General features: G+C 69.6%; 52 protein-coding genes and 1 pseudogene (2 of these 53 only partly in view). 27 read left to right on the top strand and 26 right to left on the bottom strand.

All coding sequences use genetic code 11. The features are described from left to right. The 3 genes in view from ACFV9C_RS39105 to ACFV9C_RS39115 are tightly spaced (at most 2 nt apart) and all read left to right on the top strand, a layout consistent with a single transcriptional unit that may run on beyond the window. Nucleotides 1–29: the final stretch of an MFS transporter gene (locus ACFV9C_RS39105; protein WP_380202024.1), read on the top strand. Its footprint begins 1399 nt before the window's first position; the window shows 29 of its 1428 coding nt (coding positions 1400–1428); its start codon lies off the left edge, out of view; its stop codon occupies nucleotides 27–29. A gap of 2 nt (nucleotides 30–31) precedes the next feature. Beyond that, nucleotides 32–1195 carry an amidohydrolase family protein gene (locus ACFV9C_RS39110; protein WP_380202026.1) on the top strand — a complete coding sequence of 388 codons (1164 nt, stop codon included), beginning with the start codon at nucleotides 32–34 and terminating at the stop codon, nucleotides 1193–1195. Continuing rightward, complete coding sequence (locus tag ACFV9C_RS39115; RefSeq protein ID WP_380202028.1) at nucleotides 1195–2553, top strand: amidohydrolase family protein; 1359 nt, start codon at nucleotides 1195–1197, stop codon at nucleotides 2551–2553. The genes ACFV9C_RS39110 and ACFV9C_RS39115 overlap by 1 nt, the downstream gene beginning before the upstream one ends. Nucleotides 2554–2614: 61 nt before the next feature. On the opposite strand, the gene ACFV9C_RS39120 is transcribed toward ACFV9C_RS39115, so the two are convergent. Next, nucleotides 2615–3886, bottom strand: a complete 1272-nt coding sequence (locus tag ACFV9C_RS39120; RefSeq protein WP_380202030.1) for an ABC transporter ATP-binding protein — start codon at nucleotides 3884–3886, stop codon at nucleotides 2615–2617. 93 nt (nucleotides 3887–3979) lie between these two features. Beyond that, the gene (locus ACFV9C_RS39125; protein WP_380202032.1) at nucleotides 3980–5116 is read right to left on the bottom strand and encodes an N-acetylglucosamine-6-phosphate deacetylase; all 1137 of its coding nucleotides are present in this window, start codon (nucleotides 5114–5116) and stop codon (nucleotides 3980–3982) included. A gap of 118 nt (nucleotides 5117–5234) precedes the next feature. On the opposite strand from ACFV9C_RS39125, the gene ACFV9C_RS39130 reads away from it, so the two are divergent. Then, a complete protein-coding gene (locus ACFV9C_RS39130; protein ID WP_380202034.1) occupies nucleotides 5235–6014 on the top strand; it encodes a glucosamine-6-phosphate deaminase in 780 nt (259 codons plus the stop codon). 104 nt (nucleotides 6015–6118) lie between these two features. On the opposite strand, the gene ACFV9C_RS39135 is transcribed toward ACFV9C_RS39130, so the two are convergent. The 3 genes from ACFV9C_RS39135 to ACFV9C_RS39145 are packed head-to-tail and all read right to left on the bottom strand — an operon-like array spanning nucleotide 6119 to nucleotide 8449. Continuing rightward, nucleotides 6119–7405, bottom strand: coding sequence for a Gfo/Idh/MocA family protein (locus tag ACFV9C_RS39135; protein WP_380202036.1), 1287 nt, complete (start codon nucleotides 7403–7405; stop codon nucleotides 6119–6121). Nucleotides 7406–7415: 10 nt separating this feature from the next. Beyond that, the gene (locus tag ACFV9C_RS39140; RefSeq protein ID WP_380202038.1) at nucleotides 7416–8069 is read right to left on the bottom strand and encodes an SGNH/GDSL hydrolase family protein; all 654 of its coding nucleotides are present in this window, start codon (nucleotides 8067–8069) and stop codon (nucleotides 7416–7418) included. Between the two features lie 26 nt (nucleotides 8070–8095). After that, complete coding sequence (locus tag ACFV9C_RS39145) at nucleotides 8096–8449, bottom strand: hypothetical protein (protein ID WP_380202040.1); 354 nt, start codon at nucleotides 8447–8449, stop codon at nucleotides 8096–8098. Between the two features lie 75 nt (nucleotides 8450–8524). Here ACFV9C_RS39145 and ACFV9C_RS39150 point away from each other — a divergent pair, with 75 nt between their 5' ends. Continuing rightward, nucleotides 8525–9364: a hypothetical protein gene (locus ACFV9C_RS39150; protein ID WP_380202042.1), complete on the top strand. Its 840-nt coding sequence runs from the start codon at nucleotides 8525–8527 to the stop codon at nucleotides 9362–9364. Nucleotides 9365–9390: 26 nt separating this feature from the next. Further along, a complete protein-coding gene (locus tag ACFV9C_RS39155; RefSeq protein WP_380202044.1) occupies nucleotides 9391–10632 on the top strand; it encodes a putative glycoside hydrolase in 1242 nt (413 codons plus the stop codon). A gap of 42 nt (nucleotides 10633–10674) precedes the next feature. Here ACFV9C_RS39155 and ACFV9C_RS39160 read toward each other — a convergent pair whose 3' ends face one another. Further along, nucleotides 10675–11667 carry a LacI family DNA-binding transcriptional regulator gene (locus ACFV9C_RS39160; protein ID WP_380202046.1) on the bottom strand — a complete coding sequence of 331 codons (993 nt, stop codon included), beginning with the start codon at nucleotides 11665–11667 and terminating at the stop codon, nucleotides 10675–10677. Between the two features lie 183 nt (nucleotides 11668–11850). Between ACFV9C_RS39160 and ACFV9C_RS39165 the strand changes: the two genes are divergently transcribed. The 5 genes from ACFV9C_RS39165 to ACFV9C_RS39185 are packed head-to-tail and all read left to right on the top strand — an operon-like array spanning nucleotide 11851 to nucleotide 17275. Beyond that, nucleotides 11851–13464, top strand: a complete 1614-nt coding sequence (locus ACFV9C_RS39165) for an ABC transporter substrate-binding protein (protein ID WP_380202048.1) — start codon at nucleotides 11851–11853, stop codon at nucleotides 13462–13464. After that, nucleotides 13461–14465 (top strand): ABC transporter permease, encoded by a 1005-nt coding sequence (locus tag ACFV9C_RS39170; RefSeq protein WP_380202050.1) that lies wholly within the window; start codon nucleotides 13461–13463, stop codon nucleotides 14463–14465. The genes ACFV9C_RS39165 and ACFV9C_RS39170 overlap by 4 nt, the downstream gene beginning before the upstream one ends. Further along, on the top strand, nucleotides 14465–15349 hold the full coding sequence (locus ACFV9C_RS39175) for an ABC transporter permease (protein ID WP_380202052.1): 885 nt from the start codon (nucleotides 14465–14467) through the stop codon (nucleotides 15347–15349). Before ACFV9C_RS39170 ends, ACFV9C_RS39175 begins: the two co-directional genes overlap by 1 nt. Beyond that, entirely contained in the window at nucleotides 15346–16332 is a 987-nt protein-coding gene (locus ACFV9C_RS39180; RefSeq protein WP_380202054.1) for an ABC transporter ATP-binding protein, read from the top strand. The genes ACFV9C_RS39175 and ACFV9C_RS39180 overlap by 4 nt, the downstream gene beginning before the upstream one ends. Next, nucleotides 16316–17275, top strand: a complete 960-nt coding sequence (locus ACFV9C_RS39185) for an ABC transporter ATP-binding protein (RefSeq protein WP_380202056.1) — start codon at nucleotides 16316–16318, stop codon at nucleotides 17273–17275. The genes ACFV9C_RS39180 and ACFV9C_RS39185 overlap by 17 nt, the downstream gene beginning before the upstream one ends. On the opposite strand, the gene ACFV9C_RS39190 is transcribed toward ACFV9C_RS39185, so the two are convergent. After that, on the bottom strand, nucleotides 17261–18679 hold the full coding sequence (locus ACFV9C_RS39190) for a PLP-dependent aminotransferase family protein (RefSeq protein WP_380202058.1): 1419 nt from the start codon (nucleotides 18677–18679) through the stop codon (nucleotides 17261–17263). The genes ACFV9C_RS39185 and ACFV9C_RS39190 overlap by 15 nt on opposite strands. A 108-nt stretch (nucleotides 18680–18787) precedes the next feature. Between ACFV9C_RS39190 and ACFV9C_RS39195 the strand changes: the two genes are divergently transcribed. Together ACFV9C_RS39195 and ACFV9C_RS39200 are read left to right on the top strand one after the other, a co-directional pair. Next, nucleotides 18788–19867: a Gfo/Idh/MocA family protein gene (locus tag ACFV9C_RS39195; RefSeq protein ID WP_380202060.1), complete on the top strand. Its 1080-nt coding sequence runs from the start codon at nucleotides 18788–18790 to the stop codon at nucleotides 19865–19867. A gap of 2 nt (nucleotides 19868–19869) precedes the next feature. Next, on the top strand, nucleotides 19870–20232 hold the full coding sequence (locus tag ACFV9C_RS39200) for a cupin domain-containing protein (RefSeq protein ID WP_380202062.1): 363 nt from the start codon (nucleotides 19870–19872) through the stop codon (nucleotides 20230–20232). 5 nt (nucleotides 20233–20237) lie between these two features. Here ACFV9C_RS39200 and ACFV9C_RS39205 read toward each other — a convergent pair whose 3' ends face one another. The 4 genes from ACFV9C_RS39205 to ACFV9C_RS39220 are packed head-to-tail and all read right to left on the bottom strand — an operon-like array spanning nucleotide 20238 to nucleotide 25530. After that, entirely contained in the window at nucleotides 20238–21323 is a 1086-nt protein-coding gene (locus tag ACFV9C_RS39205; RefSeq protein ID WP_380202064.1) for a Gfo/Idh/MocA family protein, read from the bottom strand. A 32-nt stretch (nucleotides 21324–21355) separates the two neighbouring features. Then, nucleotides 21356–24112 carry an AAA family ATPase gene (locus ACFV9C_RS39210; protein WP_380202066.1) on the bottom strand — a complete coding sequence of 919 codons (2757 nt, stop codon included), beginning with the start codon at nucleotides 24110–24112 and terminating at the stop codon, nucleotides 21356–21358. A 32-nt stretch (nucleotides 24113–24144) separates the two neighbouring features. Next, on the bottom strand, nucleotides 24145–24828 hold the full coding sequence (locus tag ACFV9C_RS39215) for a universal stress protein (protein WP_380202068.1): 684 nt from the start codon (nucleotides 24826–24828) through the stop codon (nucleotides 24145–24147). Between the two features lie 57 nt (nucleotides 24829–24885). Continuing rightward, nucleotides 24886–25530, bottom strand: coding sequence for an HAD family hydrolase (locus tag ACFV9C_RS39220; RefSeq protein ID WP_380202070.1), 645 nt, complete (start codon nucleotides 25528–25530; stop codon nucleotides 24886–24888). Between the two features lie 37 nt (nucleotides 25531–25567). Here ACFV9C_RS39220 and ACFV9C_RS39225 point away from each other — a divergent pair, with 37 nt between their 5' ends. Both ACFV9C_RS39225 and ACFV9C_RS39230 read left to right on the top strand, forming a co-directional pair. Beyond that, nucleotides 25568–26581 carry a DUF4037 domain-containing protein gene (locus tag ACFV9C_RS39225; protein WP_380202072.1) on the top strand — a complete coding sequence of 338 codons (1014 nt, stop codon included), beginning with the start codon at nucleotides 25568–25570 and terminating at the stop codon, nucleotides 26579–26581. Beyond that, nucleotides 26578–27606, top strand: a complete 1029-nt coding sequence (locus ACFV9C_RS39230; RefSeq protein ID WP_380202074.1) for an enolase C-terminal domain-like protein — start codon at nucleotides 26578–26580, stop codon at nucleotides 27604–27606. Before ACFV9C_RS39225 ends, ACFV9C_RS39230 begins: the two co-directional genes overlap by 4 nt. On the opposite strand, the gene ACFV9C_RS39235 is transcribed toward ACFV9C_RS39230, so the two are convergent. Together ACFV9C_RS39235 and ACFV9C_RS39240 are read right to left on the bottom strand one after the other, a co-directional pair. Continuing rightward, on the bottom strand, nucleotides 27558–28529 hold the full coding sequence (locus ACFV9C_RS39235; RefSeq protein WP_380202076.1) for an aminoglycoside phosphotransferase family protein: 972 nt from the start codon (nucleotides 28527–28529) through the stop codon (nucleotides 27558–27560). The two genes, ACFV9C_RS39230 and ACFV9C_RS39235, sit on opposite strands and share 49 nt — an antisense overlap. Beyond that, a complete protein-coding gene (locus tag ACFV9C_RS39240; RefSeq protein ID WP_380202078.1) occupies nucleotides 28526–30040 on the bottom strand; it encodes a sulfatase in 1515 nt (504 codons plus the stop codon). The genes ACFV9C_RS39235 and ACFV9C_RS39240 overlap by 4 nt, the downstream gene beginning before the upstream one ends. A 79-nt stretch (nucleotides 30041–30119) precedes the next feature. Here ACFV9C_RS39240 and ACFV9C_RS39245 point away from each other — a divergent pair, with 79 nt between their 5' ends. From ACFV9C_RS39245 to ACFV9C_RS39255, 3 genes are read left to right on the top strand one after another with little or no spacing between them, the layout of a single operon-like run. Beyond that, entirely contained in the window at nucleotides 30120–31109 is a 990-nt protein-coding gene (locus ACFV9C_RS39245; protein ID WP_380202080.1) for an acetylxylan esterase, read from the top strand. A gap of 49 nt (nucleotides 31110–31158) precedes the next feature. Next, nucleotides 31159–31902, top strand: coding sequence for a beta-phosphoglucomutase family hydrolase (locus ACFV9C_RS39250; protein WP_380202082.1), 744 nt, complete (start codon nucleotides 31159–31161; stop codon nucleotides 31900–31902). Then, nucleotides 31899–34268, top strand: a complete 2370-nt coding sequence (locus ACFV9C_RS39255) for a glycoside hydrolase family 65 protein (RefSeq protein WP_380202084.1) — start codon at nucleotides 31899–31901, stop codon at nucleotides 34266–34268. Before ACFV9C_RS39250 ends, ACFV9C_RS39255 begins: the two co-directional genes overlap by 4 nt. A 6-nt stretch (nucleotides 34269–34274) precedes the next feature. Here the strand turns inward: ACFV9C_RS39255 and ACFV9C_RS39260 are convergent, their stop codons facing one another. Then, nucleotides 34275–34529, bottom strand: coding sequence for a GlsB/YeaQ/YmgE family stress response membrane protein (locus ACFV9C_RS39260; protein WP_380202086.1), 255 nt, complete (start codon nucleotides 34527–34529; stop codon nucleotides 34275–34277). Between the two features lie 148 nt (nucleotides 34530–34677). Between ACFV9C_RS39260 and ACFV9C_RS39265 the strand changes: the two genes are divergently transcribed. Beyond that, nucleotides 34678–35778 (top strand): DNA glycosylase AlkZ-like family protein, encoded by a 1101-nt coding sequence (locus ACFV9C_RS39265; protein ID WP_380202088.1) that lies wholly within the window; start codon nucleotides 34678–34680, stop codon nucleotides 35776–35778. Nucleotides 35779–35795: 17 nt separating this feature from the next. Here the strand turns inward: ACFV9C_RS39265 and ACFV9C_RS39270 are convergent, their stop codons facing one another. From ACFV9C_RS39270 to ACFV9C_RS39290, 5 genes are all read right to left on the bottom strand, one after another. Further along, entirely contained in the window at nucleotides 35796–36179 is a 384-nt protein-coding gene (locus ACFV9C_RS39270; protein WP_380202090.1) for a hypothetical protein, read from the bottom strand. Continuing rightward, entirely contained in the window at nucleotides 36176–36442 is a 267-nt protein-coding gene (locus ACFV9C_RS39275; RefSeq protein ID WP_380202092.1) for a hypothetical protein, read from the bottom strand. The genes ACFV9C_RS39270 and ACFV9C_RS39275 overlap by 4 nt, the downstream gene beginning before the upstream one ends. Nucleotides 36443–36445: 3 nt before the next feature. Then, a complete protein-coding gene (locus ACFV9C_RS39280; RefSeq protein ID WP_380202094.1) occupies nucleotides 36446–36703 on the bottom strand; it encodes a DUF1918 domain-containing protein in 258 nt (85 codons plus the stop codon). Between the two features lie 56 nt (nucleotides 36704–36759). Further along, on the bottom strand, nucleotides 36760–37767 hold the full coding sequence (locus ACFV9C_RS39285) for a sensor histidine kinase (protein WP_380202168.1): 1008 nt from the start codon (nucleotides 37765–37767) through the stop codon (nucleotides 36760–36762). A 440-nt stretch (nucleotides 37768–38207) separates the two neighbouring features. Continuing rightward, entirely contained in the window at nucleotides 38208–38885 is a 678-nt protein-coding gene (locus ACFV9C_RS39290; protein ID WP_344187609.1) for a response regulator transcription factor, read from the bottom strand. 118 nt (nucleotides 38886–39003) lie between these two features. Here ACFV9C_RS39290 and yicI point away from each other — a divergent pair, with 118 nt between their 5' ends. After that, nucleotides 39004–41037, top strand: coding sequence for an alpha-xylosidase (gene yicI / locus ACFV9C_RS39295; protein WP_380202096.1), 2034 nt, complete (start codon nucleotides 39004–39006; stop codon nucleotides 41035–41037). Here yicI and ACFV9C_RS39300 read toward each other — a convergent pair. From ACFV9C_RS39300 to ACFV9C_RS39310, 3 genes are read right to left on the bottom strand one after another with little or no spacing between them, the layout of a single operon-like run. Then, on the bottom strand, nucleotides 41016–41798 hold the full coding sequence (locus tag ACFV9C_RS39300; RefSeq protein ID WP_380202170.1) for an ABC transporter permease: 783 nt from the start codon (nucleotides 41796–41798) through the stop codon (nucleotides 41016–41018). The genes yicI and ACFV9C_RS39300 overlap by 22 nt on opposite strands. After that, a complete protein-coding gene (locus tag ACFV9C_RS39305) occupies nucleotides 41798–42568 on the bottom strand; it encodes an ABC transporter permease (protein WP_380202098.1) in 771 nt (256 codons plus the stop codon). Before ACFV9C_RS39305 ends, ACFV9C_RS39300 begins: the two co-directional genes overlap by 1 nt. Further along, on the bottom strand, nucleotides 42565–43560 hold the full coding sequence (locus ACFV9C_RS39310; RefSeq protein WP_380202100.1) for an ATP-binding cassette domain-containing protein: 996 nt from the start codon (nucleotides 43558–43560) through the stop codon (nucleotides 42565–42567). Before ACFV9C_RS39310 ends, ACFV9C_RS39305 begins: the two co-directional genes overlap by 4 nt. A gap of 94 nt (nucleotides 43561–43654) precedes the next feature. Here ACFV9C_RS39310 and ACFV9C_RS39315 point away from each other — a divergent pair, with 94 nt between their 5' ends. After that, the gene (locus ACFV9C_RS39315; RefSeq protein WP_380202102.1) at nucleotides 43655–44401 is read left to right on the top strand and encodes a MerR family DNA-binding transcriptional regulator; all 747 of its coding nucleotides are present in this window, start codon (nucleotides 43655–43657) and stop codon (nucleotides 44399–44401) included. Here the strand turns inward: ACFV9C_RS39315 and ACFV9C_RS39320 are convergent. Both ACFV9C_RS39320 and ACFV9C_RS39325 read right to left on the bottom strand, forming a co-directional pair. Further along, nucleotides 44361–47147 (bottom strand): glycoside hydrolase family 3 C-terminal domain-containing protein, encoded by a 2787-nt coding sequence (locus ACFV9C_RS39320; protein ID WP_380202104.1) that lies wholly within the window; start codon nucleotides 47145–47147, stop codon nucleotides 44361–44363. The two genes, ACFV9C_RS39315 and ACFV9C_RS39320, sit on opposite strands and share 41 nt — an antisense overlap. A gap of 181 nt (nucleotides 47148–47328) precedes the next feature. Beyond that, entirely contained in the window at nucleotides 47329–48519 is a 1191-nt protein-coding gene (locus ACFV9C_RS39325; RefSeq protein WP_380202106.1) for an ROK family protein, read from the bottom strand. Nucleotides 48520–48630: 111 nt separating this feature from the next. Between ACFV9C_RS39325 and ACFV9C_RS39330 the strand changes: the two genes are divergently transcribed. The 5 genes and pseudogenes from ACFV9C_RS39330 (at nucleotide 48631) to ACFV9C_RS39350 (ending at nucleotide 54103) form a co-directional block, all read left to right on the top strand. Then, nucleotides 48631–50295: an ABC transporter substrate-binding protein gene (locus ACFV9C_RS39330; protein ID WP_380202108.1), complete on the top strand. Its 1665-nt coding sequence runs from the start codon at nucleotides 48631–48633 to the stop codon at nucleotides 50293–50295. A 46-nt stretch (nucleotides 50296–50341) separates the two neighbouring features. Next, nucleotides 50342–51250, top strand: coding sequence for an ABC transporter permease (locus tag ACFV9C_RS39335; protein ID WP_380202110.1), 909 nt, complete (start codon nucleotides 50342–50344; stop codon nucleotides 51248–51250). Beyond that, the gene (locus tag ACFV9C_RS39340; protein ID WP_380202112.1) at nucleotides 51247–52149 is read left to right on the top strand and encodes a carbohydrate ABC transporter permease; all 903 of its coding nucleotides are present in this window, start codon (nucleotides 51247–51249) and stop codon (nucleotides 52147–52149) included. The genes ACFV9C_RS39335 and ACFV9C_RS39340 overlap by 4 nt, the downstream gene beginning before the upstream one ends. Nucleotides 52150–52153: 4 nt before the next feature. Further along, nucleotides 52154–53851 (top strand): annotated as a pseudogene (locus ACFV9C_RS39345) (beta-galactosidase); the annotation flags it as partial. 27 nt (nucleotides 53852–53878) lie between these two features. Further along, nucleotides 53879–54103 carry a Beta-galactosidase C-terminal domain gene (locus ACFV9C_RS39350; RefSeq protein WP_380202172.1) on the top strand — a complete coding sequence of 75 codons (225 nt, stop codon included), beginning with the start codon at nucleotides 53879–53881 and terminating at the stop codon, nucleotides 54101–54103. Here ACFV9C_RS39350 and ACFV9C_RS39355 read toward each other — a convergent pair. Together ACFV9C_RS39355 and ACFV9C_RS39360 are read right to left on the bottom strand one after the other, a co-directional pair. Continuing rightward, the gene (locus ACFV9C_RS39355) at nucleotides 54044–55060 is read right to left on the bottom strand and encodes a LacI family DNA-binding transcriptional regulator (protein WP_380202114.1); all 1017 of its coding nucleotides are present in this window, start codon (nucleotides 55058–55060) and stop codon (nucleotides 54044–54046) included. The genes ACFV9C_RS39350 and ACFV9C_RS39355 overlap by 60 nt on opposite strands. Beyond that, a complete protein-coding gene (locus tag ACFV9C_RS39360) occupies nucleotides 54969–55907 on the bottom strand; it encodes an EamA family transporter (protein WP_380202116.1) in 939 nt (312 codons plus the stop codon). The genes ACFV9C_RS39355 and ACFV9C_RS39360 overlap by 92 nt, the downstream gene beginning before the upstream one ends. 40 nt (nucleotides 55908–55947) lie before the next feature. Between ACFV9C_RS39360 and ACFV9C_RS39365 the strand changes: the two genes are divergently transcribed. Beyond that, on the top strand, nucleotides 55948–56258 hold the 5' portion of the coding sequence (locus ACFV9C_RS39365) for a MarR family winged helix-turn-helix transcriptional regulator (protein ID WP_380202118.1). It continues 181 nt past the right edge of the window; only the first 311 of its 492 coding nucleotides appear in the window; its start codon is at nucleotides 55948–55950; the stop codon falls past the right edge of the window.

Below are 56258 nucleotides of genomic sequence, written 5' to 3' on the forward strand. Positions count from 1 at the left end.
CGGTCGGTGTCGCGGAAGTGGCGAACTGATCATGAACACGGTGTTCGTCAACGCGACCGTCCTCGACGTCCGGCAAGGACAGCTGATCGAGGACCAGGAAGTTGCCGTCCGCAACGGCCGGATCGTTTCCGGCGTACGGCGCGGTGGGCAGGTGATCGACCTGCACGGGCGGATCCTGATGCCCGGGCTGATCGACTCGCACGTCCACGTCACGCAGGGCAGCGAGAGCTTCGCGGAGCTGAAGTCATGGCCGGCGTCGTACGCGGCGCTGCGGTCCGCACAGACCCTGAACGACATGCTGCATCGCGGTTTCACCACCGTTCGTGACCTCGGCGGCGCCGAGGCCGGGCTGGCGCGGGCGCTCCGCGAAGGGCTGATCGAGGGGCCGCGGCTGCTGTACGGCGGGCCGATCCTGGCGCCGACCGGAGGGCATGTGCTGACCCGGATCTGCGACGGACCGGTCGAACTGCGGCGGGCGATCCGGGAGCAGTTGGCGCAGGGGGCGCATCACATCAAGCTCACGTTGAGCGGCGGGGTGGTGTCTTCGATGGCGCTCGACTCGCTGGCGTACTCCGAGGAGGAGATCCGCGCCGCGGTCGAGGAGGCGGGGTTCGGGCAGGGGTACGTCGCGGGGCACGCGTACTCGGCCGCGTCGGTGAACCGGGCGATCCGGTACGGCGTCCGGACGATCGAGCACGGGAACCTGATCGACGCGGAGAGTGTCGAGTTGTTCCTCGAGCACGGTGCGTTCCTGGTGCCTACGTTGGCGACGTTCGATGCGCTTCGGCGGAGTGGGGCGGAGCACCTGACTCCTGAAGGCAGGGGGAAGCTCGACACCATTCTTGAGCGCGGGCTGGAGGCGCTGGAGCTGGCCGACCGGGCGGGGGTGGCGATCGGGTACGGGACCGACCTGCACGGGGCGTTGCACGCTCGTCAGCTGGACGAGTTCACGTTGCGCGCCGAGGTGCAGAAGCCGGCCGACATCCTGCGGTCCGCGACGGTCGTCGGGGCCGAGATCGCAGGGCTGGTGGGCGAGGTGGGGGAGATCCGCGACGGTGCGTGGGCCGACCTGCTCGTTGTCGACGGCAACCCGCTCGAGGACATCGCCGTACTGACCGAACCCGAACGCCGGTTGCGCCTGATCATGCAGGCCGGCCGGATCGTCAAGAACACGCTGGACAAGGAGATTGCCTGATGTGCCGTGACCACGACGAGCTCGACCCCCTCCCCACCTCCCTCAGTCGCCGCGGCGTGATCGGCGGCGCGATGGCCGTGATCGGCGCCGGCCTGGCGGCCGTTGGCCTCCCCGCCGAGGCGTCGGCTGCAGGCGGGGCAGACGCCGGCGGGTCGTCGGGCGTGGGCTCGCCTGCGACTGGGCGCGCCGGGCTTGGGCGCGCCGGACTCGGGCGCCTGCCGGTGCCGGGTGCGGTGGTCGTCGAGGGCGGCACCCTGCTCGACCCGCTCACGGGGCAGGTGGTCGAGGATGCGGTCGTCGTACTCGACCGTGGGAAGGTAGTGGCCGCAGGCAACCGTTCGCAGACTCGGGCGGCGGTTGCCGTGGCCAACGGACAGGTGATCGACGCGGGTGGGCGCTGGATCCTGCCGGGGCTGGTCGACGTCCACGTGCACGAGAACGCGGTCGCCGACGCGCACGCGGCGCTCGTCCTCGGCGCGACGACAGTACGCAGCGGTACGTCGGACTTCTACCAGGACATCGGTCTCCGGGCGCTCGGTCCGTGGGCGCCCGGTGTGGTACCGCGGATGCGTGCGACCGGGACCTTCATCACCCCGGACCTCGGCACCACGATCATCGGCGACCCGGCGCTCGCCCCGCTGGCCGGCGGCGTACGGACCCCGCAGGAGCTGCGGTACATGACGTCGGTCAACCTCGACCGCGGCGTCGACTGGGTGAAGACCCGGGTGAACCCGCGCGCCGGGATCCCCGACCAGGATCCGCTCGTCCAGGTGTACGACTACGAGCAGATCCGCGCGATCGTCACCGAGGCCGGCCGGCGCGGCGTCGGCGTGATGTGCCACAGCTACAGCGAGAAGGCGATCGACGACGCGGTCCGGGCGGGGATCAGGACGCTCGAGCACGGCGTGTTCGTCGGCGAGCGGACGCTGGTCCGGATGGCGCGGCAGAACACGTACTTCACGCCGACGATGTCCGCGATCAACGGCCTGAAGGACTCCCCGAACCCGATCCTCAAGCAGCGCGGCGAACAGTTCTTCCCGGTCCTGCAATCCGCCGTACGCCGGGCCGCCGAGCTCGGCGTCAACGTGGTCGCGGGCACCGACTCGTTCGGTCTCGCGGTGGACCCGATCGGCGGCGAGGTCCGGCTCCTGCACGAGGCCGGGATGAGCGCCCTCGACGCGATCCGCGCCGCCACCACCGGCGCCGCCCGCCTGCTCGGCCTGCAGAACACGGTCGGCCGCCTCGCCCGCGGCTACGCCGCCGACCTGATCCTCGTCGACGGCAGCCCTCTCGACACACCCGCCGTACTCGAGAAGCCCCATCTGGTCATCGCGAACGGCACCGTGGTCGGCGGGTGACTTGGACACCCGGTGGGGTCGGGCGACAAGCAATAGCTTGTTCAGCGACCCCGCCGCGTGTTCAGCGGGTGATGCGGTCGACGCGGCGGCCGGTGTGGTCGAAGAGGTGGATGTGGGTGGTGTCGAGGGCCAGGTGGACGCGGGTGCCGCGCTCGAGCTCGGTGTCGACCGGCAGCTCGACGACCAGGTCGGCGCGCCGGTGGGTCGGGCCGTGGATCTCGGGTTCGGGGGCGGGCGGTGAGCCGAGGCCGATCCGGGTACGGAGGCGGGAGAAGCGCGACGGCTCCGGGGCCGTGGCCGGGATCGCGTGCGCGGGTGCCGGGCGGCCGATCCGGTCCGGGTCGGCGACCTCGATGCCGCACTGGACGAACGCGATCGACTGCTGGCCGTGGAACTCGAACGCGCGGATCGTCCCGGTCAGCTGGTTCGGCGCGTCCTCGGTAGTGATCAGGGTGAAGGCGTTCGAGCGGGCGCCGACGATCACCGGGGCGCCGTGGTGGTGCCGCAGGATCAGCGACCGCCGGTCGGTGGGGTCGAGGCCGATCGACTGGGCGCCGAACTCGAGCCGGACCCGGTGGTGCGCGGTCACGTTCACGGTCGCGGCCAGCAGGTTGATCCGCGGCGTCCCGAGGAAGCCGGCCACGAACGCGGTCGCCGGGTCGTTGTAGACCTGCGTCGGCGTACCGACGTCCTCGATCCGGCCGTCGCGCATCACCGCGATCCGGTCCGCGAGCGTCAGCGCCTCGACCTGGTCGTGCGTGACGTACAGCGTGGTGACGTTCAGGTCGCGGGTCATCGCGCCGATCTCCTGCCGGAGCTCGGTCCGCATGGTCGCGTCCAGGTTCGACAGCGGCTCGTCGAGCAGGAACACCTCCGGCCGCCGTACCAGCGCCCGTCCGATCGCGACCCGCTGCCGTTGCCCGCCGGACAGCGTGCGCGGCATCCGGTCCAGCACCGAATCGATGCTGAGGATCTGCGCCAGCCCGGCCGCGGTGGCCCCGGCCTCGGCGTCACCGTGCCCGGCGATCTGCAGCGGGAACATGATGTTCTCCTGGACCGTCCGGTTCGGGTACAGCGCGCCGGTCTGGAACACCATCGCGACGCCCCGGTCCCGCGGCGCCATGTTCGTACCGTTGGTCCGCCCGAACCAGACCTCACCCTCGGTCACCCGCTCGAGCCCGGCGATCATCCGCAGCAGCGTGGTCTTCCCGCACCCGGACGGCCCGAGCAGCACCATGAACTCGCCGTCACCGATCTCCAGCGACAACTCGTCCACGGCCACGTGTTCACCCTCGAACACCTTGGATACCGCGTCGAGCCGGATCGCCGTCATGTACGCCTTATACGGGACACACAGGGCCACCGGCAAGAACTACTGCATGTAGATGCAAGTAGTTGCTGAATGCTTGACTGTTGCCTGTGGCAACTAGTGGCTGACGGTCGAGCCGTTGACAACGATCGCGTTGAGGGTGCCGAGGGGGCTGGTGGGAGTCGGGGTGAACTGGAGAATGTCGGCTCGGGTGCCGGGTTCGAGGCGGCCGCGGTCGCGGAGGCCCAGGAGGTTGGCGGGGGTGGTGGTCGCCATCGTCACGGCGATGTCCAGCGGGAGGTGCTTCGCGGCCCAGCGGAGGCAGTCCAGCAGCGAGGCGCCGCTGCCGGCGAGGTACGGCGTACCGGTCAGGCGGAGGCCGCCGTCGGACGTGACGGTGACCGCGCCGCCGACCGCCGTCTGGTAATCGCCCGGCGCGCAACCGGCGAGCGCCGCGGCGTCGCTGGTGAGGACGCAGCGCTCGGCGCCTTTCGCGCGGACCAGCGCGACGAACGTGTCGGCCGGGAGATGGTGGCCGTCGGCAATCAATCCGGCGGTCAGGGCGTCCTCGGTGAGCTGCGCCCAGATCGGGTTCCGGTGCCGGTCGACCTGCGCCGGAAGCCCGTTGCCGAGATGCGTCGACAACCGTCCGCCGGCCGCCGCGAACGCGTGCACGTCCGCGGCGCTCGCTAGTGAATGGCCGACCGACGGCAGTACGCCGTTCGCCGCGAGGTGCCGGGTGAACTCGATCGCGCCGGTGCGTTCGGGGGCGATCGTCATGATCGCGATCGCCCCGTCGGCGGCCGCCTGCCAGCGGTCGAACTCACCCGTGTCCGGGTCCCGGATCACGGCCGGGTCGTGCGCCCCGCGGGCACCCTCGACGGACGAGATGTACGGACCCTCGAGCTGCAGACCGGGTACGGCGTACCGCACGACCGGATCGTTCGCGCGGGCCGCGGCCGCCGTCTTCACGAGCGTCGTCGTGGTGGCGTCGTCGGCGGAGATGATCGTCGGGACGACCGTGGTCACGCCCTGCGCCCAGAGTGCGCGGACGAGTGCGGGCAGCGCGTTGGCGGACGGGTCGTTGACGTCCAGGCCGCCGTACCCGTTGAGCTGGATGTCGACCAGGCCGGGGATCAGCAGCAGGTCCGGCGCCGACGGGTGGTCGGCGACCTCCTCGATGCCGGCGGGGGAGTACCGCACCCGCACGCCGCGGCCGTCCGCCGTACGGCCTTCCAGGACCTCACTCGTCACAGTGCGCCTCCACGGGCTCGGGGTACCGGACCAGATAACTACATCTTGGGACTGACGGCAAAACCTGCTAGTTTGCTGCAAACGTTTGTAGCCTATCACCGTCCCGAGGGAGCAGATCGTGTCCGTCACCCAGATCGAGGACCTCCGCCTCGAAGTCTTCGCCGCCACCGCAGACATGGCCGCCGCGGCCGCCGCCGGCACCGCCGAGGTGCTCACCCGTGCGGTCGCCGAGCGCGGCGCCGCCCGGGTCGTGATCGCCACCGGAAACTCGCAGCTCGCGTTCGTCACGGCCCTGAGCGGGTACGACGTCCCGTGGTCGAAGGTCACCGTCTTCCACATGGACGAGTACGTCGGCATCGACGCGCACCACCCGGCGTCGTTCCGGCGCTGGATCCGGGAGCGGATCGCGGAACCGTTCGGCCCGGCGCGGGTGGAGTACATCGACGGCGAGGCGGCCGACGTCGACGCCGAGTGCGCGCGGTACGAGGCGTTGCTGCGGGCGGCGCCGATCGACCTGACCTGTATGGGGATCGGGGAGAACGGGCACCTCGCGTTCAACGAGCCCGGGCAGGCGGATTTCGACGACCCGCGGTGGGTCAAGCAGATCACGCTGACCCCGGAATCCCTGCGGCAGCAGGTCGGCGAGGGACACTTCCCGGACGTCGCCGCGGTGCCTCCGACGGCGATCTCGCTGACGGTGCCCGCCCTGCTCAGCGCCCGCGAAGTACAGGTGGTCGCTCCCGAGCAGCGGAAGGCGGCCGCCGTCCGCAACACGCTGACCCTGCCGATCGACGCCACCTGCCCGTCGACGATCCTCCGCCGTACCCCGCACGCGAAGCTCTACCTGGACGGCGCGTCCGCCGCCGCCTCCCTCGACCTCCTCCCCGCCACCGCCTGATCACCCGCGGTCCGCGAACCCTCCAGTCCAGGGGAGATCCCCTGCACTGGAGGGTTGCCCACTGAAAATCTCGGGGGGCAAGCCTCCAGTTGAGGGGGCAACTCCTACGCGAGCAGGGCGGGAAGGTTGACGGGGCGGTGGGTGGTGAAGGACTGGATGAGGGCGTCGCCCATGGCCACGGCGTACGCCGCTTCCGTGCTGGTGGCGAGCAGGCCCAGTTCGACGGACTCCGGGCTCGGGCCGGCGAACAGGTCGTGCCGCATCCGCGGGTCGGCGCCGCCGTGGCCGCCCTGTTCGGCGGCGACCTCGATCTCCCGGGCCGGGCCGAAGAGTTCGGCGACCCTGATCCGGTCCGAGTCGGGGAGGGCGGCGCCCTCGACCGTGCGACCGTGCAGCAGGTCGATGGATCCGTGCGTACCGGCGACGCTCAGCCGGAAGCCCTCCCAGGTGCTGGAGAAGTCGATCGAGTACGTCAGCATCGCCCCGCCGGGGTAGCGCGCGACGGCGCTGTAGGTGTCCTCGACGTCGATCTCGTCGTCGTAGATGTAGAGCTGCCGGTCGGCGGGGTACTGGCCTGGGTAGTGCAGCCCGAACAGTCCGGCCCGTACGTCGGCCCCGTCGGGGAAGACGCCGGATCCGTGCTGGGCAAGGAAGTACGGGTCCTCGGCCCGGGGCGCCCGGTGCGGGCTCGACGCGCCGTAGTAGTTCAGCGCGCCGTACCCGAAGATCTCCTCGGGTGCCTCACCGATCCACCAGTTCAGCAGGTCGAAGTGGTGTGACGACTTGTGCACCTGCAGGCCGCCGGAGAGCTCACGGCGGCGGTTCCAGCGCAGGAAGTAGCTCGCGCCGTGCCGCAGGTCGACGTGGTAGTCCATCACCACGCGCGTGACCCGGCCGATCGTGCCGCTCTGGATCAGCCGCTTCACCTCGCGGTGCGCGGCGGCGTACCGGAAGTTGTGCGTCACCTGCACGCTCCCGCCCGACGCGCGCTCGGCCTCCAGCACCTCGCGCGCGGCGGCCGCGGTGGTGACCATCGGCTTCTCGGTGATCACGTCGATGTCCTGCCGGAGCGCTCCGAGGATGTACTCGGCGTGCGTGTGGTCCGGCGAGGTGACGATCACCGCGTCCGGTACGACGGTCTTCAGCATCTCGTCGTAGTCCGCGAAGTACGGGATGGGCGCTTCGAGCGAGGCGTTGAACTCGGCGACCCGGTCCGCGTCGGTGTCGACGATCGCGACCACCTCGGCGTACTGCGAGAGGTCGTCCTCGTCGGCGCCGTACCCGAAGCCTCCCTCGGCGGTGCGGTCGGTCAGGCCGAGGATCGGGAGGACGAAGCTGGCGAGGCCGCGGGCGGACAGACCGCACACGGCGTACCGGCGGATGGCGGGCATCGGGGCTCCTTCAGTCGAGCAGCCGGCAGCAGGCGCTGTCGGCGGCATACAGGCCAAGACTCTCGAACAGCGTGCGTGCGATCACCCGGTGGCCGCGGCCGCCCGGGTGCGTCGGGTCGGCCATCCACTCCGCCGGCGCCCACCCGTCGCCGGCCGTGGTCCACTGCGCGAAGTGGTCGACCAGCAGTACGTCGTGGTCCGCGGCGACGGTCCGGATGGTGTCGGCGTACGCCGGGAGGTGGTCACCGAGGTTGTACCGGCAGGTGCGCAGTACCGCGGTCGGCGTCTGCGCGACGACGAGCGCGCCGGTGTCCAGGATCGTGGTCAGCAAGGTGTTGTAGCGCTCGGCGAACGCGGCGACGCCGTCCGCGCCGGCCTTCGCGTCGTTGGTGCCGACACCGATCACGACCAAGTCGGGCGCGAGGTCCAGCGCGGCCGGGAGGCGGCCGAGGGTGTCCTCGGTGTTGGCGCCGGAGACGGCCCAGCGGACGAACGAGTCGCCGTACCGGGTGAGCTCGTAGCGGACGCGTTCCTCGAGCAGCTGGACGTAGTCGCGCTCGGCGCCGGTCCAGTGCGCGCCCTGGGCGATGCTGTCGCCGATCGTGGACCAGCGGATCGGTTCGTCCGACCGCAAAGCGGCCTCGACTCCGGTGCGGTTAGCCATGGCGACCACGATAGCAACATTCTCTGCTATTGCGACAAACGTTTGCAGTCCGTATCGTCCAGCGCACCCCCTCCGTCACAGAGGAGTCCGCCCATGAACGACAGCTCCGGAATCACCCGCCGCAGTCTGCTGGCCGGGACGGCCGCCACCGCCTTCCTCGCCGCAGGTACGACGACCCCGGCCCGCGCCGCGGCGTCCGCTCTCACCCTTCCGAACCCATCCGCCGACGGGATCGGCCGCGGGCAGGTCTTCGACAACTCGATCCCGGACCGCTCGGTGTACGCCGGGCTGGTCCAGTTCGTCTGGGGCGCCGCCAGCCTCGCGCAACCGGCCGGCGCGGTGCCGTCGGCGTACATGCCGGCGTTCCGCGACTTCGACAAGACGCACACGCTCGCGTGGTACCAGGCCAATCACCCGGACTGGGTGGTGTACCTGGCGGATCGGACCACGCCGGCGTGGGAGTTCTCCAACACGACGTACGTTCCGATCGACTTCCAGAACCCGGACGTCCGGACCTATACTGGAACGCGTTCATCCAGCCGAAGATCGACGCCGGCTACCCGATCATTGCCCTCGACAACGTCGGAACGTTCAACGCGTTCGTCAGTTCGGGGCACTGGCGGGGGAGCACCTGGATCCAGCAGTACTCCGGGGACCGGGTCGACACCGCCTGGTCCAGCGCCGTACTGGACTGGCTGTCGTACCTGTCAGGTCGGCTGCATGGCCTGGGCATCGGGCTGGCCGCCAACATCACCTGGAACGGGTCGGTCGTGCTGGCCGACATGCTCGAGGCGGTCGGGTTGGTCGACGTGTACGTCGACGAGCAGGGCTTCACCGTGCACCGGCCGGGGAACTACAACGACGCCGCCTGGCTGAACAAGTACAACTTCACCCGGCAGGTCGCGGCGCAGACGCTGCACTTCGCGATCAACCAGACGACCGAGGACACGCTCGCCACCGCGACCCAGGCGCAGCTCGACTGGGCGGTCGCGAACTACCTGCTGTACCGCGAGCGGAAGAGCATGATGACGCTCTGCGGACTCGGCGAGTACCACGTGTGGGTGGATTGCCCGCAGCTGCACACGAACGTCGGCACCCCGTCGGCCGCACCGGTGCAGGACGCGTCCGGCGCGTACACGCGTGCCTATCAGCGTGGTCTGACGCTGGTGAATCCCTCGTCCACCGCGACCGCGGTGGTCACGCTTCCGTCCGGGACCTTCACCGATCTGCACGGTCGGACGGTGTCCGGGCAACTGTCCCTTGCGCCCAACTCGGGCAGCGTTCTAGCTCAGTGAGAGGAATGTTCATGAGAGTCCGCCGAATGTCTTCGGCCGCGGTGATCGTCGCCGTCGGCCTGGGAATGCTCACGTCAACGGCTCGAGCGGCTGAGCCCGACAGTGCGGGTGGTGCGTGTGCGCCCGCGGCGTCCGGCGTACCGCTGCCGGTGACGCAGGATCACGGCGTACTGCAGGCGCAGGTGTTCGACCGGCAGGTGCCGGATCCGTCGGTGTACGCGGGGCGAGTCGGGTTCGTCTGGGGCGCGTTGAAGGCGGCGCAGCCTTCGGGCGTGCTCGCCAGTTCGTACGTGACCGCGTTCCGGAACGCGCCGGCGCGGCAGTACACGCCGGAGTGGTTCAAGACCAACCACCCGGACTGGATCGAGTACACCCCCGACCGGACGACGCCGGCGTGGGAGTTCAACAACCAGGTGTACACGCCGATCGACATTAGCAACCCTGAAGTACGTCAGTGGTTCACCACGAACCTGATCGATCCGGCGCTGGCCGCCGGCTTCAAGACAATCGCCGTGGACAACATCGGCGTACGGAACGACTTTCACGTCAGCGGGCACTACGACAAGGACGGGAACTGGGTGCAGCAGTTCGGCACCGACCCGAAGGACCCGGCGTGGGTCGCGGACGTGCTCGACTGGCTGCGGTACCTGCGTGACTACGCGCACGCGCACGGGGCGTCGGTGGCGTTCAACCTGACGTTCAACGGGTCGCTGCACGACGAGTTCCAGGACAAGTCGCCGGAGTATCTGGCGGCGCTCGATCAGATGATCGACATCTCCGACATCTGGCTGAACGAGCAGGGCTTCACCGTGCACCGCGTCGAGAACGTCGTCGACGACGAGTGGCAGATCATGTTCGACCTGCTCCGCCGGCACCGCTGCAAGCCGTCGGTGATCATGAACAAGCTCCCCACCGACTACTGGTACCAGGCGACACCCGAGCAGCGTCAGTGGGTCGTGGCCAACTACCTGCTGTACCGCGAGTCTCCCGCGATGCTGGAGTCGACCGGCCGCAAGGACTACGCCGGCTTCAACGAGATCCCCGAAATGTCGGCCGACCTCGGCAAGGCCATCACCCCGCCGGTCCACCGCGGCCCCACCCTCTGGACCCGCCTGTACCAGTCCGGCCTCACCGTCGTGAACCCCACCTCATCCACCCCCGCCGCCCTCAACCTCCCCGCCGGCACCTGGACCGACCTCCACGGCGTCCAGTACTCCGGCACCATCACCGTCCCCGCCAACACCGGCCTCGTCCTGAAGCACTCCTGAAACCAGAACGCACCGCTCCCGTCTCCGGGAGCGGTGCGTTTCTCAGCTGAGGGCTTCTGGGGGAATGCCGGTGGAGCCTCGGATGACCAGGCGGGTTTCCAGTTTGACCGTCGTGGTCGGGGTTTCCTCGTCGTGGAGCTGGTTCAGGAGGAGGTCCACAGCGGCGGAGCCGAGCTCGGCGGCGGGGACGTGGATGGACGTCAGCATCGGGTGCGTGACCGTGGAGAGCGGGCTGTCGTCGATGCCGATGACGCTGATCTCGCGGCCCACCTGCATTCCGCGTTCGGTGAGGCGGGACATCACGCCGAGCGCGATCAGGTCGTCGTACGCGATGGCGGCGGCCACCTCGGAGGACTGCAGCAGGTCCGCGGCGCGCATGCCGGCCTGGATCTGCGGTTCGAAGGGGCCGAGCTCGCGCAGCTCCACGTCGTTGGCGGCGCAGGCCTTGGCGAGGGCATCGCGGCGTTGCTGGTTGGACCAGGAACGGCGCGGGCCGGCCAGATAGGTGATCCGGCGGTGGCCGAGGGAGACCAGGTGCTCGACGGCCTCCTGCATGCCCTCGTTCTCGTCGATGACGACACTGCCGGCGCCTTCGACCTCGCGGTTCACGAACACGACCGGGAGTTGCTGCGCCAGCCGGGTGAGCTCGGCGGGCGCGGTCCGCGGGGACGCCAGGATCAGGCCGTCGACCTGCCGGCTCAGCCCGCGGGCGAGCTCGAGTTCGTCGGCCACGTGCTCGTCGGTGTCCGCGATCAGTACGGCGTACCGCTTGTCGCGGGCGCGCGCCTGGACCGACTTGATGATCGGCGGGAAGAACGGGTTCGCGATGTCCGGGACGACCAGGCCGACGGTGTCGGTACGCCCGGACACCAGGGACCGGCCGGCCCGGCTGGGCGCGTAGCCGAGCTGCCGGGCGACCCGTTCGATCCGGGCCCGGGTCTCGGCGTTCACCTTCTCCGGATCGGTCAGCGCCCGCGACACGGTCGACGTCGACACGTTGCAGGCTGCGGCCACCTCCGCCAGCGTGACAGCCAAGGCAAGCTCCCCAAGTCGCGTACGGATAGTTCATGGCATCGTAGCGCAAACGATTGCCGCTCCTCTGCACCCTGATTGTAACCACTTGGAGGAGTTTCCACTGCAAACCGTTGACTCTTGCTGCAAACGTTGGCAGTCTCATCACACCCCGGCCGGTCCGGCCGTGGATCGAAGGGAGATCCCGTGCGCTCCAGAGTGAAACTGACAGCGGTCGTGGCCGGTCTGGCCCTGCTGTCCGCCGTGACGGCCTGTTCGGGGGGCGCCGGCGCCACCGGCGGGGCCGCGAAGACCCCGCCGCTGACGGTCGCGGCGTACTCGCAGCCGACCTTGCAGCCGAACTTCAACCCGTTCTCGGTGAACGCCCTGCGCGGCACCATCGGGCTGATCTACGAGCAGTTGTTCGACTTCAACACCGCGCACGCGTCCGAGTTCATGCCGAGCCTGGTGACGAAGTACACCTGGGCGCCCGGCGGGAAGGCGATCGACCTCGCGCTCGACAACCGCGCGAAATGGTCCGACGGCAGCGCGCTGACCGCCGACGACGTGATCTTTACGTTCGACTACCTGAAGCAGCACGAACTGCTGGCGCTGCCGGTCGACAAGGTGACCAAGACCGCCGACGGCGTGCACCTCACGTTCACCAAACCGGCGTACGCCGCGATCCAGGATCTCGGCCGGACCGTGATCGTGCCGAAGAAGGTCTGGACCGGCAAGGACCCGGACACCGACACGAACCTCAAGCCGATGGGCTCCGGCCCGTACACGCTCGGCCAGGTCACCGGCCAACAGGCCACGTTCAAGGCACGCGACGACTACTGGAAGCAGAAGGTCCCGGTTCCGCAGATCACCTACGTGACCACGAGCAACACCAACCTGCTCGCACAGCAGCTGGTCCGGCACGAGGTCGACCTCGCGTACGCCGGGATCCCGGACGTCAAGACGCAGTACGTGCAGAAGAACGCGGCGCAGAACCACCTCTGGCCGGTCTACGCGAGCATGAAGCCGCTGATGCTGAACCTGAAGCGCAAGCCGTTCGACAACGTGCACGTCCGCAAGGGCATCGCGCTGTCGATCGACCGGCAGGCGGTCACCGACGCGTACAACCCGGGCGTCTACCAGCCGGTCGGCCCGACCGGGCTGTACCAGGGCACCTGGTCGAAGTGGATCGACGCGAAGGACCGCGACCCGCTGAAGCCGGACAAGACCGCCGCGCTGGCCGAGTTCGCGCAGGCCGGCTACAAAGAGCAGGGCGGCAAGCTGATCGGTGCCGACGGCAAGCAGCTGAAGCTGCAGATCCTCACCGTCAGCGCGTTCGCGGACGGTATGGCGTACACGCAGGAGCTGGCGTCGCAGCTGACCGCGGTCGGCATCGACGCGACCGTGAACGGCGTACCGTCGGCCGCCTACACCGGTGACGAGGACAAGCGCGACTTCGACGCGATCTACGGCGACGCGTTCACCTTCGGGACGAACCCGTACACGTTCTACAACAAGATGCTGTCGAAGAAGTCGAAGACCAACGTGGTCGGCTGGGACGACCCCGCCACCGAGGCCGCGCTCGGCGCGCTCGCGCAGGCCGCGCCGGACGCGCAGTTGCAGGCGTCGAAGCCGCTGCAGCAGATCATGCTCACCCAGCTTCCGGTGGTCCCGGTGTCGGTGAAGGGCACGCCGTACATGTACAACACCGAGCACTGGACCGGCTGGCCGAGCGCCGAGGACCCGTACACGACGCCGGACCCGGGCGCGATCAGCGGTGTGTTCGCGGCCACGATGTTCCTCTCGCTGAAGCCGGCATGACCCGGTTCCTCGGTACGCCGTTCGTGCAGCGGATCGGGTTCTACCTGATCGCGGCCTGGTCCGCTGTCACGATCAACTTCGTCCTGCCGCGGTTGATGCCGGGCGATCCGGCGTCGGCGATCCTGTTCAAGATGTCCGAGCTCGGGCCGGTGTCCGAGCAGCAGGAGGAGCTGGTGCACCGGCTGTTCGGCGGCGCCCGCGGGCAGTCGTGGTGGCACGAGTACGTCGGCTACCTGAACGGGATCGTGCACCTGGACTTCGGGCGGTCGATCTCGTTCTACCCGGCGACCGTGTCGGCGGTGGTGAAGTCCGGCTTCCTCTGGACGTTGCTGCTGGTCGGCAGCGCGACCGTGATCGCGTTCGTGCTCGGCACCGGTCTCGGAATCGTGGCCGGCTGGCGGCCGGGGAAGGCGCTCGACTCGGTCGGCAGCCTGGTGTCGATCTTCCTGCACTCGATGCCGTACTTCTGGGTGGCGCTGATCCTCGCGTACGTGTTCGCGTTCACGCTCGGCTGGTTCCCGCTGTCCGGCGGCGCCGACCTCGGGCTGGTGCCCGGGTTCGGCCCGGACTTCCTGAGCAGCGCGGTCCGGCACGCGATGTTGCCGGCCGCAACGATCGTGCTGACCTCGGTGAGCGGGTGGATGATCCACATGCGCAACATGATGGCGTCGGTGGTGAACGAGGACTACGTGCTGCTCGCGCAGGCGAAGGGCCTGCCGGGGCATCGCGTGGTGTTCTCGTACGCCGCACGCAACGCCGTACTGCCCAGCATCAGCGGCTTCGCGGTGTCGATCGGGATGGTGGTCGGCGGCTCGCTGCTCACCGAGATGGTGTTCAACTATCCCGGCCTCGGCAGCCTGCTCAACCAGGCGATCGTGAACGTCGACTACCCGCTGATGCAGGGCCTGTTCCTGATCATCTCGCTGACCGTGCTGGCGGCGAACTTCGTGGTCGACTCGCTCTACGTACTGATCGACCCCCGCACCCGGGAGGTGTCGTGATGGCCCGCGACCGCAAGGTGACCGTCGGACTGGCGGTCCTCGGCGTGATGCTGCTGATCGCCGTCCTCGGTCCGTACTTCGTCAGCGGGGTGCTCGGCCAGTCGCCGACCAAGCTGCACGCGGGTCCGCCGATGGCGGGTCCGTCCGGCGAGCACTGGCTGGGTACGACGTCGTCCGGCGTGGACGTGTTCGCGCAGTTCATCACGGGTACGCGCGTGTCGGTGTTCGTGGGCCTGGTCGGCGGCACGATCTCGACGTTCCTCGCTGTACTGTTCGGGCTGGTCAGCGGGTACCACAAGGGCAAGACGGGGGCCGCGCTGACCGGGTTCGTGAACATCTTCCTGGTCATCCCGGGGTTGCCATTGCTGCTCCTGATCGCGAGCTACACCAGGGGTCGCGGCGGTTGGCCGGCGGTCGCGCTGATCATCGGGCTGACCAGCTGGGCCGGTGGCGCGCGGGTCAAGCGGGCGCAGACGTTGTCGCTGCGGAACCGCGACTTCGTGGCCGCCGCGCAGTACTCCGGTGACAAGCAGACGCGGGTGCTGTTCCTGGAGGTCGTCCCGCATCTGGCGCCGGTGATCGCGTCGACGTTCCTGTTCGCGGTGGTCGGGTCGATCGCCGCGGAGGCCGGGCTGGACTTCATCGGCGCCGGCAACACGAACACGGTCAGCTGGGGCACGATGCTGTACTGGGCGCAGTCGCAGGGCGCGTTGCAGACCGGTGCGTGGTGGTGGTTCCTGCCGCCGGGCCTCGGCATCGCGCTGGTCGGTACGGCGGCCGGCCTGGTCAACTTCGGGATCGACGAGCTGTCCGACCCACGGCGCCGTACGCTCCGGACCTCCGCACGGACAGCCAAGAAGCAGCGGAAGGCGGTGACCGCATGACGTTGCTCGAAGTCCGCGACCTGGTGGTCGAGTACAGCGAAGAGGTGCGCGCGGTCGACAAGGTGTCGTTCGACGTCGGCCGCGGCGAGATCTTCGGCGTCCTGGGCGAGAGCGGCAGCGGGAAGACCACGCTGATGACCGCGATCACCCGGCTGCAGCGCCCGCCCGCGCGGATCGCCGGCGGTACGGTCACCTACCGGCCCGCCGACGGCGAGCCGGTCGAGCTGCTCGGCTGTACGCCGCGGGAGCTCCGGGAGCTGCGCTGGGAACGGCTGGCCGTCGTGTTCCAGAGCGCGATGAGTTCGCTGAACCCGGTGATGCGGGTCGGCACGCAGTTCGCCGACGCGATCCGCGCGCACCGGCCGATGAAGCGCGCCGCGGCGTGGGACCGGGCCGGGGAACTGCTCGAACTGGTCGGCATCCCGCGCGACCGGGTCCGCAGTTACCCGCACGAGCTGTCCGGCGGGATGCGGCAGCGGGCCGCGATCGCGCTGTCGCTGGCCTGCGAGCCGGACCTGGTGGTGATGGACGAGCCGACCACCGCGGTCGACGTGGTGATGCAGCGGCAGATCCTCGACAATCTGAAGGACCTGCAGGCGAGCTTCGGGTTCTCGGTCCTGTTCGTCACGCACGACCTGTCGCTGCTGGTCGAGCTGGCCGACCGGATCATGGTCATGTACGCCGGTCGCGCGGTCGAGATCGCCGACGCGTCGGCGATCTACCGGGACCCGAAACATCCTTACACCCAAGGGCTGCGGGACTCGTTCCCGTCGCTGCACGGTCCGCGCCGGGAGTTGCGCGGGATCGGCGGGGCGCCGCCCGACCTGCGCCGGTTGCCGACTGGGTGTGCCTTCGAACCGCGGTGCCCGCAGCGCGTCGACGACTGCAAGGAGACGCTGCCGTTGCTGATCGAGCGCGACCGTACGCAGGCTGCCTGTCTGCTTCTCGACCGTCAGGAGGTGGGCCATGCTGGAGGCCATTGACGTCACCAAGCGGATGGCGTTGCACGGCAGGCGGCACGGTCAGTGGTTCACCGCGGTGGACTCGGCGTCGCTGAAGCTGGAGCCGGGCAAAGTGGTGGCGCTGGTCGGCGAGAGCGGGTCGGGCAAGAGCACGCTGGCCCGGATCCTGGCGCTCGGGGACGAGCCGTCCGAGGGCACGATCAAGCTGGGCGGCAAGGAGGTCAGCGGCCGGCGGCGCGCGGACCGGCAGGCGCACTTCGGTCAGGTGCAGCTGATCATGCAGGACCCGTTCGCCTCGCTGAACCAGCTGCACAAGGTCCGCTACATCCTCGGCCGGCCGCTGCGGAACTTCGGCGCGAGTGGGGACCTGGACGCGCGGATCATCGAGCTGCTCGAACGGGTGAACCTGACGCCGGGGGAGCAGTACATCGACAAGTACCCGCACGAGCTGTCCGGCGGGCAGCGGCAGCGGGTCGCGATCGCCCGCGCGCTGGCCGCGGACCCGACCGTGCTGATCGGGGACGAGCCGGTGTCGATGCTGGACGTGTCGATCCGGCTCGACGTACTGCGGCTGTTCGCGGACCTGTGCGCGCGGGACGGGCTCGCGATGCTCTACATCACGCACGACATCGCCAGCGCCCGGTACCTTGCGGACGAGATCACCGTGATCTACGCGGCCCGGATGGTCGAGGGCGGCCCGGCGGAGGAGGTCACGCAGCACCCGCGGCACCCGTACACGCAGCTCCTGCTCGAGTCGTCGCCGGATCCGGACCGCGACAGCGAGCGCGGTAGATTGCCGATTGTCGACAATCCTACGGAGCCGGTCGACCGGGAGCAGGAGCTCGCGGGCTGCCCGTTCGCGGCCCGCTGTCCGCACGCGATGCCGGTCTGCACCGAGAAGCCGCCGCCGGTCACCACCCTTGCCAACGGTCATTGGTCGCGCTGCTGGCTAAGTGACAGCTGACGTGAGCGTGACGTCGACCGTGGTGCGGTTGAGGTAGTCGGTCCACGCCTGCGCCAGCCGCGTGACGCCTTGAGTCAACGTTGCCGGCGGCAACGCATATGGCAGGCGGGTGTGGTGGTCGGTGCTGCCGTCGGCGGAGAACACCGCGCCGGGGAGCAGCGCCACGCCGTACCGGAGGGCGATCTGGGCGAAGTGGGTGGCGTCGCCGTGCGGGAGGCGGACCCACAGCGACGCGCCCGCCTGCGGCTCCTGCCAGCTCCAGTCGGGGAGGTGCCGCGCGAGCAGCTCGGTCAACGTCCGCAATCCGACGGGCAGCGCGGTACGGCGTTCCGCCTCGGCTGCCGGGCGGTGGTCGAGCAGCCGCAGCGCGACCTCCTGCGCGACCAGCGAGCTGCCGAGGTCGGTGATCCCGCGGACCCGCGCGAACCGGGACACCACCTGCGGTACGGCGCGGATCCAGCCGAGTCGCAGTCCGCCCCAGAACAGCTTGCTCATCGACCCGATCGTGACCAGCCGCTCGTGCGTCCCGAGCGCAGGCGGCGTCGGCCGGCCGTCGAACGCCGTACCGGCCAGTGAGGTGTCGTCGACGAGCACCACCTCGTGCTGCTCCAGCAGCTTCGCTAGCCGCGCGCGCAGGTCGTCGGACAGGACGGCACCGGTCGGGTTGTGCGCGGCCGCCTGCACGTACACGAGCCGCGGCGACTCGTTCGTCAGCAGCCGCTCCAGCGCCACCACGTCGAGCCCGTCGGCGTCCGTCCGCACGGTCCGCAGCCGGCTCCCGGTCCGTGCGAACGCCTCCAGGGCCCCGCGGTACGTCGGTTGCTCGACGACCACGCCGTCGCCCGGCTGCAGGCATCCGCGCGCGACCAGTTCGAGCGCCTGCTGGGCACCTGACGTGATCAGGATGTCCTCGGGCGCCGTCGGCGTACCGGCATCGCTGTACCACCGGGCGATCCGCTCGCGGAGGGCGGGCAGCCCGCGCAGGTGGTAGCCGTGATGCGTACTGGTCAACCGCAGGTAGTCGTCCCGTGTCAGTCCCGCGGCGACGTCGGCGACCAGGTCGAGGCTGGGCAGCGCGGCGGTGGCGAAGTCGATCGTTGCCAACGGCCCGTTCAGGAACTGGCTCGACGCGTGGTCGCCGGCGAGCCCGGACACAGTCTCCCGGTTGCGGTCGAGCGCGACCCGCGTCCCGCTGCCCTGCCGTCGTTCGAGCTGCCCCTTCTCACGGAGCGCCTGGTATGCCGCGACCACCGTCGTACGGCTGACCGTCAGCGCCGTGGACAGCGCCCGCTCCGGAGGGAGGTTGGCGCCCGGCGGCAGCTCGCCACGCCCGATCAGCTCGGCCAGGCTGTCGCTCAACTGCCGGTACAGCGGCCCGGACCGGGCGCCGGTCCCGACCAGCATGCGCGCGAGCTCGTCCGCTGAGAATTTGCCGTCCTGGCTCACAAACAGAGTCCAATTCCGTCGCTCTGGCTATAGAAGGCATCGGTTTCGAAGTCCAATCTAGGGCCCATGCCTGTGACCTATCAGTTCGAGTACCCCGAGCGGCTGCGCGTCGCGTTCATCGGCGCGGGCGGGCACTCGTACCGGAACGTGTATCCGGCGTTCCAGTACGCGCCGGTGGATCTCGTCGCGGTGTGCGACGTACAGCTGGAGCGGGCCGAGACGTATGCGCGGCAGTTCGGGGCGGGTGCGGCGTACGACGACCATCGGGAGATGTTGTCGGTGGAGCGGCCGGACGCGGTGTTCATCGTGACGTCGTACACGGATGCGGGTGATGTGCAGGCGACGGCGCTGGCCGAGGACTGTGTGCGGGCCGGGGCGCATGTGTGGATGGAGAAGCCGACCGCGGCGGGGATCGCGCAGCTGGATCGATTGGAGGCGGCTGCCACCGAGACGGGCCGGACGGTGATGACCGGGTTGAAGAAGATCTTCACACCCGCGACCGAGAAGGTGAAGGCGATCATGGGTACGCCGGAGTTCGGGGCGGCGTCGTCGATCGCGGTGCGGTACCCGCAGGCGTTGCCGGCGCCGGAGGACCGGGCGGACGACGTACGGATGATCGGGTTCCTGGACCACATCTTCCATCCGGCGGCGGTGCTCACGTACCTGATGGGACCGGTCCGGCGGCTGAGCTACGAGTGGGAGCCGCGGACCGGGGCGAGTGTGTCGAGCCTGCTGTTCGAGTCGGGCGCGGTGGGGACGCTGCACCTCGCGGCCGGGGCGGCGAACGGGGCGCCGCTGGAACGGGTCGAGGTGATCGGCGACGGGGCGAACGTCGTGGTGGAGAACGGCGTACGGATCACGTACTACCGGCGTGGGGCGGAGCTCGGGTACGGGCGTACGTCGTCGTTCGTGACCGATGACGCGGTGGCGCCGCTGCACTGGGAGCCGGAATTCTCGCTGGGGCAGCTGTACAACAAGAACTTGTTCTACCTCGGGTATGTGCCCGAGATCGTGCACTTCTGCGAGAGCGTGCTGGCCGGGAAGCCGGTGCGGAAGGGCACGCTGGGACAGGTGCGGGAGATCCTCAAGCTGTACGAGCTGTACCGCCGGCTGCCCGCCGGTACGTCCGCGACGATCGGGAGTTGACCATGGGAGAGAAGAGCCGGGTGACGGCCGCCGACGCGGTGGCGGTGGAGCAGCAGCCGTGGGGGCGATTGGAGTGGATGGTCTCCGCGGCGCTGGGCAACTCCGGCACGATGACGGTCGGCCGCTGCTACATCCGCCCTGGGGAGCAGAACCCGCGGCACTACCACCCGAACTGCGACGAGGTCCTGCATGTGCTGCAGGGCACGATCGAGCACACGGTCGACGACGACAAGGTGACGATGTCGGCCGGCGACACGATCAGCATCCCGTCCGGCGCCGTCCACAACGCCCGCAACCTCGGCGAGGACGAGGCAATCTTCGTCATCTGCTTCTCCACCCCCAACCGCGAAACAGTCGGTGAGTGAGACGCCTAGCTGCTGTAGTCGGGCACCTGGATCTCCGCACCGCCCCGCAATGCGGACTGGTGCGCGCAGATCCCGGGTGCGGTCCACGTCGCTGCCGTCCGGGCGTCGACTCGGGGCATGCGGTGCTCGACGATGCTGGAGACGAACTCGTGGACCAGGTGCGGATGCGACCCGCCGTGCCCGCCGCTCGTGAACCGCCTGATTGCCTCGGGCAACAAGTCCGGTGCACCGGCCGGCTCGACGTCGGCAACGGCTACCTCGCGTCCGCGCCGTACCTCGGTCAACGGGGCCATCCGGAACTCCTTCATCGGTCCGCCCTCGAGCTGCGGCCACTCCAGTGCGCCTTGGTCGCCGTACACCGAGAATCCCTCGAGGTAGCTCCGCCCGAGCTGGAAGAACGACATCGTCACGTTGGCAACCAATGCGTCGTCGCCCGCCAGCTTGAACAGTGCTGCCTCGGTGCCGAACCCGTCGCCCGCGACTCCGATGTGTTCCGGTGTGAGTTGGCTCGATCCGAGGCATCGCACGGATTCCACCCGGGCGTCGGCGAGTGCGAGCGCGGGGGAGAGCGCATGGGTGACGTAGTGCATCGGCGGGTAGCCGCGCCAGTACTCCGGGAACCCGTCGAGGTTCTGCAGATGGTCGCCCTTGAAGTAGCTCAGCCGGCCGAGTACCCCGTCGTCGAGGAGTTGCCTGGCGTGGAAGAACTCGCGGGAGTACACCGCGGTCTCCATCATCAGGTAGTTGCGCCCGGACTCGTCCTGCGCCGCGATCAACGCGTCCAGGTCGTCGAGAGTCGTCGCCATCGGTACGGCGGACGCGCAGTGCCGGCCGGACCGCAGTACCTGCTGGACCTGCCCGGCGTGGAACCGGACGGGCGTCAGCAGATGTACGGCGTCCCACCCGTCCGCGGCGAGCGCCTCCTCGAGCGACATGAACCGGTCCGCGATCCCGAGCCGGTCCGCGACGGTCGCCGTACGGGCTGGGTCCGCGTCCACCACCGCGACCCGGCCGACGTCCGGATGTGCCTGGTAGATCGGTGCGAAGTCGGCTCCGAACCCCAGGCCGACCACGATCACGTCGATGCTCATGCGCCAACTCTGCCGGGTCGCGGCGCCGGCTGCTACCGGGCGAGTGCCGTGCGGAGTTGGCGGCGGGAGGTGATGCCCAGTTTGGAGAAGGTCTTGCGGAGGTGCCATTCGACGGTGCGGGGGCTGATGAACAGCTGGGCGGCGATCTCCGGGTTGGTGAGGCCGTCGCGGGCCAGGCCGGCGATCTGGGCTTCCTGGGAGGTCAGGTCGTTGGTGGTCTCGGCGGTGCGTTTGCGGACCGTCTCGCCGGTGGCCAGGAGCTCGTGCCGGGCGCGGTCCGCGAACGCGGCGGTGCCCATCGCGGAGAGTTGTTCGTGGGCGGTGCGAAGGTGCTCGCGGGCGTCCTGCCGGCGGCCTTCGCGGCGGAGCCATTCGCCGTACAGGAGTTCGGCGCGAGCCGTCTCCAGGCGGAGCGCCGTCCGGCCGAGGTGGTCGATGGAGGCGCGGTACGCCGTCTCGTCGTTGGTCAGGAGGGCCTGGGCGCGGGCGTGCATGCCGCGGGACCAGTCGGTCGGGACGGCCGCGACGCGGTCGGCGAGCCAGGTGAGGGTGGTCTCGACGAGCTTCCGGTCGCCGGTGCGGGAGGCGGCTTCGGCGAGTTCGCCGACCGCGAGGGCGCCGTACGCGACGGGGTCCTGTTCGAAGACCTGGAGTGCGGCGTCGCGGGCGGTCTCGTAGCGGCCGAGGCCGTTGTTGAGGAGGGCACTGGTGTACGTCGCGATCGCGGTCATCCGGCCCTGCTCCTGGGCGCGGGCCTCGCGGATCATTGTGTCGATGAGCGGCTGGGCGGTGGACTCGTCGCCGCGGAGAGCCTCGAGCTGCATGGCGCCGATCCCGAGCACGCGATTGCCGGAGGCCTTCGCCAGTTGGCGTTCCTCCTCGACGTACGCCGCGGTCGCGGTCAGGTCGCCGGTCATCGAGACGACGTTGGCGCGGAAGTTGAGGGCCCATTGGAGCTGGACGAGTGCGCCACTGTCGCGGGCGACGCGGTCGTGACGCGCGGCGAGCTCGAGGGCCGTGTCGAGGTCCCAGAGATCGATCGCGACGATGCCACTCGCCCGGTTGCCGGCCAGCCAGAGCCACCCGTCGTCCGCGTCCCCTTCACGCGCCTGATCGAGCGCCTCCCTGAGCTGCGCCGCGGCCGCGCCATACCCCTGCGTAAACCGAACCGCCAACGCCTGCAACAACACCTCCCCACCCGCACCCCCACCGCCGCGCAGGACGGGTTCGCCGGCTCCTTGACCACCCTCGCCCCCGCCGCTGTGTGGGGTGGGAGCTGCGGTGGCGGTTTCGGTGAGGATGCCGGGGGTTTCGGGGCCGCTGGCCCAGATGGCTGCGGACATTGCTTCGAGGTATGCGACGCGTGCTTGGTCGTGGTTGTGCGGCTCGAGTTGTTGAGCGGCTTTGACGAGCGTACGGGCAGCCTCGACCGCATGCCCGCGGTCGAAGGCGATCTCCCCGCGCAGGCGAGTGATCTCCGCCTCCCGGACCGGGTTCGCGGGACCGGTGGCGGCTCCACCGAGGAGGTCGAGGGCGGAGTCGAGCGCACCGGCACTGCGCTTCGCGGTCGCGGCGGCCAGGACGCGGTCGGCCCGCCGGTCCGGGTCGATCGTCAACGCGGCCGCGCGTTCCAGAAAGATGCCGGCAGCAAAGAACCCACCGCGAGCACGAGCCCTGTCCGCGGACCGTTCCAAGTCTGCAGCGACGTCCTCGTCAGGCGTCACCGCCGCCTGCGCCCGATGCCACGCGCGCCGGTCCGGATCGGTCTCCGGATCGGTCACCGCCGCCAACGCCCGGTGTACGGCGAGCCGTTGCTGCGGAGTAGCCGTCCGATACGCCGCCGACCGCACCAACGGATGCCGAAACCGAACCTGCTGATCGAACTCGATCAACCCCGACGCAATAGCCCCAGCCGCCACATCCGTACCTAACCCGAGCTGTTCGGCGGCGCGCCAGAGCAGGGTGGGGTCGCCGAGGGGTTCGGCGGCGGCGGTCAGCAGGAGGAGGCGGGTTTCGGTCGGCAAGGCCTCGAGGCGGCGGGCGAAGCCGTCCTCGATGCGACCCGCGAGGGTGCCTGACATCTGTCCGTCCGCCAGCTCGGCCGCGGTCCAGGCGCGGGGGAGTTCGAGCAGCGCGAGCGGGTTGCCGCGGGTCTCGGCGACGATCCGGTCGCGGACCCGCGGGTCGATCGGCCCGGGGAGTACGGACTCGAGCAACGCCCGTGCGTCGCCGTCGTCCAGCCCGCGGACCGCCAGCTCCGGCAACCCCTCGAACTCGTGCGCGATCCCGTCCCGCACCGCGAACACCATCGCCACCGACTCGGCCCCGAGCCGCCGCGCGACGAACGCGAGGATCCGCGCCGACATCAGATCCAGCCACTGAGCGTCATCAACCACACACACCACCGGCTGCTCACCGGAAGCGAGCAGGTTGAGCACCGCCAGCCCGATCAGAAACCGGTCCGGCGTAGCCCCGCTCCGCAGCCCGAACGCCGTACCGAGCGCGTCCCGCTGCGGCTCCGGCAACCGCTCGAGGTTGTCCAGGAACGGCAGGCAGAGCTGATGCAACCCGGCGTACGCGAGCTCCATCTCGGACTCGATCCCCGCCGTCCGAGTCACCCGGCACCCGTCGGCCCCCGCGACCAGCACCTCCAGCAGCACCGACTTCCCGACGCCGGCCTCGCCGGTGAGCACCAGCACCTGACTACGCCCAGCCTTGGCCTCACCAACGAGCCCAACCAGCGCCGCAGTCTCCCGCCGCCGCCCACGAAGCTCCAGTTTCCCCACCACGCCCGCCAGCCTAGACGGTCACAGCCTGTCGGTCAGACCAGCACCACCGGGCCGCGGGCGATCTGGCCTGAGCCATGCTGGAGCGTCAGTACGGTCAGGGCGGCCGCTGTGGACTCGGCTTGTACTGCGCTGGTTCCGCTGATGACGCTGCGGCGTACGTCGACCTCCGGGTAGACCTCCGCCCACGCTCTGATGTCCGCCGGACCCACCACGGTCAGGCCGGCGCCGCGTCGGCGTGCTGCACTGAAGGCGAAGCCCAGGGCGTCGGAATCGGCGACGACAACCCTGCCTGTGGACGGGCCGGGCGTACGGTCGTGAGCCAGCCCGACGACCGCGAGCGAAGCTGTCGTACGGCGGGCCAGTCGGCGTGCGAGCTTGCGTTCGTACCGGCGACCGTGGCCGATGACGACCAGCGCACCGGTGCTCTCGCGGGCCTCGTTGAGCAGCGCGGTGACTGGGCGACCCGGGAAGATCGTGGAGGAGACGCGCAGGCTCGGGAACAGGTCCCGGGCGTACTCGATCGCGTCCTGCACGACCACCTCGGCCGCTGCCAGGTCCTGCTCGTCGACGGCCAGGTCACCGAAGGCGTCGAGTACGTGCGTCCAGGGGAACGCGTACACAACGCGGAGCTCGGCGTTACGGGCCGCTGCCTCGGCTGCGGCCCAGTCCAGGGTGTCCTGGCTGTCCTGCTCGATCAAGACCACTACTTGTTCCATGGCCCCACCGTCTCTTCGCAGGTGGGTGCATCACACCAGGGAGACCCACGGGCGGACTCACGTGTCCAGCAGTTGCAGGGCCTCCGTAATGGACCCCGTGACCAGTGCTCCCGTGGTCAGCAACGCCTCACGGGTCATCGCTCCAGTAGTCACCAGAACACACCGCGTACCAGCCGCCTGCGCCGCGTTGGCGTCGTCGACGACGTCACCGATCAGTACGACGGACCCCGGCTCCAGCTGCTGCTCCTGGAGGTGCCGGGCGAGACTGTCCGCCTTGGAGCCACCACCTACCTCACCGGGCAGCCCGTCGACGCGGGTGAAGTACTGGGTGAGCCCGTACTGCTCCACGGTCGGTGTGAGGCGGGAGTGGAACCACATCGACAGCAGCGACTGCGTCCGCCCGCCTGTGGCGCATGCACGCAGTACGTCGTGTGCGCCGGCTGCGAGCTCACACGTGTGCAGGAGTGCGTCGTACCGGTCGTGGTAGAGCTTGTCGACCTGTGCCCACTCTTCTTCGTCGAGGGTGCGCTGCAGGACCTGCTCGTACGAGAGGCGCATCGGGCGCGCGTACGCTGCCTGCCACTCGCCCCACGTCAGCTCTGGCCGGCCGAACCCGGTACAGACCTCGTTGACCGCCGCCAGTACGGCGTGGTTGTCGTTGAGGAGCGTGCCGTTCCAGTCCCACACCACATGCGAAATCACGAGCGTCACTGTAGTGCGGGGTGGAAGGATGGCCCGCATGGCTTTCGTCCCCGCGCAGGAGTTGTCGGCTGGGTTCTACGAGGACGTGGTGGCCCCGGTTCTCGGCAGCACAGGCCATGCGGCCGGTTTGCTGGGCTGGGGATCCGATGTGCTCGGCTACGACACCTCACGCTCGATGGACCACGACTGGGGTCCACGGCTGGTCGTGCTGGTCGACGAGCCGGAGACGGTCCGCAAGCAGATTGAGGCGGTGCTGCCGGACGAGTACCGTGGCTACCCGGTCCGGTTCGGGTCGTCTGTGCATGCCGTGGAGCACCGCGTGACCGTGGCGCGGCTGGGCGACTGGCTGCGCGGACACCTCGGCTTCGACGCGTCCGAGGGCATCGGTCTGGACGACTGGCTGGTCACACCGCAGCAGCAGTTCCTCGGTGTGGTGAAGGGACACGTGTACGCCGACGACGGCCGGCTCGCACCGGTGCGTACGGCGCTGGCGTGGTACCCGGACGAGATCTGGCGATGGCTGATGGCCTGCCAGTGGACCCGGATCGCGCAGGAGGAGCCGTTCATGCAGCGGACTCACGAGGTCGGCGACGAGCTCGGGTCCCGGATCGTCGCGGCCCGGCTCGCCCGCGAGGTGCTGCGGCTCGCGCTGCTGCAGTCCCGGACGTACGCGCCGTACACGAAATGGCTGGGTACGGCGTTCGCCCGGCTGGGGCATCCGGACGGGCTCGACCGGGCGCTCGCGGAGACGGTTGCCGCGGGCAACTTCGCGGACCGGGAGCGGGCGCTGGTCACGGCGTACCGGCTGGTTGCTCTGCGGCACAATGCGCTCGGGATCACGGCCGAGCTGGACCCGGAACCGCGGCCGTTCTTCGACCGGCCGGCCTTGGTGCTGGACGCCGCGCGGTTCGCCGAGGCCTCTCACGCGACGGTGTCGGACCCGCGGCTGAAGCGCGTCGGCCCGATCGGGTCGATCGACCAGTTCGTGGACAGCACCGACGTACTGAGCAATCCGTCCGCCTATCGCCGGCTTGTGGAGGTCTTCCAGTGACGTTGTCGAAACACACGATCAGCTCGGTCACGACGGTGCAGCTCGGGTACGAGTACCTGCGGACCGTCGGGCGGAACTCGTTCCTCGGCAGCCACGGGAACGGCGGCAGCGTCACGGCGTACGTCGTGGAGACGGACCGCGGCGCGACCGGCTGGGGGCTGCCGCTGTCGGACGGGGACCCCGGGCCGCTGATCGGACGGCCGCTGGTGGAGCTGATCGATCCGGAGCGCGGGGTGCTCGACCCGGCGGCGGAGTTCCTCGACTACCCGCTGCACGACCTGGCGGCGCGGATCCTCGAGGTGCCGGTGTACGCGATGATCGGCGGCGCCGGGTCGCCGCGGGTGCGGTGCTACAGCGGCGGCATCTACTTCGACGACCTGGACGGCGGGCCGGCCGCGATCCGCGCGAACCTCGCGCAGGACCACGCGTTCGGGTTCCGCGACTTCAAGCTGAAGATCGGGCGCGGCCACCGCTGGATGGATCCGCGGGAGGGCTTGCGGCGTGACATCGAGGTCACCCGGCTGACGCGTGAGCTGTATCCCGACGCGGCGATCCTGGTCGACGGCAACGACGGCTTCACACTCAACGGCCTTTTCGAGTACGTCGACGCGGTCGCGGACTGCGGCCTGTACTGGATCGAGGAGCCGTTCCCGGAACGCCGCCCCGACCTGCAGGCGCTGCGCGAACACCTGCACGACAGCCCGATCCGGATCGCCGACGGCGAGTACGACCCGAACGTCGAGCACGTCCTCGCACTGGCAGCCGAGGGCCTGGTGGACGTAGCCCTCATGGACGTCATCGGCCACGGCCTCACCGCCTGGCGCCGAACCATGCCGCTGCTCCAGGCCGAGGCCTCACCTCACGCCTGGGGCCTCCCACTCAAAACCCTGTACGCGGCCCACCTCGCTGCCGGCCTCGGCAAGACCCCCATCATCGAAGGCGTCCCCGGCCCCAACGCTTACACACTCGAGGACGGCTACGTCGTCTTGTCGGAGGAGCCTGGGTTCGGCCTCAAACCAGGGTAGAGCGCTGTCAGCGAGGCTCGGTACCACTTCACGCTCTGCTGGAAGACGGACTGGAAGAGGTTACTGAACAACGAGAAGCGGAAATCCCAGCTGCACAGCTCCCAGCTGTAGTCCGGTATGTCCAGAGCCTTCCAGTAGTGCCGTAGGAGGTCGGCTGCGTCGGCTTGGCGGGACGGGAGTGCGCTGAGCGAGTAGGCGAGGTCGTGGGGTGCCAGGCCGGGTTTCAGCTCGGACCAGTCGATCACCTTGGGCCGCGGGTCTCCGGCGGTGAAGAAGACGTTGCCCAGGAAGTGGAAGTCGCCGTGGATCAGCGTGAGGTGCTGACGGCCGGCGACGCGTGCCTGGAACTGTGGCTCCCAGCTGGCGAGTACCTCGTCGAGAACCGCGCGCTCTGACCGCTCGAGCTCCGTGGTCCGGGCGAAGAACTCGTCGGCTGCCTCGCGAACAGCCAGGGCGTGGCGGGTGATCACGTCCGGCGGCCAGGCCTGTGCGGAGCTCGTCACCGAGGCCTCGAACTCCGGTGTGTCGGTGCAGTTCCAGAAGTGTGCGTGGACCCCGGCGATGACGTCGATCGCGCCGTACAGCTGCTCGTCCGACACCGCCGTACCGACCACGCGGTAGCCGGTCTGCGCGAGGTCTTCGGTCAGCAGCAGTACTGCGTTGCCTGTGTCGTGCGCGCCCAGGTACTGCGGAGCTGGATGTGACCAGCCCGGAGCAAGCTGCTCGAAGAACTGCACCTCACGGCGGGCCGCAGCGACCCCGTCCCCGGTGGCCAGCTTGGCGATCACCGTGAGGTCAGCACCGGCAGTACGCACCTGCAGCCGGGCAACGTCCGCAGCCGAGGCCGCGAAGGTCTCCAGCACGTCAAGACCGCGCACAGGCGTACCCAAGGCGGCGCCTACGTCGCCGGCTGTGAAGCTCACGCCTGACCGCGTTCCGGCAGGTTCTCCAGGTACTTCGCTACCTGGCCCAGCGCCTTCTTGTCCGCCCAGGACCACGAGGGCGCCGGTGTTGACGGACCGTCGTACGGGAGGTCGGCGTAGTGCGCCTGCAACTCACCCAGGCGAACAGCCAGGCCCGCGCGCGTCTCGGCGTACGCAGGGTCGTCAGCCACGTTCGTCAGCTCGGCAGGGTCCTTGTCGAGGTCGTACAGCTCCCACTCAGACTCGAACAGGCGGTCCGACGAGCCCGGTACGCCCAGACCGGCGCCGTAGTAGTGGATGAGCTTGTAGTCCTTCGTCCGTACGCCGTAATGGGCCGGAGCATGGTGGATCGGGTCGTCGTGCTCCCAGTACCGGTAGTAGACGGCGTCCGGCCAGTCGGAGACCTCCTCGCCGCGCAGCAGCGGCAGGAAGCTCCGGCCCTGCGACGTTGGGAGCGCCGACGCCGCGTCCAGGCCGGCCATCTCCAGGAACGTCGCCGCGAAGTCCACGTTGGTGACCATCTCGTCGCAGGTGCTGCCGGCCGGGATGACCGACGGCCAGCGGATCATCATCGGCATCTGCAGCGACTCGTCGAACATCAGCCGCTTGTCGAACCACCCGTGGTCGCCGAGGAAGAAGCCCTGGTCCGACGTGTAGACCACGACCGTGTTCTCCGCCAGCCCTTCGGAGTCCAGTACGTCGAGCAACCGGCCGACGTTGTCGTCGATCGACTGCACGCACTGCAGGTAGTCCCGCAGGTAGCGCTGGTACTTCCACCGCATCCGCGCCTCCCGGTTCTCCTGCCCGCGCAGCTCGTCCGGGAGCTTCTCGTTCAGCTCCTCCGCGGCCAGGTCGTCGGCAACGGACATGTGGACGCCGCGGACCGCCTGGCTGCGGGTGCTGTGGTCGTCGAACAGCGTGTCCGGCTCCGGGATCGAACCGACCGGGTAGAGGTCCTTGTGCTTCTCGTCCGGCACCCACGGCCGATGCGGTGCCTTGTGGTGCACCAGCAGCAGGAACGGGCGTTCCGGGTCCCGCTGCCGGATCCAGTCGATGCTCTGGTCCGTGACGATGTCGGTCGCGTACCCGGGCACCGTCTCGGCGCCGTCCGGCCCAATCATCAGCGGGTCGACGTACTCACCCTGCCCGGGGAACACCCGCCACGCGTCGAAGTTCCGCGGCGCGGACGCCGGCTGCTCACCGAGGTGCCACTTGCCGAACAGCGCGGTCTGGTACCCGGCCTCCTGCAGCACCTCCGCGATCGTCGGCACCCGGTAGTCGATCTCGGTCCAGATCGACGCGACCCCGTTCACATGGCTGTACGTGCCGGTCAGGATCGACGCCCGCGACGGCGAGCAGATCGAGTTCGTGCAGTACGTCGCGTCCATCCGCACACCTTCCCGGGCCAGCCGGTCCAGATTGGGAGTGCTGTTGACCCTGCTGCCGTACGCCGAGATGGCGTGCGCCGCGTGGTCGTCGGACATCACGAAGACGATGTTCGGAGTCGGCATCTCTGCACGATAGTTCACCCGGTACCGGAGATGGACAACGGTTTCCACCGGGCCGCCTGCTGGCGTAGGTTTACCGGTCATGGCCATGTTCGACCTTTCCCTCGACAAGCTCCGCGAGTACCGGCCCGAGGTGGCCGTGCCCGCCGACCTGGTCGACTTCTGGCGCCGATCGATCGAGAAGGCGCGCACCGACGACCTGTCCGCCACGTTCACCGCGATCGACAACAAGCTCGCGGTCGTCGACACCTACGACGTCACGTACGCCGGCTTCGGCGGCACCCCGGTGAAGGGCTGGCTGCACGTGCCGGCCGGCGCCGAGGGTCCGTTGCCGACGGTCGTGCAGTACCACGGCTACAGCGGCGGCCGCGGGCTGCCGCACTCGACCACCCTCTGGGCGCAGGCCGGGTACGCGCACTTCGTGATGGACACGCGCGGCCAGGGCTACAGCCAGGGCGGCTTCGACAGCACCCCGGACGACACGCCGTACGCCGGTCTCAACCACACGCCGGGGTTCATGACCGCGGGCATCACCGACCCGGAGACGTACTACTACCGCCGCGTGTACATCGACGCGGTCCGGGCGCTGGAGGCCGCGAAGGCGTCGCCGTTCGTCGACCCGGCGAAGCTGGCCGTGAGCGGCGGCAGCCAGGGCGGCGGCATCTCGATCGCGGCGGCCGGCCTCGCGCCGCTGGCCGGGATCGACCTGGTCGGCTGCGCTCCCGACGTACCGTTCCTCTGTCACTTCCAGCGGGCGCTGCAGATCACCGACAAGGACCCGTACGGCGAGATCACCCGGTACCTGAAGGGGTTCCGGCAGGACGTCGACACCGTGCACAACACGCTGAGCTACTTCGACGGGGTGAACCTCGGCGCGCTGGCGACGGCGCCCGCCCTGTTCTCGGTGGCGCTGATGGACGCGACCTGCCCGCCGTCGACGGTGTTCGCCGCGTTCAACAGCTACGGCAGCGAGCAGAAGCAGATCGAGGTGTACCAGTACAACGAGCACGAGGGCGGGCAGACGTACCAGCAGGCCGTCCAGCTCGACTGGTTCGCAGAGATCTTCGGCTGATCGCCTGCCGTTCGTCCGCCGGACCGCTCGACCCCCTAGTGTGGTCGGCATGCTCGGACTACCTACGGGGATCCAGGCCTGCTTGTTCGACCTGGATGGCGTGCTCACCGACACGGCTGCCGTCCACGCTGCGGCGTGGAAAGAAATGTTCGACGAGTTCCTCCGCGAGTATTCGGCGCAGCACGGCATCGAGTTCGTGCCGTTCGACGCCCGCGCGGAGTACGACGCGTACGTGGACGGCAAGCCGCGCGCCAGCGGGGTCCGGGACTTCCTGGCCGCGCGGCACATCACACTGCCGGACGGCGACCCGGACGACCCGCCGTCGGCGATGACCGTGAACGGCCTCGGGAACCGGAAGAACGAGGCTGTCCAGCGGCGGATCCGGACCGAGGGCGTGCACGTCTTCGAAGGCTCCCGGCGGTACCTCCAGGCCGCCGTCGAGGCGGGCCTGCGGCGAGCGGTGGTGTCGTCCAGCGCGAACACCCGCGAGGTGCTCGACGTCACCGGTCTGGCGCAGTACGTCGAGGAGGTCGTCGACGGCGTCACGATCCGCACCGAGGGCCTGAAGGGCAAGCCCGCGCCGGACACGTTCCTGGCCGCGGCCGAGCGGTTCGGGATCGAGCCGTCCGCGGCGGCCGTCTTCGAGGACGCGCTGGCCGGCGTGTCCGCGGGCCGCTCCGGGCACTTCGGGCAGGTGGTCGGAGTCGACCGGGTCGGCCAGGCCGCCGACCTGAAGACCCACGGCGCCGACGTCGTGGTCAAGGACCTCGCGGACCTGCTGGAGGAGAAGTGATCGATCGAGGCCACCACCCGGTCGAGCCCTGGCGGCTCCGCGAGACCCGGCTGGCGATGGACAAGCTGGCCCAGTCCGAGTCGCTGTTCGCGTTGTCGAACGGCCACATCGGCCTGCGCGGCAACCTCGACGAGGGCGAGCCGTACGCGATCCCCGGCACCTACCTGAACTCGTTCTACGAGCAGCGCCCACTCCCGTACGCCGAGGCCGGCTACGGGTACCCGGAGTCCGGGCAGACGCTCGTCGACGTCACCAACGGCAAGCTGATCCGGCTGCTCGTCGACGACTCGCCGTTCGACATCCGGTACGGGTACCTGACCAAGCACGAGCGCTCGCTCGACTTCCGCAGCGGCATCCTCGAACGCGACGTCGACTGGACCTCACCCGGCGGCAAGCGGATCAAGGTCCGGACCCGCCGCCTGGTCTCGCTGACCCAGCGCGCGGTCGCGGCGATCGAGTACGTCGTGGAGCCGGTCGACCAGCCTGCCCGGTTCGTGATCCAGTCCGAGCTGGTCGCCAACGAGACGCAGCCGAAGCTGTCCGACGACCCGCGGGTCGCCGCCGTACTGGACAACCCGCTGCACCCGGTCAGCCACGACGGCGGCGAGCACGGGACCGTACTGATCCACCGCACCAGCCGCAGCCGGCAACTGATGGCGGCGGCGATGGCGCACGAGGTCGACACCTCGGTGCGGTACGCGATGGACCAGGACGTCCGTGAGGACTGGGCGCGGACCACGGTGATCTGCCAGCTGCAGCCGGGCGAGAGCCTGCGCGTGGTGAAGTACCTGGCGTACGGCTGGTCTAGCCTGCGCTCGGAGACCGCGATCCGGGACCAGGTCGCGGCCGCGCTCGCGAGTGCCCGGTTCTCCGGGTGGGACGGGCTCACCAAGCAGCAGGTCGAGTTCCTGGACGACTTCTGGGACGGCGCCGACGTCGAAGTACAAGGCCATCCCGAGCTCCAGCAGGCGGTGCGGTTCGCGCTCTTCCACGTGCTGCAGGCCGGTGCGCGGGCCGAGCGGCGGGCGATCCCGTCGAAGGGTCTGACCGGTGCCGGGTACGACGGGCACACGTTCTGGGACACTGAGGGCTTCGTGCTGCCGGTGCTGACCTACACGATGCCGGACGCGGCCGCCGACGCGCTGCGCTGGCGGCACTCGACGTTGCGGATGGCGAAGCAGCGGGCCGAGGAACTGGGCTTCAAGGGCGCGGCGTTCCCGTGGCGGACGATCCGCGGCCAGGAGTGTTCCGGCTACTGGCCGGCCGGTACGGCGGCGTTCCACATCAACGCGGACATCGCCGAGGCGGTGATGCGGTACTACCGGGCCAGCGCCGACGACGACTTCCTCGACGAGGTCGGGCTGGAGCTGCTCGTCGAGACCGCCCGGCTGTGGATGTCGCTCGGCCACCACGACCGCGACGGCCGCTGGCACCTGCCCGGCGTGACCGGCCCGGACGAGTACAGCGCCGTTGCCGACGACAACGTTTTCACGAACCTGATGGCGGCCCGCAACCTGCGGTCCGCGGCCGGGATGGCGGCGAAGTTCCCGGCCCGGGCACGCGAGCTGGACGTCGACGCCGAGGAGGAGGCGTCCTGGCGGGACGCGTCGGCTGCCGTGTACGTGCCGTACGACAAGGACCTCGGCGTCCATCCGCAGTCCGAAGGCTTCACCGGGTACGCCGTGTGGGACTTCGAGGGCTACAAGGACAAGTACCCGCTGCTGCTGCACGCGCCGTACTTCCAGCTGTACCGCACGCAGGTGGTGAAACAAGCCGACCTGATGCTGGCGACGTACTGGTGCGGTGACGCCTTCACCGACGAGGAGAAGGCGCGGAACTTCGACTACTACGAGCGGCTGACGGTGCGGGACTCGTCGCTGTCGGCGTGCGTGCAGGCGGTGATGGCAGCCGAGGTCGGGCATCTGGACCTGGCGTACGACTACGCGTACGAGGCCGCGCTGATCGACATGCGGAACCTGCACCACAACACCGGCGACGGGCTGCACATGGCCTCGCTCGGCGGTGCGTGGAGCGCGCTGGTGGCCGGGTTCGGCGGGCTGCGCGATCAGGAGGGCATGCTGTCCTTCGACCCCGCGCTGCCGATCGGGCTGGCCGGGTTGAGCTTCACGGTGCGGTGGCGCGGCGTACGGCTGAAGGTGGAGATCGATCCGGTCGCGGTGAAGTACAGCGTGCACGACGGGCCGGACGCGTCGATCACGTTCCGGCACGCGGGCGAGGAGATCACCGTCGCCGCGACCCAGCCGGTCGTCCGGACACTGCGGAAGCGCCGCCCCCTGCTGCCCCGGCCGCCGCAGCCGCCAGGCCGTGAGCCACGGCCGGCGATGGCGGTCAACGAGGACGGCTGAGGACGGTCAGTTCTTGCTCTTGGCGGCCAGTGACTCGGCGGTCCCGACCAGCATCACGGACGAGATCACCGCGACGACGAAGCCGAGCACGTTCAGTTCGAAGATGCCGCCGGTGCCGAGGATGCTCGCGATCGTGCCGCCGATCACCGAGCCGGCCAGGCCGAGCAGCAGCGTGGCGAGCAGGCCGAGCTTCTGCTTGCCGGGGGTGAACAACCGGGCGAGTGCACCGATGATGAGACCGGCGATGATGAAGCCGAACATGGCTGGGATCCTCCGAGGTGTCGAACGGTATGCCCCAAGTCTCCCGGCGGGACGCCGCCCGCGGCAGTGGAGTTTCCCCTGACCGAACCCGGACCCGACCCCTGGTGCTCCTGGAAACACTGTCCGGACGAGACCGTAGGCTCGGGGCGTGACTGTTCATCAGCTGTCGAAACGCGACGCCAGACGATTGGCCGTGCGCGCGCAGCTGCTCACCCGCGAGCGCCCGGCCGACCTCTTCGACGTGGTCCGGGGGCTGAACGCGGTCCAGCTCGACCAGACGGCGTACGTCGCTCCGAACGCGGACCTGGTCGCCTGGAGCCGGCTCGGATCGTCGTACGACCCGGCCGAGCTGGCCGACGCGCTCGCGTCGCTGGAGCTGCTCGAGCTGCGCGGGTTCGTCAGACTGCCCGAGACGCTGGCGTTGTACCGGGCGGAGATGGACGCCTGGCCGACTGACGGCGAGCCGCTCGACTGGCAGGAGTACCGCCGCGACTGGGTCCGGGCGAACGAGGGCTGCCGGATCGACATCCTCGAGCGGCTGCGCCAGGACGGCCCGCTGGTGATGCGCGAGCTCCCCGACACCTGCGTACGGCCGTGGAAGTCGAGCGGCTGGACGAACAACCGGAACGTCTCGCAGCTGCTGGAGTTCATGATCCAGCGCGGCGAGGTGGCGATCGCCGGCCGCGACGGCCGGGACCGCCTGTGGGACCTGGCGTCCCGCGTCTACCCGGACGATCCGCCGGTGCCGATCGCCGAGGCGGTCCGGACCCGGGACCGGCAACGCCTGACCTCGATGGGCCTGTTGCGCGCGAAGGGCCCGGCCTGCCCGGGCGAGCCGCTGGACGCGGGTGAGGCGGGGGAGCGGGCCGTGGTGGACGGCGTCCGCGGCGAGTGGCGGATCGACCCGGAGCTGCTCGACCAGCCGTTCACCGGCCGGACCGCGATCATCTCGCCGCTCGACCGGCTGGTGTACGACCGCAAGCGGCTGACCGAGATCTTCGAGTTCGACTACCAGCTGGAGATGTACAAACCGGTCGCGAAACGGCGCTGGGGGTACTTCGCGCTCCCGATCCTGCACAACGACCGCCTGGTCGGAAAGCTCGACGCGATGTCCGACCGCAAGGCCGGCATCTTCCGCGTCGACGCCATCCACGAGGACGAGCCGTTCTCGAAGACCCTGAACACCGCCGTCCACCGAGAGCTCCGCGACCTCGCGACCTGGCTTCGGCTGGAGCTGGTCATCGCCTGAGGCCTGCGAGCCGCGGCTCAGACGACGATGAGCGGCAGGGTGGGGTCGAGCTTTCGCAGGTCGCCTGGGTCCGAGGTGACGACCGGACAATGCCCGAGGTGCTGGGCGCAGATCGCGACGCAGGCATCCACGACATCCGCTGTGCCCGATCGGCCGAGCAAGGCGCCGATCTCGAGGGCGGCCGCGTAATCGAGACTCTCGAAACGCAGCGCGGAGTCGGCGAGAAACCTCCGCAGGTTCGCCTGCCGACCGCCCTCGCGGACGACCTGGGCGACGACCGGTGCCGGTATGACGACGGACGCGTCCCGCGCCCGGGCCGCGACGAGTAGCTGCTGAATCCTGACCGAGCGCCGTTCGACCGCGATCAATGCGCCGGAGTCGAGCACGAGTGCTTTGTTCACGCCGCGCTGTCGCCCTTGGCGCTCACGGCCTGCTCGCCGAACGCTCGGTCCAGTTCGCGTTCTGCCCAGGACTCGTCGTCAGTGGTCGGTGCGCCGCGGTCCGCATTCCATTCGGCGAACAGCGCATCCATGACGACTCCAGGTGCGAGACGCGAGGCGATGTACGACGACACCGACCTCGCCTCGCCACGTTCCACCGCGGACTTGATCGTGTCGATCAGGTCCTCCGGCAGTGTGATCGAGATCTGACGAGTCTTACTCATGATTCAATCATAGTGGACTGATGAGTCGGCTCGTCGATCGAAAGACTCCTCATGCTGAGCGTGCACGATGTGGGCGTCCGGGCCGGGGAAGAACAGCGTGTCGGTGTCGGTGTCCGACCAGTGCACGCGGTACGGCGGTGCGCCGTTCGGGTCGGGCACTTCGACGATCTGCCCCTCGCGCCGGTGCGCCGCCAAGTGACTGCTCTCCACGACAACCTGGTCACCAGCTACGGCTTTCACCACACCCACCTCCTTCACCACCCAGCTTGGTCCCGCCGTCAACGGATGTCTACGGTGAGCCGACCTGAGCAGCGCGGTCAGTTCGGCAGCGTGACCGTGGCCGTCGTGCCGCCGGTGGGGGCCGAGGTGAGCGTGATCGTGCCGTGGTGGGCGCGGGTGATCTCGCGGGCGATGGACAGGCCGAGGCCGGAGCCGCCGCTGGCCCGGGAGCGGCTGGTGTCGAGCCGGACGAACCGTTCGAACACGCGCTGCCGTTCCTCCTCGGGGATCCCGTCGCCGTCGTCCTCGACCGTGATCACCGCGGCGCCGTCCTGCTCGGAGGTCGTCAGCCGGACCGTGCTGTGCGCGGCGCGGGCGGCGTTGTCGACGAGGTTCCGCAGTACCTGACTCAACCGCGCCGGATCGCCGGTCACCCGGACCGGGTGGACGTCGCCCTTGACCGTCAGCTCGGGCTTCGAGCTGCGCAGCCGCTTGATCTCCGCCTCGACCAGGTCGTCCAGGTCGACATCGGTCTGCCGCATCCGGATCCCGGTGTCGTCCGCCTTCGCGAGCAGCAGCAGGTCCTCGACGAGCTGGCGCATCCGGTCGGTCTCGGTCTCCATCACCTGCCGCAGCTCGCGCCACGCCTTCCCGGAGGTGTCCGCCTCGATCACCTCGAGCGCGGCGGTCAGCGTGGCGAGCGGCGACCGCAGTTCGTGGCTGGCGTCCGCGACGAACGCCCGCTGGGTCGCCTGCCCGGTCTCGAGCCGGTCGAGCATCTCGTTCATCGTGACCGCGAGCCGGGCGATCTCGTCCCGCGTCTCCGGCACCGGGACCCGCTCGGTCAGGTCCCGGCTGCCGATGCCCTGCACCCGGGAGCGGATCCGCTCGACCGGCCGCAGCGCCTGCCCGATCATCAGCCACCCGGCGACTCCGACCACGAGCAGCAGCACCGGGAACCCGATCAGCAGGTACTGCGACACCGTCGACACGGTCTGCCGCTGCGTCTCCACCGACGACGCGACCACCACCGTGTACGTCGTACCGTGGTATTCCGCGCCCTGCGCCACGATCAGGAACGAGTGGTCGTCGTCGATCAGCGGCATCTCGCCGACCTCGGCCCGCAGCAGCGCACCGGCCGGCGGGCGCAGGTCGGTGAGCGGCGAGTTGTCGACCCGCGACGACGAGGCGGCGACGATCTTCCCGCTCGGGTCCAGGACCTGGATGAGCTGGCTGGCGCGGGTGGTGTTGGCGAGATCCGCGCCGAGGCCGTTGGTGCCCTCGGTGCTGACCTGGCGGGCGACATCGGCGACCCGGCCCTCGGCGGCGTCGGAGACCTCGGCGATCAGCGCCCGCTGGAGGAGCAGCAGCAGCGCGGCGGCACCGATCAGCAGCGCGACCGCGACCACGATCACGGCGGCAGCGGTCGACCGGCTCCGCACGCTGGCCTGCCGGAGGCCGCCCGCGGTCCGGTACCACCCGTCAACGCGACGTCGCACGACCGTGCTCACCCCACCAGTTTCGCAGGTCCGTCCTCAGCTGGGTCTCAGCCGCCCTCGGGGTTCATCCGGTAGCCCATTCCGCGGATGGTCTCGATCGCGTGCCGCGCGAACGGCGTGTCGATCTTCTTCCGAAGGTACCGGACGTACACCTCGACCACGTTCGGGTCGCCGTCGAACGCCGGGTCCCAGACGTTTTGCAGGATCTCGGTCTTGCTGACGGTGTCGCCGCGGTGCCGCATCAGGAACTCCAGCAGCCCGTACTCGCGCGGCGTGAGGGTGATCTCCCGCCCGTTCCGCTCCACCCGCCGGCGGGCGACGTCCAGCGACAGGTCGCCGGCGGTCAGTACGACGGGACGCTCGGGGCCGCCGCGCCGGATCAGCGCGCGCAGCCGGGCGACCAGGACCAGGAAGCTGAACGGCTTCGTCAGGTAGTCGTCGGCGCCCAGGTCGAACGCGTCGGTCTGGTCGTACTCGCCGTCCTTCGCGGTCAGCATCAGCACCGGCGTCCAGATCCCGCGGGCCCGCAGCAGTTCGAGTACGCGGTACCCGTTCAGCTTCGGCAGCATGATGTCGAGAACGATCACGTCGTAGCTGTGCTCGGTGGCCGCCCAGACCGCGTTCTCTCCGTCGTGCACCAACTCGACCACGAACCCGGCGTCGGTCAGCCCGCGGTGGACCGTGTCGGCCAGCCGCAGTTCGTCCTCGACCATCAGCACTCGCATTCCGACAGTGTCACTGGCGAGCACTGAGAGTCCGCTGAGAGGTTCCCGGATTGACGGCCCGGACCGCCCCGCCTAGCGTTGTCGAAGCGCTTCGACAATCCTCTGGAGGCCGGCAACCATGAAGTTCACCGACGGGTACTGGCAGCTCCGGCCCGGGTTCAGCCGGCTCCGGCCGGCGGCGGTCGAGAGTGTCGAGGCGGGGGACCGCGAGCTCACCGTGTACGCGCCCGCCCGGCGGATCGAGCGCCGCGGCGACACGCTCAACCAGCCGCTGTTCACGATCACGTTCAGCTCCCCGGCGCGCGGGGTGATCGGCGTCCGGATCGCGCATCACGTCGGCGGTCTGCCAGGACATCCGGCGTACCGGCTGAACACCGACGACCGGCATCCGGTGAAGGTGGAGGTCGGTCCCGCCGAGGCGCGGCTGACCTCGGGGGAGCTGAGCGTCATCGTCGGGCTCGACGGGGCGTGGGACGTCCGCTTCGAGCAGGACGGGCGGCCGTTGACGAATTCGGGGGAGCGGAGCGTCGGGCTGGTCACCGATGCTGACGGCCGCCGGTACGTCCACGAGCAGCTCGCGCTGAGCGTCGGCGAGACGATCTACGGCCTCGGCGAGCGGTTCGGCCCGCTCGTCAAGAACGGTCAGATTGTCGACAGCTGGAACGCGGACGGCGGTACGTCGAGCGAGCAGGCGTACAAGAATGTGCCGTTCTACCTGAGCAGCAAGGGGTACGGCGTACTTGTCGACAATCCTGCGATGGTCTCGTTCGAGGTCGGCTCGGAGGTCACGTCCCGCAACCAGTTCAGCGTCGAGGGCGAAGAGCTCCAGTACTACGTGTTCGCCGGCCCGACCCCGAAGGACGTACTGCGCCGGTACACCGGGCTCACCGGCCGCCCGGCGCGGGTGCCCGCGTGGTCGATGGGGTTGTGGCTGTCGACGTCGTTCACCACGGACTACACCGAGGAGACGATCACGTCGTTCGTCGACGGGATGGCTGAGCGCGACCTGCCGCTGAGCGTGTTCCACTTCGACTGCTTCTGGATGCGCCAGTTCCACTGGTGCGACTTCCTCTGGGACCCGATCGCCTTCCCGGACCCGGAGGGCATGCTGCGCCGGCTGAAGGACCGTGGGCTGCGGATCAGCGTGTGGATCAACCCGTACATCGCGCAGCGCTCGGTGCTGTTCGACGAGGGCCGCCGGCTCGGGTACCTGCTGAAGCGCCCGGACGGCTCGGTGTGGCAGTGGGACCTGTGGCAGGCCGGGATGGCGATCGTCGACTTCACCAACCCGGACGCGACCGCCTGGTACCGCTCGAAGCTGCAGGCGCTGCTCGACATCGGCGTCGACTGCTTCAAGACCGACTTCGGCGAACGCATCCCCACCGAGGACGTCGCCTGGTACGACGATTCGGACCCGCAGCGGATGCACAACTACTACGCGCAGCTCTACAACGCGGCCGTCTTCGACCTGCTCGAGGAGAACCGCGGCGCCGGCGAGGCCGTACTGTTCGCGCGATCCGCAACGGCCGGCGGCCAGCAGTACCCGGTGCACTGGGGCGGCGACTGCGAGTCGACGTTCGAGGCGATGGCCGAGTCGCTCCGCGGCGGCCTGTCCTTGGCCGCGTCCGGCTTCGGCTACTGGTCCCACGACATCGGCGGCTTCGAGGGCACCCCCGACCCGGCGATCTTCAAGCGCTGGGTCGCGTTCGGCCTGCTCTCGTCCCACTCCCGCCTGCACGGCTCCTCGTCGTACCGCGTCCCGTGGGCCTTCGACGAGGAGGCGGTCGACGTCCTCCGCAAGTTCACCAAGCTGAAGCTGTCGCTGATGCCGTACCTACTGACGGCCGCCGAGGAGGCCCACACGGACGGCGTACCGATGATGCGCCCGATGATCCTGGAGTTCCCGGACGACCCGGCCACCGCCTACCTGGACCGCCAGTACATGCTCGGCCCCGACCTCCTGGTCGCCCCCGTAATGAGCCCCACCGGCGAAGTCTCCTTCTACCTCCCCGCCGGCACCTGGACCTCACTCCTCACCGCCGAAACCCACACCGGCCCCACCTGGCTCCACCAAACCCACGCCTTCGATTCCCTCCCACTCTTCGCCCGCGAAGGCTCCCGCGTTCTCGGCTACGAGGTGGCGCCGGTATAACGCCGTACCCCTAACCTCCACAGGAACAGGGCTGCTGACGTGAAGCCGGCGCCGAGGAGGACGGCGGTGATCAGCACGCCTGGGTCGGGGCCGCGGGTGAGAGCCAGAGCCGGCCAGGTGGTGAGGGCCGCGACCGGGAACCCGAACGTCAGCAGGCGCCGGAGCCAGCGGCCGTAGATGTCGACCGGATAGCGGCCGGTCTCCCAAGCGGCAGCATGCAGTACGCCGAGGCTGAGCCGTGGTGCCCAGAACGCCAGCGCCGCCAGGACCACCGAGGTAGCCCAACCGATCAGCAACCCGATCACGGTCAGAGCCAGCCATCCGGCCACGGCGGCCGGCGATGGAACCGTCCCCAGTTTGTGCAGTCCGGCGGCGATCACGCAGATGCCGAGCAGACCTTGGATCAAGGCAAGCGGCGCATGCCGGGTGCACGTCGCGAGCACGACTGTGCTCGCGGGCCTGAGCAGGTACGCATCGAGCCGGCCATCGCGGATCTGTTGTGCGAAATCGGACAGGCTCGGGTCCAGGAACGTCGCCCGGAGGCCGGTGATGAGCGCATAGGTGCCGGTGAGGGTCAGTACCTGACCGGCCGTCCATCCCGCGAGCAACCCGGTGCGCGCGAACACGATGCCGACCGCGGAGAGCGACGCGGTCAGTTGCACGAGCGCCAGCAGGGCGTCGAACATCAGATTGGTCCGGTAGGCCAGGGCCTGCCGCGCCGAGAGCGAGAACGCGGTACCGAACAGCCGCACGACTGTCATCACGCACCCACCGTGCTGTAGCGGCGGACGCCGAGCCGCCACGCAGCGACCGCACAGGCGCCCAGGACCACGAGCCACCCCGCCGAGACCGCATAACCTGCGGAGGCAGCGGCGGGCGTCAGCGTCCCGGTGGCCAGCTCGGCGGGAAAGCCGAGCATCGAACGGAACGGCAAGACCTGGGCAACGGTCCGCAAGGGATCGGGCAGCATGGCATTCGGCGCCGCGGAGCCGCCGAGAAGGAAGATCAACACGGTGCCGAAGGCAACCACTGCGTGAACCCGCTCGGTCCAGAAGGCAGCCATTGCCAGTGTCCAGACGAACAGGAAGTGCAGGACAGCCGCGAGCACGAGCGCCGGTACGGCGACCAGGACCGCCAGCGGCGCGAAGCTCACGCCGGAGGTGAGCCCTACGACCGCGAGCAAGGGGAGACCGAACAGGAACATCCAGAAACGGATCGCGAGGTTCTCACCGAGCGGTCCGATCACCGCGGGCTGCGGACGGAGGAGGGCGGCGGCTACCGTGCCGCTGTAGATCGACTGCGCGAACGTGTGGTTCTCGAACGACGCGGTCAGCAGTGTCACACAGATGACCGCGAGGTAGTAGGTGGCGACGCCGGAGCCGGCGCCGGGGACGTGCCGCCAGAGAAAGAGGCCGAGCAACGGTGCTACCGCCTGCCCGAGGACCAGTGTGACGATGAACCACCAGGCGCCCGACCAGCCGATGACCTGACGCCAGATCTCCAGCCGTATCAGTCGGAGGAGGCGGCTCACGACGCGAGGTCCGTCGTACGGCGAAGGCTCCGGTAGGCCTGATCCATCACGCTTTCCAGCGACGGTTCCTCGACGGACAGATCCACGACAGCGAACCGCGCCAGCAGACGTGCGGTGCCGGCCGGCACCTCGTCCCGCCCGATCCGCAGCAGCCACTGGTGCCCGTCCCGCTGCAGCACCTCGCCGTACGGTGTCAGGTCCGGATCGTCGTCGGTCAAGGTCACCCGGATCAGCTTGGCCGGCGCGAAGAGCGAGCTCAGCTCGTCGCGCCGGCCGTCGAAGGCGATCGTGCCGTCATCCACGAGGATGAGCCGTGGACACAGTGATTCGACGTCGGCCATGGTGTGACTGGTCAGCAGTACGGTCGCGCCGGTCCGGGCAGCGTACTCCGCGAGGAACGTCCGGATGGTCCGGGCCGCCGACACGTCGAGCCCGATCGTGGGCTCGTCGAGGAACAGCACCCTCGGGCGGTACACCAGCGCGAGCGCGAGACCGGCCCGCATCCGCTCACCGAGGCTCAGCGCGCGGACCTGACGTCGCAGGATGCCGTCGAGGTCGAGGAGCTCGCCGAGCTCGGCCAGGTTGTGCTCGAACTCGGCGTCATCGATGGCGTAAAGCACCTGCTGGTAGTGGAACGAGTCCATCACGGTGAGCTCCGGCGCGTCGCCGATCGGCTGGCTGCCCCGGATCAGGGCGATCTCACGGAGGTAGTGGTTGCGTCGCCGCCACGGCGTCTCCCCGAGGACGTGGACCTGGCCGCCGGTCGGGTGCAGGATTCCGGACAGGATCTTCAACGTCGTCGTCTTGCCCGCGCCGTTCCGGCCGAGGAATCCGACGACCTGTCCGGCCGGGATCTGGAAGCTGATGTTGCGGACCGCGTGGACATCGCGGTGCTCTCGGCGTACCAGGGCACGGGCCGCGGCGACGAGCCCGCCGTCGCGCACCGGTACGTGGTAGGTCATCGACAGGTCGTCCACTTCGACGGCATCCATGCTTAAAGTTTATCGTTGAAGTATCGATTGACTGTTTGCCTCGGAGCGACTTAGGAGTGCTGTGGCGAAAGCCTCAAGCGGTGCGTCAAGGACTGTGCGCGGGGTAGTGCTCGCCCGTGAGGCCGGCATCTCGGTCCAGCAAGTGCGGAACTACGAGGAGGCCGGGCTGTTGCCTCCGGTACGTCGCTCCGCGGCCGGATACCGCGAGTTCGACGAATCGCATCGGCACGCGCTGACGGCCGCGCGGGTGCTGGTGCGCGCGTACGGCTGGGACACCGCCGCGTCGGTTCTGGCGGCAGTGCACCGCGACGATCTGCGGACCGCGGTGGCGCGTCTCGACGAAGCCCACGCTGCTCTGCACCAGGAACGCGAGCGGATCCAGCAGGCACTCCGGGCGTTCGAGATCGTGGTCACCCATCCGCTGGATGCGGACCCGCGGATGGCCTCCGCGCTCGAGCAGATCGCCAGGCAGGGTGCTCCGCTGCGGGTCGGTCAGTTGGCGAGTCTGCTCGGCGTACGGCCGTCGGCGTTGCGCTTCTGGGAACGCTCAGGGTTGATCCACCCGGTCCGCGAACGAGCCACCGGCTACCGCAGGTACGACGTCGGCGCCGCCCGGGACGCGCATCTCGTCCGTCTGCTCCGCGAGGGCAACTTCCCGATGCGGATCATCCGCGCCGCACTCGACGAGATGCACTCGTCACCGGACGGCCGCCCGGAACGCGTCGGCAGTGAACTCAACCGCCGCGACGCCCAACTTCACCACCGCAGCCTGGCGCGACTTCGCGCCGATGCGGCATTGGTCAGCTACCTGGACTGGCGTGCTGCAAGCTTTCCAGGATGACGTCCGGTGTGGAGAACACCGCGTAGAGGGTGTGAGTGCCGGGGCGTTCGCTGAGGGTGACGGGGATCGGGGCGAGGGCGCTCGTGGGTGGGATCTCCAAGGTGCCGAGGAGGTCGCCGTGGTGGGGGTCGTCGAGGCGGAGTTCGATGGTGGCCGGCCGGTTGGTGGGGTTGGCTGCGCGGGCGTGGAGGGTGGCGGTGGGCACGAGTACGTCGTCGAACGCCAGCCAGGCCCGGGGTTCCAGGGAGATGACCGCGTCGCCGGGTTCGTGGGGTGCCGCGGTCAGGGTGATCGCGCAGTGGTCGTCGAAGGTCGCGGCGGGCAGCTGGGCGAGGGTGCGCGGCGGGATGTCTTCGCCGCGGACGTCGAGCGTCGTGGTGAGGCGGAGGTCGGTGCTGGAGCGGCCGACCATGATCGTGTGGCGGGCGGTCTCGACGCAGCGGCGGTTGCGGGTGACGTCCCAGAACCCTAGGTCGGCGATGGAGAGGGTCAGGCTGACCTCGGTGGATTCGCCGGGCTGAAGTGAGACTCGGCGGAAGCCGCGAAGTTGGCGGAGCGGTTGCTTGACTCGCGAGTGTTGCTGGCGGGTGTAGAGCTGGGCGAGTTCGGTGCCGGAGCGGTCGCCGGTGTTGGTGACCGTGAACGTGACCTGGACCTCCGCGTCCGACGGTTCGCTCAGCCGCAGGTCGCCGTACGCGAAGGTCGTGTAGCTGAGGCCGTGGCCGAACGGGTAGAGCGGTGCACCGCGGAAGTACAGGTACGTCGCGTCCGTGGAGATGATGTCGTAGTCGAAGAGGCCGGGGAGGTCCGCGGCCGAGTGGTACCAGGTCTGCGTGAGGCGGCCGGACGGGTCGTGGTCTCCGAGCAGTACGTCGGCCAGTGCGTGGCCGTACTCCTGCCCGCCGTGCGCGGACCACAGGATCGCAGGCAGGTGCTCCTGCGCCCAGCCGATCGCGAACGGGTAGCTGCTGCTCAGCACGAGCACGGTCCGCGGGTTGGCCGCGTGCACCGTGCGGATGAGGCGGTCCTGGGCGGGTGGGAGGTCGAGGCTGTCGCGGTCCTCGGTCTCCCGGCCGTTCACCAGCGGGTGGTTGCCTACGACAACGATCGCCACGTCGGCCCGGGCCGCGAGCCCGGCGGCCGCGGCGGCGCCGTCGACGACCACGTCCAGCTCGAAGGCGGTCCCGTCGACGCCGAGTCCGACGGTGCCGTCGGCTCTGACCTGGACGAATCGGTCGGAGTGCAGGTGGCGGATCAGCAGGCCGGCGGCCGTGCGGACCAGGCCGAAGGTCTGCTTCACCTCCCAGCCGTTGGGTCCGGGCTGGTCGGCGACCAGGGCGCCGTCGTCGGTGACGCTCAGGTGCCGGCCGTTCCGCACCGACCGCAACGCCGTCGCATCGCCGCCCCAGTCGAACAGGTCGAACTCGCCGGCGGTGGTGCTCGCCCGCAGTACGGCGTCCGCGTCGACCTCCAGGTAGGACGACGTACTCGCGACCCGCAGCGTGATCCGGTCGACGCCTTCGCAGTACTCGACGTGCTCCAGGCGCTCGGCGATGCCGTCCCTGGCGGTGACCTGATACGGCAGCGTGCCGGCGTACCAGTCCTCGGAGAGGGTGCCCGCGAGCGGGCCGACGACGGCGACGTGGGTGGACGGGGTGAGGGGCAGAAGTTGGCCGTCGTGCTTGAGCAGGACGATCGACTGGCAGGCCGCGTCCTGGGCGAGGCGCCGGTGGGCGGGGCAGTTCACGAGGTCGGGGCCGAGGTCGCGGTACGGGTCGCTGTCGTCGAACTCGCCCAGGCGGAAGCGGATCGCGAGGGCTCGCCGTACGGCGGTGTCGACGTCGGTGATCGTGAGGAGGCCGCGGTCGAGGGCCGCGGTCAATCGGTCGACGGTGGGGGCGGCGTCGGTGCCGTCCTGGGTGAAGCTGTCCACGCCGGCCCTGAGGGCGGCGGCGTACGCGGCTGGTCCGTCAGGGAGGTAGCGCTGGAGGCCGAAGAGGTTGCCGGGTGCGTACGCGTCGCTGACGACCAGGACCTCGTTGTGGGTCCAGGTCCGCAGTACGTCGTTGATCAGCGGGGTCACGTGGGCGGGGCGGCCGTTCACCAGGTTGTACGACGGCATCACAGCGACCGCGGCGCCTGCCTGGATCGGGGCTTGGAAGGCGGGCAGTTCGTAGTCGTGCAGGACCCGCGGCGGGAGGTTGCTCGACGTCGTACAGCGGTCGGTCTCGTTGTTGTAGGCAAGGAAGTGCTTCAGAGTCGGCGCGGTCTTCAGATACGCCGGGTCGTCGCCTGCCAGACCGTTTCCGTACGCGGTCGCGATCACGCCAGTCAGCCAGGGATCCTCGGCGTACCCCTCCTCGTTGCGGCCCCAGCGCGGGTCGCGGAGCGGGTTCACGACCGGCGCCCACACGTTCAGTCCGACGCCGGCCGGGTCCTTGCGGTGGAAGACGCGGACCTCGTCGCCGACGGCGGAGCCGACCGCCCGGACGAGTTCCGGGCTCCAGCTGGTGGCCAGGCCGATCGCCTGCGGGAAGACCGTCGCTGGACCGTGCCAGGCGACACCGTGCAGCGCCTCGGTGCCGGTACGAAAGGCGTCCACGCCGAGCCGGGCGATTGGCGGCTGGTACTGGTGCAGCATCGCGATCTTCTCGTCCGGGGTGAGCCGGGCGAGCAGGTCGCCGATCCGGTCGTCGAGCGACCGCGACGGGTCGCGGAACGGGTGCTGCGGATCTGGAGCGCTCATCGGCGATCGACTCCACGGGCTGTGCGCCGAAGCTCTCCTGCCCGGCGAACGGATAATCGAAGCGCTTCGACAGTTGGGCGTGCACAGAGGGTCGCATCCCACACCCACCCGGTCAAGACCTCACCACGCCCCGGCCGGGGGCGGTGCGGGGTGCGGGCTGAGATGGTCCGGCGGGGCAGGGTCAGGAGCTGGGGAGGTGGCCGGTGGTGAGGGGGGTCAGGGCTTGGGCGGTGGCGCCTAGGGGAGTGGCAGTGGTGGGGAAGGTGGAGGGGACGATGGTGCAGCCGCCGGCGTCGGGGGCGATGGTGGATTCGTGGAGGGCCTGGTCGATGGCTGGGGTCAGGTGGGTGGCCAGTAGGGCGTAGGCGCCGCCCAGGACAACCGCCTCGGGGTTGAGGAGGTTCACGATTGCCGCGATGCCGTGGCCCAGGTGGGTGCCGGCGTCGGTCAGGGCGGTGGTGACGGTCGGGTCCGCGGCGTCGGCGCGGCTGATCAGCGTGTCGAGCTGGTGCTGCGGGTCATCGTCGATGGTGCCGTCGACCCGGCTGAGGATCGCCGGCAGGCTCGCGAGCGCCTCGAGGCACCCCCGCCGCCCGCACCCGCACAGCGGCCCGTCCGGTAGCACCCGCAGGTGGCCGATCTCCCCGACGTACCCGAGATGCCCCTGGAGCGGACGCCCGTCGGTGATGATCCCCGCGCCGACGCCGGTATCCCCGGTCAGCTGGACCAGGTTGGCGGCCCCCGCCAGCGGCCCGTACAGATGCTCGGCCAACACCCCCAGCGAGGCATCGTTCTCGACCGTCACCGGAATGTCCGGCCGCCCGAGCGCCGCGGCCAGCTCGGCACGCAGCGGCACATCCCGCCACCCGAGCCCAGCAGCGAGTACGACGCTCCCCTCGCGGTTCACCAGCCCCGGTACGCCGACCGTGATGCCGAGGATCCGCCGCCCCGACGACTGCACCGCGGTGACCGCCCGCCGAGCCAGCGCCGCCAGAGCAGCGATCGTCTTCGCCGGCCCGGCGTCGACGCCCGGCCCGGCCCGGTGCCAGCGCAGGACCTGCTCGCCCGCCGTGTCACAAGCGAGCGCGGTCAGCCCGCGCGCGCTCACCTCGAGCCCGATCGTCGCGTACGCCGACCCGTCGAGCACCAGGAGCGTCGCCGGACGGCCGACGTGGTTCTGGGTCTGCTGCGTCTCGCGGACCAGCCGGCGATCGAGCAGTTCGCCCACGATGCTCGTCACGGTCGCCTTGTTGAGCCCGGTCCCGGCGGCGATCGCGGCCCGTGAGCAGGGCGCCGTACGGCGCAGGTGCCCGAGCACCGCGGCCAGGTTGGTGGCGCGAATGTCGGTGTGGTCCGCGGTCTGTGTGCTCAAGGTCCGTCCCGTCGGGCAGCAGAGTTCTGGATCAGTTCTACACCTTGTCGTGCTGTCGGCTCTGCGTTAATTTGTTTGGCTACCAGCCAAACTAAGCCTAGGGGATGCGACGTGACCGGACCAGTGATCGGCGGAGCCAGCCGCCGGACCTTCATCTCCCTGCTCGGTGCCGGCGCGGCGGCGGCCGCGGGCGGGGTGACACTGACCAGCTGTTCCAAGGGCGGTACCGGCTCCAGTACGTTGGGGCGCGCCGAGACCGAGGACAAGCTGGCGGGCCTGCTGCCGAAGTACGTCGCGTACGAACCGGTGAAGCCGGACCTGCCGGGCGAGAACGGCGCGTCGCCCGCCTTCACGCACTACCCGAGCGAGCTGAAGCGCGGCGTACCGGGCACGATGGTGCCGAGCGGCAAGGAAGTGTCCGCGATGACGCCGCTGTGGAGCCCGATCCCGCCGCTGACCGGCAACTCGTACTTCGACGCGAACAACGAGCGGATCGGCGCGCCGGTCAAGTTCAACATCCTGAACGGCAACGACTACGGCGACAAGCTCGGCCCGATCCTTGCCGCCGGCAACGTCCCGGAGCTGCTCTGCGTCCCGGGCTGGAACATCTCCGGACTGACCCGGTTCGGGCAGGCGGTGGACAAGCTGTTCGAGGACCTGACGCCGTACCTCGCCGGCGACAAGGCGGCGGGGTACCCGATGCTCGCGAACCTGCCGACCCGCGCCTGGGCGTACGGCGTCTGGAACTCGCAGCTGAAGGCGGTCCCGTTCCCGTCCGACGGGTTCCCGTGGATGCTGATGTACCGCAAGGACCTGTTCGACCAGTTCGGGGCGCAGCCGCCGAAGAACTCGGACGACCTGCTGGCGCTGGGCAAGCAGCTGACCGACGCGAAGGCGGGGCGGTGGGCGTTCGGCAGTGTCGCGGACGAGGTGATCCGGTCGTTCGGGGCGCCGGGGAGTTGGCGGAAGGACTCCAGCGGCAAGCTGGTGAACAAGATCGAGACGCCGGAGTACGCCGAGGCGGTCGGGTTCCTGCGGAAGCTGTTCCAGTCGGGCTACGTGCACCCGGAGGTCGTCGCGAACGCCGGTGCCGACGAGAACGCGCTGTTCGAGGGCGGGAAGCTGTTGATTCGGCAGAACGGGCTCGGCGGCTGGCACGAGTCGTTGCAGCGGCAGGCGCCGATCAACCCGAAGTTCGACCCCCAGCCGGTGCTGCCGTTCGCGGCCGACGGCGGTACGCCGATCGTGTGGAGCGGCGAGCCGGCCGGGATCTTCACGTTCGTGAAGAAAGGGGTCGGGCAGGACCGGGTGAAGGAGTTGCTCGGGGTGCTGAACTACACGTCGGCGCCGTTCGGGACGCGGGAGTACCAGCTGGCCACGTACGGGGTGGAGGGCAAGCACTACGTTAAGCAGGCGTCCGGTGCGCCGAAGCTGACCGCGCTGGGGCAGAAGGAGGTTTCGCAGACGTACGTGTTCCTCGGTGGGCGGCCGACGGCGATCACCGAGAGCGAGTATCCGGGGTATGTCCAGTCGATGAGCGCGTGGCAGAACGCGGCGGCGAAGGTGCGGGAGAAGAACCTCTTCGACGGGATCCGGGTCGAGCAGCCCGCCAAGATGGCGGCGCTGGCACAGCCGTTCGACGACGCGCTGCAGGACATCCTCCGCGGGCGGCGGCCGGTGAGCGAGCTGAAGACCGCGGTGAAGCAGTGGCAGGACAACGGCGGCAACGAAGGCCGGGACTTCTACACCAAGGTCCTCAGTGACAACGGTCGGTAGGGTGCGCGTGCGTACGGCGCGGGCACGAACCGCTCGCGTCGGCGGGATGAGGTTTCGGCAGCGGTTCAGGCGGGACTGGCCGTTGTTGGTGATGGTGGCGCCGGTGGTGGTGTTGCTGGGGGTGTTCCACTACTTTCCCACGTTGGGGAACGTGATCGCCTTCCAGGACTACTCGCCGTACGCCGGGATCCGCGGGAGTGAGTTCATCGGGTTCGGGAACTTCCAGCGGATGTTCTCGGAGCCGGCGTTCTGGACCGCGGTGGCGAACACGCTCTCGATCACCGCCGTCCAGCTGATCTTCTTCTTCCCGGTCCCGATCGCGCTCGCGCTGCTGCTGAACGGCGTGCTGTCCACCAGGATCCGCGGCCTCGTGCAGGGCGTCGTCTACCTGCCGCACTTCTTTTCCTGGGTCCTCGTCGTCTCGTTGTTCCAGCAGATGATCGGCGGCGCCGGGCTGCTCTCGCAGACGTTGCGCGACCACGGGCACCAGGCTGTCGACCTGATGACGAAGCCGGACACCTTCATCCTGCTCGTCACCGCGCAGGCCGTGTGGAAGGACGCCGGCTGGGGCATGATCGTGTTCCTCGCCGCGCTGTCCACCATCAACCAGGCGCTCTACGAGGCCGCGGCGGCGGACGGCGCGAACCGCTGGCGCCGGCTCTGGCACATCACCCTGCCCGGACTGCGCCCGGTGATCGTCCTGCTGCTGATTCTCCGCCTCGGCGACGCGCTGACCGTCGGCTTCGAGCAGTTCATCCTGCAACGCAGCGCGGTCGGCGGCGGCGCCGCGGAAGTCCTCGACACGTACGTCTATTACCAGGGCCTGCTCGTCGGCGACTTCGGCTACGGCGCCGCGGCCGGTCTGTTCAAGGGCGTCGTCGGTCTCGTCCTCGTCCTGGTGGCCAACCGTTTCGCCCACCTGGTGGGCGAACAGGGGGTGTATTCGCGCTCATGAGCGAAAGAGCTGTCTGGGAAGAAGAACCGACCGTCGTCGACCGGCTCGGCAAGCCGTTGGTGCTGACGCTGATCACGCTGGCCGTAGCGTTCCCGCTGTACGTCGTCGTCGTGACAAGCCTGTCGACGACCGAGGCGGTGACCCGCGCGGGCGGGCTGGTCGTCGTACCGCGGGAGCTCACCGTGGCGGCGTACGTGCAACTGCTCTCCGGTGGGGTGGTGACGAAGGCGCTGGTGATCAGCGTGGCGATCACCGCGATCGGTACGGCGTTCAGCCTCGGGATCACGGTGCTGGCGGCGTACGGGCTGTCCCGGCCGGGTTCGTTGTTCCACCGGCCGCTGCTGTTCGTGGTGCTGCTGACGTTCCTGTTCGGACCGGGCATCATCCCGAGCTACCTGGTGGTGAATTCGCTCGGCCTGATCGACCACTACGCGTCGCTGATCCTGCCGGCGGCGATCTCGGCGTTCAACCTGATCGTGATGCGGTCGTTCTTCATGGGCATCCCCGCGGAGCTGATCGACAGCGCCCGGATCGACGGCGCCGGGGAGCTGTCGATCCTGCGCCGGATCGTGCTGCCGCTGTCGAAGGCGGTCGTCGCGGTCGTCGGGCTGTTCTACGCGGTCGGGTACTGGAACGCGTTCTTCAACGCGCTGTTGTACATCAATGACAACTCCAAGTGGCCGTTGCAGATGGTGCTGCGGACGTACATCGTCCAGCAGCAACCGCTGCCGACCGGTGCGGGCGGGGTTGCGTCCGTCGGGATCGGGCTGCAGCCGGCGCCGGGGCTGGCGATCAAGATGGCGATCGTGGTGATCGCGATCGTGCCGGTACTGCTGGTGTACCCGTTCATCCAGCGGCACTTCCAGAAGGGCGTCATCATCGGCGCCGTGAAAGGCTGACTTCGTGAAGCTTTGGTATGGCGGGGACTACAACCCTGAGCAGTGGGACTCGGCGGTCTGGAAGGAGGACGTCGAGTTGATGCGGCGGGCCGGGGTGAATCTGGTGACCGTTGGGGTGTTCTCGTGGTCGAGTCTGGAGCCGGCGCCGGGGCGGTACGAGTTCGGTTGGCTTGATGAGGTGTTGGATTTGCTGCACGGCGGTGGGGTGCGGGTGGATCTCGCCACGCCGACGGCGTCGCCGCCGCCGTGGTTCGGTCGGTTGCATCCGGAGGCGCTGCCGGTGAACGCGGACGGCGTGCGGTTGACGCACGGCAGTCGGGACACGTACTGCGCGTGCGCGCCGGCGTACCGGGAGGCCGCGCTGAGGATCGCGCGAGCGTTGGCCGAGCGGTACGGCGATCACCCGGCGCTGGCGATGTGGCATATACACAACGAGTACGGGACGACCTGCTACTGCTCGCTCGCGGCGGAGCGGTTCCGGGAGTGGCTGCGGGAGCGGTACGGGTCGCTCGAGCGGTAGAACGAGGCGTGGACGACCGCGTTCTGGAGTCAGGGGTACGGCGACTGGCGCGACATCGAGCCGCCCCGGAAGACGCAGTACCTGGTGAATCCGGCGCAGTACCTGGACTACCGGAGGTTCTGGTCGGACGAGTTGCTGGCGGCCTATCTCGAACAGAAGCAGGTAGTGCGGGAGTTCTCCGAGCTGCCCGTTACCACCAACTTCGTGTTCGGCGGCTGGGTGCCGGTGAACCATGCGCGGTGGTCCGCCGAGGTGGAGGTGGTGGCGATCGACCACTATCCGGATGAGGCGGGGATCGGCGCCGAGGAGCAGACCGCGTTCGGTGCGGATCTCGCGCGGGGCTGGGCTGGTGGGAAGCCGTGGCTGCTGATGGAGCAGGCAGCCGGCGGGCTGAACGTCGGGCGACGCTGGCACCCGAAGGAGCCGGGCCGGATGGCGCGGAACAGCCTGTCGCACATCGCTCGCGGCTCCCGGGGCGCGCTGTTCTTCCAGTGGCGGGCGTCGCGTGGCGGCGCGGAGATGTACCACCCGGCGATGGTCCCGCATGCCGGACCGGACAGCCGGATGTTCCGCGAGATCAGCGAGCTCGGTTCGGTGCTGCCCCGGTTGGCAGAGGTTGCCGAGAGCAACGTTGTGGCGGACGTCGCGATCCTCTGGGACACCGAGTGCTGGTGGGCGATGCAGGGCACGCACCTGCCGTCGTCGGACGTGGACTATCTGAAGGCGGTCCGGTCCGCGCATCGGCACTTCTGGCGCGCGGGCGTGACGGTCGACTTCGCCGCGCCGGACGCGGACCTCTCGTCGTACCGGGTGGTGGTCGTGCCGTCGCTCTACCTGGTCTCCGACGAGACGGCCGCGAACCTCACGGCGTACGTCGAGAACGGCGGGCAGCTGGTGGTCGGGTACTTCAGCGGCGTCGCCGACTCTGATCTCCGGGTCCGGCCGGCCTTCGCGGAGTTGCTCGGCGTACGCGTGGAGGAGTTCCATCCGCTCGCGGACGAGGTCGCGTTGGCGTCCGGCGGTCGGGGGCGGGTTTGGGCGGAGGACGTGCAGGCGTTCGCGGCCGAGGTGGTCGATCGGTACGCCGATGGTGTGCTGGACGGGAAGCCCGCGATCACGCGGCGACAGGTCGGCGAAGGTACGGCGTGGTACGTGTCGACCGAACTGGACGACGCAACCGCGGCGCGTCTCATAGGTGCGGGCGAACCGATGGAGACGGTCCGCCGGCGCGCGGGAGACACGACGTGGACGTTCCGCATCAACCACAGCACGCAGGACGTTGTCGTGCCGGCGACCGGCGTCGAGTTGGTGACTGGGAAGGACGTCGACGGGGAGCTGACGGTGCCGGCTGGAGGGTATGCGGTGGTGAGGTCCTCAGCGGGCGCGGTCGGTGGGTCGGCCGGAGCTGCCGCGCGCGGTGAGCGCGGGCGGTAGCAGCGTCAGCTCGGGGACGGCGCCGCCCTCGAGTTTCGCGATCAGGGACTCGACGGCCAGCGCGCCGATCTGTTCCGCCGGGATCGTCACCGACGACAGCTGCGGCACCTGACGCTCGGCCACGTCGTCCGCGCAGATCGCGACGAGCGACATGTCCTCGGGCACGCGCCGGCCGAGTCGCCGGAGTACGTCGAGCAGCGGGCCGATGATCGGCTCGTTCTGTACGACCAGCCCGCTCAGGTCCGGGTGCTCGCGCAGCAGCCCCTCGACCGTGTGCAGGACTGCGTCGAACGTGTGCTCGCACGGCGTCTCGATCCCTTGCACACCACGCCGTACGGCGGCCGCCGCGAAGCCGGTCAGGGTCCGCTGGGCGAACCCGGTCTGCCGCTCGTACACGGCCGACGGCGTACCGAGCAGCGCCAGCGAGCGATGCCCGAGGTCGGCCAAGTGGTCGACACACAGCGCACCCGCGGCCGTGAAGTCCAGGTCGATGCAGGTCAGGCCGTCGGCGTGCTCCGGATACCCGATCAGCACGGACGGCATCGGCAGCTCGCGCAACCCCGGCACCCGTTCGTCGTGCAGTTCGACGTCCATCACCACCAGCGCGTCGACCAGCGCGCTCTGCGCCACCCGCTCCAGCCCGTCCGGGCCTTCGTCGGCGGTCAGCAGCAGTACGTCGTGGTCGAACCGGCGGGCCGTGGTCACGACGGCGGCCGCGAACTGCATCATCACCGGTACGTGCATCCCGGTCCGCAGCGGCATCACCAGCGCGAGCACGTTCGACCGCTGGCTGGCCAGTGCGCGGGCGCTCGCGTTCGGCCGGTACCCGAGCGCGCGGACGCTGCGCTGGACGCGCTCGCGGGTGTCAGGCGAGATCGTCCGTTTGCCGCTGAGCACATAGGACACGGTGCTGGTCGCGACCCCGGCGTGCCGCGCGACGTCCCCGATCGTGACCATGCCGCCATGATGGCACCTGACTGACCGCGATGCCGAGGAACACCAGTGCGAGTCCGAGCCCCTGCCGCGCGGTCAGTACGTCGCCGGACCACAACACCCCGAGCAGTACGCCGGTGACCGGGTTGAGCAGGCCGATCAGCCCGACCGTCGCGGCCGGCAGCCGCCGGAGCCCGGCGAACCAGGCGGTGAACGCGAGCGCGGTGGCGACCAGGCCGACGTACGTGAAACCGGCGACGGCCGGGAGGTCGAGGTGCGGGGGCGCGCCCTCGACCAGGACCGCGAACGGGATCAGGACCAGACCGCCCGCGATCAGCTGCCACGACGTGGTGGACGCGATCGACGCGCGGCCCCACTTCTTGGCCAGCACGTACCCGAACGACGACATCGTCAGCGCTGCGGCCGAAGCGGCGACTCCGCGTAGGTCGACGGCGGCCGCTCCGGCCCCGAGCAGCAGTACGACGCCCGCGATCCCGGCGGTCGCTCCGGTGAGGACGAGGACGGTCGGTCGCTCCGCCAGCAGCCCCCACGCGAACAGCGCCATCGTGAAGGGCGCCGCGGACATGATCGTCGACGCGAGGCTGACCGGCAGCAACTGCGACGCGAGATAGATGAGCGCGAAGAACGCGCCCATGTTGCAGATCCCGAGCACGAGCGAACGCCACCACCAGACGCCGTGCGGGAGTTGCCGCGCGAGGGCGAGCAGCAGCAGTCCGGCGGGCAGTGCGCGGAACAGCGCGCCGTACAAGGGATGTCCGGCCGGCAGGTACTCGTGGGTGACGAAGTAGTTGGTGCCCCAGGCGATCGGCGCGATCGCGGTGACCAGCGTCCAGCGGAAGGTATCTTCCATGGAAACCACTATATCTTCCCAGGAAGGTATAGTGGAACCCGTGGACCACGTAGCAAGAATCCAGGCGGAGTGGCGGGTCGAGCGGCCGGACGTCGACACCGCGCCGCAGGGCGTGATCGGCCGGCTGCACCGGATCGCCAACCAGCTGACGGCCGAGCTGACGTTGCTCTACGCGCAGTTCGGGCTGACCGAGGGGGAGTTCGACGTACTCGCGGCGCTGCGCCGTGCGGGAGCGCCGTACGAGCGGGCGCCGGGCGAGATCGCGCTGCACACGATGGTGACCACCGGCGCGGTCACGAAGCGGGTCGACCGGCTGGAGAGCGGCGGGCTGGTACGGCGGCGACGGAGTGA

This window comes from Kribbella sp. NPDC059898 (assembly GCF_042730855.1).
Classification (GTDB): Bacteria; Actinomycetota; Actinomycetes; order Propionibacteriales; family Kribbellaceae; genus Kribbella.

Coding starts and splice junctions, on each gene's coding strand:
- ACFV9C_RS39110 (WP_380202026.1), top strand. CDS start 32: ATGAACACGGTGTTCGTCAACGCGACCGTCCTCGACGTCCGGCAAGGA.
- ACFV9C_RS39115 (WP_380202028.1), top strand. CDS start 1,195: ATGTGCCGTGACCACGACGAGCTCGACCCCCTCCCCACCTCCCTCAGT.
- ACFV9C_RS39120 (WP_380202030.1), bottom strand. CDS start 3,886: ATGACGGCGATCCGGCTCGACGCGGTATCCAAGGTGTTCGAGGGTGAA.
- ACFV9C_RS39135 (WP_380202036.1), bottom strand. CDS start 7,405: ATGCCCGCCATCCGCCGGTACGCCGTGTGCGGTCTGTCCGCCCGCGGC.
- ACFV9C_RS39140 (WP_380202038.1), bottom strand. CDS start 8,069: ATGGCTAACCGCACCGGAGTCGAGGCCGCTTTGCGGTCGGACGAACCG.
- ACFV9C_RS39155 (WP_380202044.1), top strand. CDS start 9,391: ATGTCTTCGGCCGCGGTGATCGTCGCCGTCGGCCTGGGAATGCTCACG.
- ACFV9C_RS39170 (WP_380202050.1), top strand. CDS start 13,461: ATGACCCGGTTCCTCGGTACGCCGTTCGTGCAGCGGATCGGGTTCTAC.
- ACFV9C_RS39175 (WP_380202052.1), top strand. CDS start 14,465: ATGGCCCGCGACCGCAAGGTGACCGTCGGACTGGCGGTCCTCGGCGTG.
- ACFV9C_RS39180 (WP_380202054.1), top strand. CDS start 15,346: ATGACGTTGCTCGAAGTCCGCGACCTGGTGGTCGAGTACAGCGAAGAG.
- ACFV9C_RS39185 (WP_380202056.1), top strand. CDS start 16,316: ATGCTGGAGGCCATTGACGTCACCAAGCGGATGGCGTTGCACGGCAGG.
- ACFV9C_RS39190 (WP_380202058.1), bottom strand. CDS start 18,679: ATGCTGGTCGGGACCGGCGCCCGGTCCGGGCCGCTGTACCGGCAGTTG.
- ACFV9C_RS39195 (WP_380202060.1), top strand. CDS start 18,788: ATGCCTGTGACCTATCAGTTCGAGTACCCCGAGCGGCTGCGCGTCGCG.
- ACFV9C_RS39200 (WP_380202062.1), top strand. CDS start 19,870: ATGGGAGAGAAGAGCCGGGTGACGGCCGCCGACGCGGTGGCGGTGGAG.
- ACFV9C_RS39205 (WP_380202064.1), bottom strand. CDS start 21,323: ATGAGCATCGACGTGATCGTGGTCGGCCTGGGGTTCGGAGCCGACTTC.
- ACFV9C_RS39215 (WP_380202068.1), bottom strand. CDS start 24,828: ATGGAACAAGTAGTGGTCTTGATCGAGCAGGACAGCCAGGACACCCTG.
- ACFV9C_RS39225 (WP_380202072.1), top strand. CDS start 25,568: ATGGCTTTCGTCCCCGCGCAGGAGTTGTCGGCTGGGTTCTACGAGGAC.
- ACFV9C_RS39240 (WP_380202078.1), bottom strand. CDS start 30,040: ATGCCGACTCCGAACATCGTCTTCGTGATGTCCGACGACCACGCGGCG.
- ACFV9C_RS39245 (WP_380202080.1), top strand. CDS start 30,120: ATGGCCATGTTCGACCTTTCCCTCGACAAGCTCCGCGAGTACCGGCCC.
- ACFV9C_RS39250 (WP_380202082.1), top strand. CDS start 31,159: ATGCTCGGACTACCTACGGGGATCCAGGCCTGCTTGTTCGACCTGGAT.
- ACFV9C_RS39260 (WP_380202086.1), bottom strand. CDS start 34,529: ATGTTCGGCTTCATCATCGCCGGTCTCATCATCGGTGCACTCGCCCGG.
- ACFV9C_RS39275 (WP_380202092.1), bottom strand. CDS start 36,442: ATGAGTAAGACTCGTCAGATCTCGATCACACTGCCGGAGGACCTGATC.
- ACFV9C_RS39285 (WP_380202168.1), bottom strand. CDS start 37,767: ATGCCGCTGATCGACGACGACCACTCGTTCCTGATCGTGGCGCAGGGC.
- ACFV9C_RS39290 (WP_344187609.1), bottom strand. CDS start 38,885: ATGCGAGTGCTGATGGTCGAGGACGAACTGCGGCTGGCCGACACGGTC.
- yicI (WP_380202096.1), top strand. CDS start 39,004: ATGAAGTTCACCGACGGGTACTGGCAGCTCCGGCCCGGGTTCAGCCGG.
- ACFV9C_RS39300 (WP_380202170.1), bottom strand. CDS start 41,798: ATGACAGTCGTGCGGCTGTTCGGTACCGCGTTCTCGCTCTCGGCGCGG.
- ACFV9C_RS39310 (WP_380202100.1), bottom strand. CDS start 43,560: ATGGATGCCGTCGAAGTGGACGACCTGTCGATGACCTACCACGTACCG.
- ACFV9C_RS39320 (WP_380202104.1), bottom strand. CDS start 47,147: ATGAGCGCTCCAGATCCGCAGCACCCGTTCCGCGACCCGTCGCGGTCG.
- ACFV9C_RS39335 (WP_380202110.1), top strand. CDS start 50,342: ATGAGGTTTCGGCAGCGGTTCAGGCGGGACTGGCCGTTGTTGGTGATG.
- ACFV9C_RS39340 (WP_380202112.1), top strand. CDS start 51,247: ATGAGCGAAAGAGCTGTCTGGGAAGAAGAACCGACCGTCGTCGACCGG.
- ACFV9C_RS39350 (WP_380202172.1), top strand. CDS start 53,879: ATGGAGACGGTCCGCCGGCGCGCGGGAGACACGACGTGGACGTTCCGC.
- ACFV9C_RS39355 (WP_380202114.1), bottom strand. CDS start 55,060: ATGGTCACGATCGGGGACGTCGCGCGGCACGCCGGGGTCGCGACCAGC.
- ACFV9C_RS39360 (WP_380202116.1), bottom strand. CDS start 55,907: ATGGAAGATACCTTCCGCTGGACGCTGGTCACCGCGATCGCGCCGATC.